This window comes from Paracoccus sp. J55, from assembly GCF_000513975.1.
Taxonomy (GTDB): domain Bacteria; phylum Pseudomonadota; class Alphaproteobacteria; order Rhodobacterales; family Rhodobacteraceae; genus Paracoccus.
The window spans coordinates 165,472-220,242 of the sequence record NZ_AZVA01000004.1 but is presented as its reverse complement, the minus strand read 5'-3'; the positions used below and the strand labels follow the sequence as shown (position 1 = coordinate 220,242).

55 protein-coding genes and 1 pseudogene (2 of these 56 cut by a window edge) are annotated in these 54,771 nt (G+C 69.8%); 40 read left to right on the top strand and 16 right to left on the bottom strand.

Annotation, left to right across the window (positions count from 1 at the left end; translation table 11 throughout):
• Together PARJ55_RS0106335 and PARJ55_RS0106330 are read left to right on the top strand one after the other, a co-directional pair.
• A protein-coding gene (locus PARJ55_RS0106335; RefSeq protein WP_028712262.1) for an iron chelate uptake ABC transporter family permease subunit crosses the window boundary here: on the top strand, positions 1-6 show its 3' portion. It extends 777 nt beyond the left edge of the window; only the last 6 of its 783 coding nucleotides appear in the window; its start codon lies off the left edge, out of view; its stop codon occupies positions 4-6.
• Positions 7-220: 214 nt separating this feature from the next.
• Positions 221-445: a hypothetical protein gene (locus tag PARJ55_RS0106330; RefSeq protein WP_371255972.1), complete on the top strand. Its 225-nt coding sequence runs from the start codon at positions 221-223 to the stop codon at positions 443-445.
• Positions 446-833: 388 nt separating this feature from the next.
• Here the strand turns inward: PARJ55_RS0106330 and PARJ55_RS0106325 are convergent, their stop codons facing one another.
• From PARJ55_RS0106325 to PARJ55_RS0106310, 4 genes are all read right to left on the bottom strand, one after another.
• Complete coding sequence (locus tag PARJ55_RS0106325) at positions 834-1,478, bottom strand: YjbF family lipoprotein (RefSeq protein ID WP_036697730.1); 645 nt, start codon at positions 1,476-1,478, stop codon at positions 834-836.
• On the bottom strand, positions 1,475-3,679 hold the full coding sequence (locus PARJ55_RS0106320; RefSeq protein ID WP_028712259.1) for a YjbH domain-containing protein: 2,205 nt from the start codon (positions 3,677-3,679) through the stop codon (positions 1,475-1,477). Before PARJ55_RS0106320 ends, PARJ55_RS0106325 begins: the two co-directional genes overlap by 4 nt.
• A 93-nt stretch (positions 3,680-3,772) precedes the next feature.
• On the bottom strand, positions 3,773-4,675 hold the full coding sequence (locus PARJ55_RS22945; RefSeq protein WP_028712258.1) for a hypothetical protein: 903 nt from the start codon (positions 4,673-4,675) through the stop codon (positions 3,773-3,775).
• Positions 4,676-4,802: 127 nt separating this feature from the next.
• Positions 4,803-6,185 (bottom strand): L-serine ammonia-lyase, encoded by a 1,383-nt coding sequence (locus tag PARJ55_RS0106310; protein ID WP_028712257.1) that lies wholly within the window; start codon positions 6,183-6,185, stop codon positions 4,803-4,805.
• A 228-nt stretch (positions 6,186-6,413) separates the two neighbouring features.
• Between PARJ55_RS0106310 and dusB the strand changes: the two genes are divergently transcribed.
• The 9 genes from dusB (at position 6,414) to hflX (ending at position 18,797) form a co-directional block, all read left to right on the top strand.
• Positions 6,414-7,463 (top strand): tRNA dihydrouridine synthase DusB, encoded by a 1,050-nt coding sequence (gene dusB, locus PARJ55_RS0106305; RefSeq protein WP_028712256.1) that lies wholly within the window; start codon positions 6,414-6,416, stop codon positions 7,461-7,463.
• Entirely contained in the window at positions 7,460-8,617 is a 1,158-nt protein-coding gene (locus PARJ55_RS0106300) for a nitrogen regulation protein NR(II) (protein ID WP_036697727.1), read from the top strand. Before dusB ends, PARJ55_RS0106300 begins: the two co-directional genes overlap by 4 nt.
• A gap of 9 nt (positions 8,618-8,626) precedes the next feature.
• Entirely contained in the window at positions 8,627-10,105 is a 1,479-nt protein-coding gene (locus PARJ55_RS0106295) for a sigma-54 dependent transcriptional regulator (protein WP_028712254.1), read from the top strand.
• An 85-nt stretch (positions 10,106-10,190) separates the two neighbouring features.
• Positions 10,191-12,449: a PAS domain-containing sensor histidine kinase gene (locus PARJ55_RS0106290; RefSeq protein ID WP_028712253.1), complete on the top strand. Its 2,259-nt coding sequence runs from the start codon at positions 10,191-10,193 to the stop codon at positions 12,447-12,449.
• Positions 12,446-13,834 (top strand): sigma-54 dependent transcriptional regulator, encoded by a 1,389-nt coding sequence (locus tag PARJ55_RS0106285; protein WP_028712252.1) that lies wholly within the window; start codon positions 12,446-12,448, stop codon positions 13,832-13,834. Before PARJ55_RS0106290 ends, PARJ55_RS0106285 begins: the two co-directional genes overlap by 4 nt.
• A 337-nt stretch (positions 13,835-14,171) precedes the next feature.
• Complete coding sequence (gene trkA, locus PARJ55_RS0106280; protein ID WP_028712251.1) at positions 14,172-15,548, top strand: Trk system potassium transporter TrkA; 1,377 nt, start codon at positions 14,172-14,174, stop codon at positions 15,546-15,548.
• A 9-nt stretch (positions 15,549-15,557) separates the two neighbouring features.
• Positions 15,558-17,180: a potassium transporter TrkG gene (locus PARJ55_RS0106275; protein WP_028712250.1), complete on the top strand. Its 1,623-nt coding sequence runs from the start codon at positions 15,558-15,560 to the stop codon at positions 17,178-17,180.
• Between the two features lie 75 nt (positions 17,181-17,255).
• The gene (gene hfq / locus PARJ55_RS0106270) at positions 17,256-17,489 is read left to right on the top strand and encodes an RNA chaperone Hfq (RefSeq protein ID WP_017999735.1); all 234 of its coding nucleotides are present in this window, start codon (positions 17,256-17,258) and stop codon (positions 17,487-17,489) included.
• Positions 17,490-18,797: a GTPase HflX gene (hflX, locus tag PARJ55_RS0106265; RefSeq protein ID WP_028712249.1), complete on the top strand. Its 1,308-nt coding sequence runs from the start codon at positions 17,490-17,492 to the stop codon at positions 18,795-18,797.
• 266 nt (positions 18,798-19,063) lie between these two features.
• Here the strand turns inward: hflX and PARJ55_RS0106260 are convergent, their stop codons facing one another.
• The 5 genes from PARJ55_RS0106260 to PARJ55_RS0106240 form a co-directional block, all read right to left on the bottom strand.
• On the bottom strand, positions 19,064-19,984 hold the full coding sequence (locus tag PARJ55_RS0106260; protein WP_028712248.1) for a carbohydrate kinase: 921 nt from the start codon (positions 19,982-19,984) through the stop codon (positions 19,064-19,066).
• A gap of 19 nt (positions 19,985-20,003) precedes the next feature.
• Positions 20,004-21,311, bottom strand: a complete 1,308-nt coding sequence (locus PARJ55_RS0106255) for a hypothetical protein (protein ID WP_028712247.1) — start codon at positions 21,309-21,311, stop codon at positions 20,004-20,006.
• 9 nt (positions 21,312-21,320) lie between these two features.
• On the bottom strand, positions 21,321-22,451 hold the full coding sequence (locus tag PARJ55_RS0106250) for an SPFH domain-containing protein (protein ID WP_028712246.1): 1,131 nt from the start codon (positions 22,449-22,451) through the stop codon (positions 21,321-21,323).
• A 278-nt stretch (positions 22,452-22,729) separates the two neighbouring features.
• Positions 22,730-23,761, bottom strand: a complete 1,032-nt coding sequence (locus tag PARJ55_RS0106245) for a DUF2927 domain-containing protein (RefSeq protein WP_028712245.1) — start codon at positions 23,759-23,761, stop codon at positions 22,730-22,732.
• On the bottom strand, positions 23,758-24,933 hold the full coding sequence (locus PARJ55_RS0106240) for a toxic anion resistance protein (protein WP_028712244.1): 1,176 nt from the start codon (positions 24,931-24,933) through the stop codon (positions 23,758-23,760). The genes PARJ55_RS0106245 and PARJ55_RS0106240 overlap by 4 nt, the downstream gene beginning before the upstream one ends.
• 249 nt (positions 24,934-25,182) lie before the next feature.
• Here PARJ55_RS0106240 and fabF point away from each other — a divergent pair, with 249 nt between their 5' ends.
• The 21 genes and pseudogenes from fabF (at position 25,183) to cysE (ending at position 43,411) form a co-directional block, all read left to right on the top strand.
• Positions 25,183-26,445 (top strand): beta-ketoacyl-ACP synthase II, encoded by a 1,263-nt coding sequence (gene fabF / locus PARJ55_RS0106235; protein WP_028712243.1) that lies wholly within the window; start codon positions 25,183-25,185, stop codon positions 26,443-26,445.
• Positions 26,442-27,620, top strand: a complete 1,179-nt coding sequence (mltG, locus tag PARJ55_RS0106230; protein WP_036697720.1) for an endolytic transglycosylase MltG — start codon at positions 26,442-26,444, stop codon at positions 27,618-27,620. The genes fabF and mltG overlap by 4 nt, the downstream gene beginning before the upstream one ends.
• 387 nt (positions 27,621-28,007) lie before the next feature.
• Complete coding sequence (locus PARJ55_RS21550) at positions 28,008-28,295, top strand: hypothetical protein (protein WP_036697761.1); 288 nt, start codon at positions 28,008-28,010, stop codon at positions 28,293-28,295.
• A complete protein-coding gene (locus PARJ55_RS0106220; RefSeq protein ID WP_198019318.1) occupies positions 28,195-29,586 on the top strand; it encodes a DNA-packaging protein in 1,392 nt (463 codons plus the stop codon). The genes PARJ55_RS21550 and PARJ55_RS0106220 overlap by 101 nt, the downstream gene beginning before the upstream one ends.
• A gap of 118 nt (positions 29,587-29,704) precedes the next feature.
• A complete protein-coding gene (locus PARJ55_RS0106215) occupies positions 29,705-30,886 on the top strand; it encodes a phage portal protein (RefSeq protein WP_028712239.1) in 1,182 nt (393 codons plus the stop codon).
• Position 30,887: 1 nt separating this feature from the next.
• Positions 30,888-31,121: a hypothetical protein gene (locus PARJ55_RS0106210; protein WP_019352420.1), complete on the top strand. Its 234-nt coding sequence runs from the start codon at positions 30,888-30,890 to the stop codon at positions 31,119-31,121.
• Positions 31,102-31,659 carry an HK97 family phage prohead protease gene (locus tag PARJ55_RS0106205; RefSeq protein ID WP_036697718.1) on the top strand — a complete coding sequence of 186 codons (558 nt, stop codon included), beginning with the start codon at positions 31,102-31,104 and terminating at the stop codon, positions 31,657-31,659. Before PARJ55_RS0106210 ends, PARJ55_RS0106205 begins: the two co-directional genes overlap by 20 nt.
• A gap of 22 nt (positions 31,660-31,681) precedes the next feature.
• Positions 31,682-32,848, top strand: coding sequence for a phage major capsid protein (locus tag PARJ55_RS0106200; protein WP_028712237.1), 1,167 nt, complete (start codon positions 31,682-31,684; stop codon positions 32,846-32,848).
• Between the two features lie 136 nt (positions 32,849-32,984).
• Positions 32,985-33,602 carry a hypothetical protein gene (locus PARJ55_RS0106195; protein WP_028712236.1) on the top strand — a complete coding sequence of 206 codons (618 nt, stop codon included), beginning with the start codon at positions 32,985-32,987 and terminating at the stop codon, positions 33,600-33,602.
• The gene (locus PARJ55_RS0106190) at positions 33,599-33,949 is read left to right on the top strand and encodes a head-tail adaptor protein (protein ID WP_028712235.1); all 351 of its coding nucleotides are present in this window, start codon (positions 33,599-33,601) and stop codon (positions 33,947-33,949) included. The genes PARJ55_RS0106195 and PARJ55_RS0106190 overlap by 4 nt, the downstream gene beginning before the upstream one ends.
• Positions 33,946-34,365, top strand: a complete 420-nt coding sequence (locus tag PARJ55_RS0106185) for a DUF3168 domain-containing protein (protein ID WP_028712234.1) — start codon at positions 33,946-33,948, stop codon at positions 34,363-34,365. The genes PARJ55_RS0106190 and PARJ55_RS0106185 overlap by 4 nt, the downstream gene beginning before the upstream one ends.
• 12 nt (positions 34,366-34,377) lie before the next feature.
• Positions 34,378-34,791 carry a phage major tail protein, TP901-1 family gene (locus PARJ55_RS0106180; RefSeq protein ID WP_028712233.1) on the top strand — a complete coding sequence of 138 codons (414 nt, stop codon included), beginning with the start codon at positions 34,378-34,380 and terminating at the stop codon, positions 34,789-34,791.
• A gap of 1 nt (position 34,792) precedes the next feature.
• Entirely contained in the window at positions 34,793-35,110 is a 318-nt protein-coding gene (locus PARJ55_RS0106175) for a gene transfer agent family protein (RefSeq protein ID WP_028712232.1), read from the top strand.
• Entirely contained in the window at positions 35,107-35,319 is a 213-nt protein-coding gene (locus tag PARJ55_RS0106170; protein ID WP_028712231.1) for a phage tail assembly chaperone, read from the top strand. The genes PARJ55_RS0106175 and PARJ55_RS0106170 overlap by 4 nt, the downstream gene beginning before the upstream one ends.
• Positions 35,320-35,343: 24 nt before the next feature.
• The gene (locus tag PARJ55_RS0106165; RefSeq protein WP_028712230.1) at positions 35,344-36,006 is read left to right on the top strand and encodes a phage tail tape measure protein; all 663 of its coding nucleotides are present in this window, start codon (positions 35,344-35,346) and stop codon (positions 36,004-36,006) included.
• Position 36,007: 1 nt separating this feature from the next.
• The gene (locus tag PARJ55_RS0106160) at positions 36,008-36,640 is read left to right on the top strand and encodes a DUF2460 domain-containing protein (protein ID WP_028712229.1); all 633 of its coding nucleotides are present in this window, start codon (positions 36,008-36,010) and stop codon (positions 36,638-36,640) included.
• Entirely contained in the window at positions 36,637-37,455 is an 819-nt protein-coding gene (locus tag PARJ55_RS0106155) for a DUF2163 domain-containing protein (RefSeq protein ID WP_028712228.1), read from the top strand. Before PARJ55_RS0106160 ends, PARJ55_RS0106155 begins: the two co-directional genes overlap by 4 nt.
• Complete coding sequence (locus PARJ55_RS0106150) at positions 37,452-37,889, top strand: NlpC/P60 family protein (protein WP_028712227.1); 438 nt, start codon at positions 37,452-37,454, stop codon at positions 37,887-37,889. The genes PARJ55_RS0106155 and PARJ55_RS0106150 overlap by 4 nt, the downstream gene beginning before the upstream one ends.
• 18 nt (positions 37,890-37,907) lie before the next feature.
• A pseudogene (locus PARJ55_RS21545) lies at positions 37,908-41,793 on the top strand (glycoside hydrolase/phage tail family protein).
• Entirely contained in the window at positions 41,786-42,508 is a 723-nt protein-coding gene (locus PARJ55_RS0106140) for a DUF2793 domain-containing protein (protein WP_028712226.1), read from the top strand. Before PARJ55_RS21545 ends, PARJ55_RS0106140 begins: the two are co-directional and overlap by 8 nt.
• A gap of 63 nt (positions 42,509-42,571) precedes the next feature.
• Complete coding sequence (gene cysE / locus PARJ55_RS0106135; protein ID WP_028712225.1) at positions 42,572-43,411, top strand: serine O-acetyltransferase; 840 nt, start codon at positions 42,572-42,574, stop codon at positions 43,409-43,411.
• On the opposite strand, the gene PARJ55_RS0106130 is transcribed toward cysE, so the two are convergent.
• Together PARJ55_RS0106130 and PARJ55_RS0106125 are read right to left on the bottom strand one after the other, a co-directional pair.
• A complete protein-coding gene (locus PARJ55_RS0106130) occupies positions 43,408-44,466 on the bottom strand; it encodes a quinone-dependent dihydroorotate dehydrogenase (RefSeq protein WP_028712224.1) in 1,059 nt (352 codons plus the stop codon). The genes cysE and PARJ55_RS0106130 overlap by 4 nt on opposite strands.
• Positions 44,463-44,795, bottom strand: a complete 333-nt coding sequence (locus PARJ55_RS0106125) for a DUF952 domain-containing protein (protein ID WP_028712223.1) — start codon at positions 44,793-44,795, stop codon at positions 44,463-44,465. The genes PARJ55_RS0106130 and PARJ55_RS0106125 overlap by 4 nt, the downstream gene beginning before the upstream one ends.
• Positions 44,796-44,912: 117 nt before the next feature.
• On the opposite strand from PARJ55_RS0106125, the gene PARJ55_RS0106120 reads away from it, so the two are divergent.
• Positions 44,913-46,514: a bifunctional UDP-sugar hydrolase/5'-nucleotidase gene (locus tag PARJ55_RS0106120; protein ID WP_028712222.1), complete on the top strand. Its 1,602-nt coding sequence runs from the start codon at positions 44,913-44,915 to the stop codon at positions 46,512-46,514.
• Positions 46,515-46,560: 46 nt separating this feature from the next.
• Here PARJ55_RS0106120 and PARJ55_RS0106115 read toward each other — a convergent pair whose 3' ends face one another.
• Both PARJ55_RS0106115 and PARJ55_RS0106110 read right to left on the bottom strand, forming a co-directional pair.
• A complete protein-coding gene (locus tag PARJ55_RS0106115; protein WP_028712221.1) occupies positions 46,561-47,736 on the bottom strand; it encodes a Hint domain-containing protein in 1,176 nt (391 codons plus the stop codon).
• 145 nt (positions 47,737-47,881) lie between these two features.
• Positions 47,882-48,238, bottom strand: coding sequence for a helix-turn-helix transcriptional regulator (locus PARJ55_RS0106110; protein WP_028712220.1), 357 nt, complete (start codon positions 48,236-48,238; stop codon positions 47,882-47,884).
• A 186-nt stretch (positions 48,239-48,424) separates the two neighbouring features.
• Between PARJ55_RS0106110 and PARJ55_RS0106105 the strand changes: the two genes are divergently transcribed.
• The 5 genes from PARJ55_RS0106105 to PARJ55_RS0106085 all read left to right on the top strand — a co-directional run bounded on the left by PARJ55_RS0106105 (position 48,425) and on the right by PARJ55_RS0106085 (position 51,098).
• A complete protein-coding gene (locus PARJ55_RS0106105; RefSeq protein ID WP_028712219.1) occupies positions 48,425-48,766 on the top strand; it encodes an AtpZ/AtpI family protein in 342 nt (113 codons plus the stop codon).
• 2 nt (positions 48,767-48,768) lie between these two features.
• Positions 48,769-49,515, top strand: coding sequence for a F0F1 ATP synthase subunit A (locus PARJ55_RS0106100; protein WP_028712218.1), 747 nt, complete (start codon positions 48,769-48,771; stop codon positions 49,513-49,515).
• Between the two features lie 58 nt (positions 49,516-49,573).
• A complete protein-coding gene (locus tag PARJ55_RS0106095) occupies positions 49,574-49,807 on the top strand; it encodes a F0F1 ATP synthase subunit C (protein WP_010394077.1) in 234 nt (77 codons plus the stop codon).
• 77 nt (positions 49,808-49,884) lie between these two features.
• Positions 49,885-50,547: a F0F1 ATP synthase subunit B' gene (locus tag PARJ55_RS0106090; RefSeq protein ID WP_028712217.1), complete on the top strand. Its 663-nt coding sequence runs from the start codon at positions 49,885-49,887 to the stop codon at positions 50,545-50,547.
• A complete protein-coding gene (locus PARJ55_RS0106085; protein WP_028712216.1) occupies positions 50,544-51,098 on the top strand; it encodes a F0F1 ATP synthase subunit B in 555 nt (184 codons plus the stop codon). Before PARJ55_RS0106090 ends, PARJ55_RS0106085 begins: the two co-directional genes overlap by 4 nt.
• A 205-nt stretch (positions 51,099-51,303) precedes the next feature.
• On the opposite strand, the gene PARJ55_RS0106080 is transcribed toward PARJ55_RS0106085, so the two are convergent.
• Together PARJ55_RS0106080 and PARJ55_RS0106075 are read right to left on the bottom strand one after the other, a co-directional pair.
• Positions 51,304-51,951, bottom strand: a complete 648-nt coding sequence (locus PARJ55_RS0106080) for an OmpA family protein (RefSeq protein WP_028712215.1) — start codon at positions 51,949-51,951, stop codon at positions 51,304-51,306.
• Between the two features lie 162 nt (positions 51,952-52,113).
• The gene (locus tag PARJ55_RS0106075) at positions 52,114-52,710 is read right to left on the bottom strand and encodes a methylated-DNA--[protein]-cysteine S-methyltransferase (protein WP_028712214.1); all 597 of its coding nucleotides are present in this window, start codon (positions 52,708-52,710) and stop codon (positions 52,114-52,116) included.
• 101 nt (positions 52,711-52,811) lie between these two features.
• Between PARJ55_RS0106075 and nth the strand changes: the two genes are divergently transcribed.
• Together nth and PARJ55_RS0106065 are read left to right on the top strand one after the other, a co-directional pair.
• Positions 52,812-53,480, top strand: a complete 669-nt coding sequence (nth, locus tag PARJ55_RS0106070) for an endonuclease III (RefSeq protein ID WP_051416171.1) — start codon at positions 52,812-52,814, stop codon at positions 53,478-53,480.
• Positions 53,477-54,484, top strand: a complete 1,008-nt coding sequence (locus PARJ55_RS0106065) for an adenosine kinase (protein WP_028712212.1) — start codon at positions 53,477-53,479, stop codon at positions 54,482-54,484. Before nth ends, PARJ55_RS0106065 begins: the two co-directional genes overlap by 4 nt.
• Before the next feature lie 159 nt (positions 54,485-54,643).
• On the opposite strand, the gene PARJ55_RS0106060 is transcribed toward PARJ55_RS0106065, so the two are convergent.
• Positions 54,644-54,771: the end of a 3-hydroxyacyl-CoA dehydrogenase NAD-binding domain-containing protein gene (locus tag PARJ55_RS0106060; protein ID WP_028712211.1), read on the bottom strand. Its footprint extends 2,050 nt past the window's final position; the window shows 128 of its 2,178 coding nt (coding positions 2,051-2,178); its start codon lies beyond the right edge, outside the window; its stop codon occupies positions 54,644-54,646.

Genomic DNA, 54,771 nt, shown 5'->3' with positions numbered 1-54,771 from the left:
AAATGACCTGCATTTTGCCGCTGGCGGAAACCCGCGGGTTTCCGCCGGTCCGGCGGCAGCATCCCGCCTAGCGCCAGGGGTGTTGGCTAATATGCAACAGTTGCCTGTGACGCGCATGTTTTCCCGATCAAGACCGCTTTCCAAGTCCTTGGGATTATGCGACTGTCGCAGCGATGTTGCCGGAATCGGCAGCCGTCAAAGTACTGAACGGAGCATGATCATGACCAAATTCGCTACCTTCGCCCTGGCCCTTGGCCTGTCGGCCTCGACCGCTCTCGCCGGTGGCTATGTTGCCCCGGTCGTCGAAGTCGAGCCGGTTGTCGTGGACGAAAAACCCGCTTCGACCAATGCCGGCCTCGTCGTTCCGGCCCTGCTGCTGCTGGGTGTCATCGCCGCCATCGCGTCGGATGATGACGATGATGATGACTCGACCCCGGCCGAATAATTTCGGTTCGACAGTCGTCGATAAAAGGGCTGGCCTTTCGGGTCAGCCCTTTTTTCATGCGCCGGCCCCGGCTGGTGCCGGCCCCGGCCACGCCTCTCGGCGGTGGTTGCAGCGCCGGTTCCAGACCCCGGCCGCGAGCCCTGAAGCTCCGGCTTCGGCATTCCTCCGCATCGGGGCAAATGAAAAGGCCCGCGCGCGCCGGCCAGCGGGCCGGGATCGCGATCCCCGGCTGCGGCCACGCGCTCGGCTGCAACTGCGGGGCCGGTTCAGGCTGCGGCGCCAGTCCTGAAGAGGCTCCGGCCTCGGCCTTCCGCCTTTTAGCGCCGCAAAGGAAAAGGCCCGCGCGTGGCGGGCCTCTGCGGTTCGGGCTTGCGGCTTGCGGCCCGCGTCAGGGCCGCAATTCCTGGATCGTCACATAGCCGAGCGCCGGCCCGATCCATTGGCGCGAAACCGTGGCGCGTCCGCCCTGCACCAGATAGCTGTTCTCGAAGGTCAGGCCGAAGCCCTGGCAGCGTTCCACCATCACCCCGGGCTTGGGACCGGGGCCGACCCGGCAATCCAGGGGCAGCGGCCGCTCCAGCCCGTCTCCGGTCCAGTAGCGCATCACCCGCCGGGCCTCGCCGCTGCGGCCGGCCAGAACCAGCGCGGCCGAGCCGGACATCTCGGCCACCGAGAGGTCGTTGCCCAGCCCGCGCGTGCCGGCCAGCATGCCGTTGCGCAGGATCAGCGCCTGCTCGTTCTTGGTCATGTAGGTGCGGCGGCCGGCATTCTCGCCGGTCATGGCCATGACCTGGGTGCTGCCGGCGCTTTCCAGCCCGACCAGGATCAGCGGGCCGGGATTGACCCGCAGCGCCTCGGCCGCCATGGCCGAGGGGTCGGGGGCCGGGGCGGGCTCGGCATTGCGCTGCGCCACGCTCTGCCGGGCGGCCTGGGCCAGCTTGCCGAAGACCGAATCGTTGTTGCTCTGGTTGCCGCAGGCGGCCAGCGCGCCCAGCAGCAGGCCGCCCAGCAGTATCCGTTTCGTCCGGGTCATCGCCAGAACCTCCCCCAACCCTGGTAAAGCTGGCCCGAGTGGCTGTCGCGGACCTTGTCGTAAAGCCTGCCGCCGACGCGCAGGCGCGAGCCGCCGTCGCGCGACAGCGAGCGGATGTCGCCGCCGATGCGGCGCAGCGAGGGATCGCCGGTGCCCCAGCCCAGCGGGATCGAGATCGAGACGCCCTTGTCGAACGAGCCTTCGCCGAAATCCTCGGTGCTCATGTCGGTCTTGGTGACCCAGCCGCCGATCCGCCAGCCATTGGCGAATTCGCGGCTGAGCGTCAGCGTGGCGCCCTTGTCGCCGGCCAGATACTTGCCGACATCCAGCTGCGCGGTGATGCCGTTGCCGAATTCGTAATAGGCCGAGACATGGCCGGTCGTGGTCTCGTAGTCGCGGAAGGCGAAGGTGTCGCGGAAATCGCGCTTCCTCACCCGGTTGATCTCGGCGCCGATGGCCAGCGGCGAATTGGCCGGCCACCACAGCACCTCGCCCGAGACGCCGCCATAGGCGCGCTCCAGCAGGCCCACGGTCAGGCGGGAATAGACCGTTTCGGTCGGCTTGGCATACCAGGCCAGCGTCAGGCTGGAGACCCAGGGGCTCTTGTTGCCCGAATACATCCGGCCGTCCGAGCGCACGCGCGGCACGCCGTTCTCGTCGTAATCGCTGTCCAGCGCCTCGTATTCCTCGGGGGTCATGCCGCCCGGCGCTTCCTGCCTGGTGGTGCCCAGCACGCGCTGGCGCACCGATCCGGCCAGCACCAGGCCCGGGGTCAGCTCGTATTCCCCGGACAGCTCGGCGCCGATCTCGTAGCGGAGCGGATCGTCCGGATCGAAGAGCGAGGTCGACAGATAGGGCTTCAGGCCCCAGCTAAAGCGCGGGAACAGGCCCGGGGTCATCACCAGGTTGCCGGGGCGCGGGTCGGCGTCCCTCAGCTGCGCGGCATTGGCGATCTGCCCGGCCTCGGTATTCTCCAGCCGCTCGACATCCGAGCGGCGCAGCACCACCGAAGAGGTCGGCAGCCCGTCCTCGGAGGAGGTGATCACCAGCGTCTCGACCGAGGGCGGCAGGGCGCGGCTCATCAGCCGCGCCGTGCGGCCGATGGCCTCGGCCTGCTGGATATAGCGGTTGTTGCGGATGCGGACCTCGGCCCGGTTGGCGTCCAGCGCCATGCTCTCCAGCACCTGGCCTTCCTTGGCCAGGGCATCCCCCAGCGCCTTCTGGATCGCCGGCTGCGCGGTCGGATCGGCCGACCAGGCCCCCGACCAGCCGTCGGGATCGGCCTGCCGCGCCGGGCGCGGCCTGACCGGGGCCGGGGCCTTTTCCAGCCCCGAGGGATAGGGCGCCTGCCGGGCGTTCATCGCCACGCTGAACTGCACCCCGAATTGCTTGCCGCCCAGGGCATAGCCGCCCAGCTGGTAATGCTCGCCCAGCTGATAGGTGAAGCCCAGGTTCAGCTGGTTCTTCAGCGCGTCCTTGTCGTCCAGCCAGATCGGGCGGCGGCAATTCTCGGCATCGCCGGTCTCGCAGGCATAGTCGTCGCCGGAATATTCCGCGGTGAGCGTCAGCTTGTCGGTGGCCTGCCAGCTGGCGCTGACGAAGGGCGCCATCTCGCCGCGGAACCACTGGTCGATATTGGGCTTGCCGCCCTCGCCCTCGTCGGGGGCGGGGCGGTCGCCAAGGCTGCCGATCCCGCCGGTGCTGGCCAGCCGGCCCCAGCCCAGGCCGGCGCTGACGCGCAGGCGCGGGGTCAGCGTCTTGGTGGCCACCAGGTATTCGGCGCTGTAGATGCCGGTGCCCATGAAGTCCTGCAGGCCGACGGCCACCGCCGGACGCCAGCCCTGCGGGTCCTCGTCCAGGAACTGATAGCGCAGGTCGAAGCTGCGGTCCCAGATATAGCCGCGCGCCTCGCGCGTGCTTTCCACCCGCGAATAGCGCAGCGCGACGGTCAGCCGGGGCAGGGCCTGGAACACCATGGTGTTGCGCCGCGCCAGGTCGGAATAGGACAGCGTGGCGCCCAGCGTGGCGTCGGGCAGGACCTCGGCGCTGGGGGTGTCGATGCCGCCCGGCAGGCCGTAGCTGTTGAAATGGCTGCCGATCAGCGGATCGGCATGGGCCGGGCTGGTGCCGAGACCCAGAAGAAGCGCCACCGGCACGGTCGAGGCCAGCAGGCGGCGGGTAGGGATCGAATGGGCGCGCATCGGCGGGTCCTTTCAGGTCGTGGCCCGCAGCGGGGGCGGCGGGTGGGCCGGCGCCGCGCGGAGCCTGTCCGCGCGGCGCCCGGATCTTTCGGCTTATTCGCTGGGGGCGGGCGGCTCGGGCAGGATCAGCGCCGGAGCGGGAACGCCGCTGGCCGCGTCCGACCCGCCGCCGCTGGCTGCCGGGGCTTCCGCCGCCGGCGGGGTCGAGGGGCTCGCCGCGGGGGTCTCGCTTGCGCCCGCGCCGGTGGCCGGGGTCTCGGTGGCCGGCGTCTCGGCGGGCGCGGCCGGGCTCGTCGTCGGGGCCGGCGGCATGGTCTCGGGCGCCGTGGCTGCCGGTGCCGGGGTGGCGGGCGTCGTGGTGGCGGGCGTGTCGGTGGCCGGGCCCGTCTCGGGGGTCGCTGCCGGTGCCGTCGCCGGGGTTTCAGCTTCGGTCGCGGCGGGTTTCGCCGCCGGCGCCGCCGGCTTCGGCTGGGCCTTGGGCTTCGGCGCCGCCGAAGAGGCGCGGACCTGCGGCTTGGGCATGCTGTCGGTGGGCGCCGCGCAGCCGCTCAGCCGCTGGCTTCCGACGCGCAGCCGCGCGGTGAAGGGCGTCTTCTGGTCGCCCGCCCGGCATTCCGCCGCCTGGATGTTCAGCGCGAAGACCGTGCCGTTCATCGAGCCGATGAACTCGACGCCGCGGCCATAGACCATGCGGCGCACGGTGACGCCGACCGAGCGCGCGCCCGGCCGCTCGTAGACGGCGATCTTGTCGTCCGCGGTCACGGTCCAGCCGGCGCCGGCGGCGCGGAACATGGCGGTGTTGAGGGTGCTGGCCTCGGCGGTGGCGACGGGCTTGCCCTCGCTGCCGGTCTCGATCGGCTGCTCCAGCGGCGAGACGCTGGGCGGGCCGGAATGGCCCTGCGCCTCGGGCTCGTCGGATTTCTGGAAGGGCAGGTCGCCGCAGGCGGCAAGGGCCACAGTCATCGAGAGGACGGCGAATGCCGAACGGAATTTCATCTGCTCTGTCCCGGTTCCATGGGTTTTGCTTATGCAGATTGGCTACAGGAAGCCCGGGACTTGGGCAAGCACAGACAGGCCCCGCGGGCCACCACAGCCGGGTTTTGCGCGATTCTTCGCACGCGGCTCAGCAGTTCGGCACGTTGACGGCCAGACCGCCCAGCGAGGTCTCCTTGTATTTGTCGCTCATGTCGCGGCCGGTCTGGCGCATGGTCTCGATGGCGGCGTCCAGCGGCACGAAATGCTGGCCGTCGCCGCGCAGCGCCAGGCTGGCCGCCGAGACCGCCTTGATGGCGCCCAGGCCGTTCCGCTCGATGCAGGGCACCTGCACCAGCCCCTTCACCGGGTCGCAGGTCATGCCCAGGTGATGCTCCAGCGCGATCTCGGCGGCGTTCTCGACCTGGGTGACGGTGCCGCCCATCGCGGCGCAGATCCCCGCCGCCGCCATGGCCGAGGCCGAGCCGACCTCGGCCTGGCAGCCGCATTCCGCGCCCGAGATGCTGGCATTGTGCTTGATCAGCCCGCCGATGGCGGCGGCGGTCAGCAGGAATTCGTCCAGCTGGCGCTCGGAGGCGCCCGGAACGTGGTCCAGCCAGTAGCGGATCACCGCCGGCACCACGCCCGCCGCGCCGTTCGTCGGCGCCGTCACCACCTGGCCGCCGGCGGCGTTCTCCTCGTTCACCGCCATGGCATACATCGACATCCAGTCGTTGATGACATGCGGCGCGGTCAGGTTCATGCCGGCCTCGGCCCGCAGGGCCTCGCGGATGCCGGCAGCGCGGCGGCGGATCGACAAGCCGCCGGGCAGGATGCCGCGCGCCTCCAGGCCCCGGTCCATGCAGTCGCGCATCACCTGCCAGATGCGGCGGATGCCGGCGGAAATCTCGGCATCGCTGCGAAAGACCCGCTCGTTCTCGCGCTTCATCTGGGCGATGGACTTGCCCGATTTTTCGGCCATTTCCAGCATCTCGGCGGCCGAGGCGAAGGGGAAGGGCACCTTGGGCGAGGCATCGGTGCGGGTGTCGTCGCCGCGCGCCGCCAGCTCGGCCTCGGTCATCACGAAACCGCCGCCGATCGAGTAATAGACCTCGCGGAAGATCACGTCGCCCTGCGCGTCGGTCGCCATCAGCACCATGCCGTTGGCATGGCCGGGCAGGGCGCGGTCATAGTCGAAGATCAGGTCGCGCGCCGGGTCGAAGGCCAGATCGCCCAGCCCCCGGGGCGAGAGGACCTTCGTCTCGCGGTTCTTCTCCAGCGCCGCCTCTGCGGCCTCGGCATCCATGGTTTCGGGCAGGAATCCCGCCAGGCCCAGGATGGTGGCGCGGTCGGTGGCATGGCCCTTGCCGGTAAAGGCCAGGCTGCCATGCAGGCTGGCGCGCAGCCCGTGGGCGCGGAACGGCTGCCCGCGCAGCGCGTCCAGAAAGCGGCCTCCGGCCACCATCGGCCCCATGGTGTGGGACGAGGACGGGCCGACTCCGATCTTGAATATGTCGAAGACGGAAAGAAACATCGCGGACTCCCAGGCTGGCGCGGCAAGCCTAGCCGCGGACCCGCCGGCAAGCCAGAGCGGTTGCGACAGCCGGCCTGAAGCTCCGCGACATTTGACGAAACGGCGCCTGCCCCCTATTTAGGCAGCAAGCACGAAAAACCGGCAAAACCCGCCACGGCAGGACCGCCTGCCGACCGGGCATGCGCCGCATTCTTTCGCATTCCCGCCGGCTGGCATACGAGTTCTCCCATGACATTGCCCGAACCCATCACCCTCGGCACCACGCGGCTCGGCCCGCCGGTCTTCCTGGCGCCCATGGCCGGGATCACCGACCTGCCCTTCCGCCGCGCCGTGGCCCGCCATGGCGGGGCCGGGCTGATGGTCAGCGAGATGGTCGCCTCGACCGAGATGGTGACGCCGCGCCCCTCGACCCGCGCCGCGGTGCGCGCCAAGGCGCTGACCGAGGGCGCGCTGCCGGTCTCGGTCCAGATCGCCGGGCGCGAGGCGGGGGCCATGGCGGAAACCGCGCGAATCGTCGCCGGCATGGGCGCGCGGATCGTCGACATCAACATGGGCTGCCCGGCCAAGAAGGTCACCGGCGGGCTGTCGGGCGCGGCGCTGATGCGCGACCTCGACCATGCGCTGGGGCTGGTCGAGGCGGTGGTCGCCGCCGTGCCCGGCCTGCCGGTGACGCTGAAGATGCGGCTGGGCTGGGACGCGGATTGCCTGAACGCGCCCGAGCTGGCCGCCCGCGCCGCCGGGGCGGGGGTCAGGATGCTGACCGTGCACGGCCGCACCCGGGCGCAGTTCTATACCGGCAGCGCCGACTGGGCGGCGATCCGGGCGGTGGCGAACCTGCCGGGCCGGCCGCCGCTGGTCGCCAATGGCGATGTGGTGGACGCGGCCAGCGCCCGCGCCGCCCTGCGCCAATCGGGGGCCGATGCGGTCATGGTCGGCCGCGGCGCCCAGGGCGCGCCCTGGAAGCTGGCGCAGATCGCGCATGAATTGTGGAACACGCCCGCGCCGCTGGTGCCGCAAGGCGCGGCGCTGGCCGAGGCGGTGGCCGAGCATTACGACGACATCCTGTCGCTTTACGGGCGCGAGCTGGGCCTGCGCGTCGCCCGCAAGCATCTGGGCTGGTATGCCGAGGCGAACGGCGCCCCGAACCGCGCCGAGCTTCTGCGCGCGCCCACGCCCGAGGCGGCGCTGGCCGCGATCCGCGCCGGTTTCGGCGATGCCGATGCCGCGCTGGCCGATGCCGTCCATGCCAACGCCCAGGCGACCGAGGTGCCTTCATGACAGCCCGGGCCAGGTCCGACATGCTGCCCGATCCCGAGATGGAAGCCGGCGGCGGCTTCGTCCCGGCAGAGGTCGGGCCGAACTGGTCGGCGCTTCCCCTGCCCGCGATCATCCTGGACGCGCGGGGCCGCATCGCGGCGATGAACGACCTGGCCGAGGCTTTCCTGAACATCTCCTGCCGCTCGTCGCTGGGACAGGCGCTGGAGGGGCCCGAGATGCGCAAGCGGCTGCGCATCGTGCCGCGGCTGGGCGCGATCCTGGAGCGCATGCGCGAGGGGCACGAGGCGCTGAACCGCGCCGGGGTGCGCTTCGAGATCGGCGACCGCTCGGGCGGGCATACCGACCGCATCGCCACCGTCCATGCCGGCCAGGCCCCCAGCCCCGAGGGCGGCACCGTCATCCTGCTGGCGCCCGCCGATGGCGGCGGCCGGCTGGGGCAGGGGCAGGCGGCGCGCTCGGCCGCGCGCTCGGCCATCGGCATGGCCGAGATGCTGGCGCATGAGATCAAGAACCCGCTGGCCGGCATCCGCGGCGCGGCGCAGCTGATCGGCATGAACCTCAAGGCCGAGGACCGCGACCTTGCCGACCTGATCGTCGCGGAATCGCGCCGCATCGTCGAATTGCTGGACCAGGTGGAACGCTTCGGCGACACCTCGGCGCCGCGGCTGGCGGCGGTGAACATCCACGACGTGCTGGAGCGGGTGCGCCGCTCGGCCGCGGTGGGCTTCGGCAAGGGGTTGCGCATCGTGCCCGATTACGACCCCTCGCTGCCGCCGGCGCTGGTCGATGCCGACCAGCTGGTGCAGGTCTGCCTGAACCTGGTCAAGAACGCCGCCGAGGCCATCGGCCGGGCGGGGCAGGGCGGCAGCATCCGCCTGCGCAGCTTCTACGACGGCACCCTGCGCCTGGCCCCGACCGAGGCCGAGCCGCAGGGCCGCAGCCTGCCCCTGCAGATCGAGATCGAGGACGACGGCCCCGGCATTCCGGACGCCATCCTGGACGAGGTCTTCGAGCCCTTCGTCTCGGGGCGCGAGAACGGCACCGGCCTCGGCCTTGCGCTAGTGTCCAAGATCATCACCGACCATGGCGCCTGGATCGCGCTGGAATCCCGCCCCGGTCGCACCGTTTTCCGCATTTCACTGCCCAAAGCCTGAGGTTTTCCCATGGACGGCACCGTTCTGATCGCCGACGACGACCGCACCATCCGCACGGTGCTGACCCAGGCCCTGACCCGCGCCGGCTGCCGGGTCCATGCCACCGGCTCGCTGGCGCAGTTGCTGCGCTGGGTCGAGGAGGGCCGGGGCGATCTGGTCATCACCGACGTGATGATGCCCGACGGCAACGGCATCGACATGATCCCGGCGATCCGCAAGGCGCGGCCGGACCTGCCGGTGATCGTGATCTCGGCCCAGAACACCATCGTCACCGCCATCCGCGCCACCGAGGCGGCGGCCTTCGACTATCTGCCCAAGCCCTTCGACCTGCCCGACCTGATGACCCGGGCCGGGCAGGCGCTGTCGCGCGTGCGCAGGTCCGAGCCGGCCGCGGCGGCTTCGGCCCCGGCCCCGGCCGCGGCGCCGGAATCCGGCGCCGATCCGGCCCTGCCGCTGATCGGCCATGCTCCGGCCATGCAGAACCTGTTCCGCATGGTGGCGCGGGTGCTCAACGCCGACCTGCCGGTGATGATCGCGGGCGAGGCCGGGGTGGGCAAGACCGTGGTCGCGCGCTCGTTCCACGATCTTTCCGACCGGCGCGAGGCGGGCTTCGTGGTGCTGACCTCGGCCGACCTGTCCGAGGAGACGATCCACAGCGCCGCCGAGCGCGCGCAGGGCGGCACGCTGCTGATCGAGGATCCGGCCGGCTTCGACACGGCCGCCCAGGCCCGGCTGATCGGCATGATCGAGGCCTGGGAGGTCGGGCCCGGCCGCAACCTGATGCCGCGCCTGGTCTCGACCACCGGGCCCGACCCGCAGGCCGACGTGGCCTCGGGCCGGCTGCGGGCGGACCTGTATTACCGGCTGGCGGGGGTGACGGTGACGGTGCCGCCGCTGCGGGCGCGGGTGGACGACATCCCGCCGCTGGCCCGGCACCTGCTGGCCCGCGCCGCCGCCCAGGGCCTGCCGCAGCGCAGCCTGTCCGAAGGCGCGACGGCGCTCATCCGCGCCTATCCCTTCCCGGGCAACGTGCGCGAGCTGGAAAACCTGATGCGCCGCCTGGCCCTGACCGCCGCCGCGGCCGAGATCACCGAGGCCGAGGCCGCCGCCGCGCTGGCCGAGTCGAGCCCGATCGTGCCGCCCGCCCCGGCGGCGGCGCCCGCCGCCCGGCCGGCAGCCGCGACCGCCGCCGGCCCAGCGGCCGCTTCGGCCAATCCGCTGGGCGAGCCCGCGAACATGCGGCTGGCGCAATCGGTGGAAATGCACCTGCAACGCTATTTCGACCTGCATGGCGACGACCTGCCGCCGCCCGGCCTTTACGACCGCATCCTGCGCGAGATCGAAAAGCCGCTTCTGGAGATCGCGCTGGACGCCACCGGCGGAAACCAGCTGCGTTGTGCCGATCTTCTGGGCATCAACCGCAATACGCTGCGCAAGAAACTGACCGACCTGAATATCGAGGTGACACGGCGGCGCAAACTGATGTAAAACGGCCACAGATGGCCTTGCGAGAGTCGCTGAACGGCCACAGAACGGCCGCGGACACAGCGGCGAAACCGTGAGGACGGGCAAGGTGGCGGGAACGCTGTCCAGGGGCACATGGGAACGCGTCGCACGGTTGCGGCGCCTGCGGCTCTATCGCAATGCGGCGACCCTTGGCCTGGTGCTGCTGGGTCCGGCGCTGGCGGGGCTGACCTTCGCGGTGATGGGGCCCTTCGCCAATGCCGTTTCGGGCGGTTCGCTGCTGCGGCTGGTGCTGCTGGCCGATCTGCTCTACCTGATCGTGCTGACCGGGCTTGTCGTGGCGCGCATGGCGCAGATCGTCGCGGCGCGGCGCAAGTCGGCGGCGGGCTCGCGGCTGCACATGCGGCTGGTGGGGGTCTTCGCCACCATCGCGCTGGTGCCGACAGTGCTGGTGGCGCTGTTCGCCGGCCTGACGGTGAATATCGGCCTGGAGGGCTGGTTCTCCAACCGCGTGCAGCAGGTGGTCTCGACCTCGCTGGCGGCCGCCGAGGCCTATCAGGACGAACATCGCCGCGACCTGACCAATGACGCCAAGCTGCTGGCCGGGGCGCTGACGCAAGAGGCGCGGCGCAACCCGATGCTGGACGACGGCGAGCTGCGGCTGCTGCTGGGCCAGTTTCAGGCGCTGATCCAGCGCGGGCTGCGCGAGGCCTATATCATCGACGGCCGCGGCACCATCCGCGCCCGGGGCGAGCGCAGCTATCAGTTCTGGTATGAACAGCCCGGCCCCGCCCAGTTCGACGAGGCGGCGACCCGCGGGCTGGTGCTGATCGAGGACTGGCAGAACAACGAGTTCCGCGCCCTGGTGCCGCTGGCGCCGCTGGCCGACCGCTATCTCTACGTCACCCGCGACGTGGACGGCAGCCTGCTGGGCCTTCTGGACGACACCCGCCAGACCGTCGGCGAATACCAGCGGCTGGAGCAGGAGCGCGGCCGGGTGCTGTTCGAGTTCTCGCTGCTCTATCTGGGCTTTGCGCTCTTGCTGGTGGCGGCGGCGATGTGGCTGGGCCTGTGGTTCGCCGACCGGCTGTCGCGGCCCATCGGCCGGCTGGCCGAGGCCTCCGAACAGGTGGGCGAGGGCAATCTGGACTTCCAGATCCCCGCCCCCGACACCGGCGACGAGATCCAGACCCTGGGCGAAAGCTTCAACCGCATGACCCGGCAATTGAAGCAGCAGCGCCAGGAGCTGGTGGAGAGCTACCGCGCCGCCGACGACCAGCGCCGGCTGTTCGATTCCGTGCTCTCTTCGGTCACCGCCGGGGTGATCGGCCTCGATGCGGCGGGAGAGATCGACTTCCTGAACCGTTCGGCGGCGCGGCTCCTGGGCCTCGATCCGGCGACGGCGCATGACCGGCTGCTGTCCGAGGCGGTGCCGGAATTCGCGCCGCTGTTCGAGCGCCTGTCGCAATCGGTCAACGAATCGGTGCAGGACGAGATCCGCCTGACCCGCGAGGGCCGCGTCGAAAGCCTGCTGGTGCGCATGGCGATCCGCCGCGGCGCCGCCGGGGGGCTGGAAGGCTATGTCGTGGCGCTGGACGACGTGACCGACCTCGTGTCGGCGCAGCGCATGGCGGCCTGGGGCGACGTCGCCCGCCGCGTCGCGCATGAGATCAAGAACCCGCTGACCCCGATCCAGCTTTCGGCCGAGCGGCTGAAGCGCAAGTTCGGCCCCATCGCCGGCGAGGAGCGCGAGGCCCTGGAGCAATATACCGAGGTCATCATCCGCCAGACCAACGACCTGCGCCGCATCGTCGACGAGTTCAGCCGCTTCGCCCGCATGCCGGAACCCGACCGCAAGGAAACCGACATCGCCAAGCTCCTGCGCGATGCCGAGCTGATGCAGCGCGACGCGCTTCAGGGCGCTCTCGTCTCGGATATCCCCGACGAGCCGGTGATCGTCGATGCCGATGCCGGCATGATGCGGCAGGTCTTCACCAACCTGCTGAAGAACGCCGGCGAGGCGCTGGACGAGCTGCGCGCCGACCCGCCCGAGGGCTGGCAGCCGCAGGTCCGGGTCATGCTGCGCGTGGCCCCCGATGCGGTGACCATCCGCATCACCGACAACGGCCCGGGCCTGCCCCAGGACCGCACCCGGCTCTTCGAACCCTATGTCACCATGAAACCCGGCGGCACCGGGCTCGGCCTGCCGATCGTCAAGAAGATCGTCGAGGAACACGGCGGCAGCCTGATGCTGACCGACGCCCCCGAAGGACGCGGCGCCATGGCCGAGATCCGCCTGCCGCGCGAGCGCCAGCCGGTGCGCCTGTCCGCGCGCCGCCACAAACACGAGCAGGAAACATTCAAATGAGCGATATTCTGATTGTCGATGACGAGCGGGACATCCGCGAGCTGATTTCCGACATCCTGCGCGACGAGGGCTTCTCGACCCGCCTCGCCGCCAATTCCGACCAGGCGGTGGCCGAGCTGAACGCGGCCGAGCCGGCGCTGATGATCCTCGACATCTGGCTCAAGGACAGCAAGATGGACGGGATCGACATCCTCAAGCAGGTCAAGCGCAACAATCCCGACGTGCCGGTGGTCATCATCTCGGGCCACGGCAATATCGAGATCGCGGTGGCGGCGATCAAGCAGGGCGCCTACGACTTCATCGAGAAGCCCTTCAACATCGACCAACTGCTGGTGGTGATCCGCCGCGCCATGGAGACGGCGCGGCTGCGGCGCGAGAACTCGACGCTCAAGCGCGGCGAGGCGCGGGCCTCCGAGATGCTGGGCAATTCCGCGCCCTTCCGCCGGCTGCGCGAACAGCTCGACAAGGTGGCGAAATCGAACGGCAGGGTGATGCTGACCGGCGAGCCGGGGGCGGGCAAGGAGATCGCCGCGCGCTATGTCCACGCCCACAGCCCGCGGGCGCGCGAGCCCTTCGTCACCGTGCCCTGCGCCACCATCGAGCCCGACCATATGGAGGAGGTGCTCTTCGGCCGCGAGACCCCCGAGCGCGGCATCGAGCCGGGGCTGCTGGAGCAGGCGCATGGCGGGGTGATCTATTTCGACGAGGTGGCGGACATGCCGCTGGGCACCCAGCCCAAGATCCTGCGGGTGCTGACCGAGCAGCAGTTCCAGCGCGCGGGCGGCACCGACAAGGTGCGGGTCGACCTGCGGGTGATTTCCTCGACCAACCGCGACCTCGCGGCCGAGATCGCCGCCGGCCGCTTCCGCCAGGAGCTCTACGACCGGCTGAACGTGGTGCCGGTGCCGGTGCCGTCGCTGGCCGACCGCCGCGACGACATCCCGATGCTGGCCGAACATTTCATCGAGAGCTTCCATGCCGGCCAGGGCCTGCCGCTGCGCGCCCTGCCCGAGGAAACCTGCGCGGCGCTGCAGGCGATGAACTGGCCGGGCAATATCCGCCAGCTGCGCAACGTGATCGAGCGGGTGCTGATCCTGGGCGACGGCACCGGGCCGATCCAGCCCGCCGAGCTGGAAACCCAGAACGGCGGCGCCAGCACCGGCGAGGCCCTGGCGCTTGGCCCGCAGATCACCAGCCTGGCGCTGCGCGAGGCGCGCGAGCTCTTCGAGCGGGAATACCTGCTGGCGCAGATCAACCGCTTCGGCGGCAATATCAGCCGCACGGCGCAATTCGTCGGCATGGAACGCTCGGCCCTGCACCGCAAGCTGAAGTCGCTGGGCGTCGTCGGCGGGATGCGCGTCGAGGAGGAGCTGATGGGGAAATGACGGCGGCGCCATGCCGGTGGCGCGGTCGCATGAGTATTTGGAAAACGGTGAATGGCAGATGCTGCGCCCCGGATCACCGGGAGTTCTGCAGATCACTCCAGGGCGACCCCGGGGCGCTTTCACCGTTTGCGGTCATCGGCTCTCCAGCCTGTACCGCATGGTCTGTCTACAGGGGCGAGGTTAAGAAAAGCCTAACCGCTTCACCGTTTCCCAAATACTCATGCGGCGGTGGGACAGGCGCTGCGACTGCACGGGTGGCCCTGATGTTTTCGCTGTATCCGTCGCCCGCGCCGCGCGATAGGATCGCGCTTCACGAAGGGCATGGACCGGGGCCGGAATGAAGATCATCATCTGCGGGGCGGGGCAGGTCGGCTGGCATATCGCGCGCCATCTGGCGGGCGAGCGGAACGACGTCACCATCATCGACACCAATGCCGAGCTGGTCCGGCGCGCCACCGATGCGCTGGACGTGCAGGGCGTCACCGGCTTTGCCAGCCATCCCGACGTGCTGGACCGCGCCGGGGCGCGCGATGCCGACCTGATCATCGCCGCGACCCATTCCGACGAGGTGAACATGGTCACCTGCCAGGTCGCGCATTCCGTCTTCCAGGTGCCGCGCAAGATCGCCCGGCTGCGCAGCTCGGCCTATCTGGATGCGATCTATTCCGATCTCTACCGTACCGACCACCTGCCCATCGACGTGGTCATCAGCCCCGAGCGCGAGGTGGCGCGGGCGGCGATCCAGCGGCTCTCGGCGCCCTCGACCTTCGATGCCGAGACCTTTCTCGAGGGCCGGCTGCACCTGCTGGGCATCCTGCTGGAGCCGGACAGCCCGGTGCTGAACACGCCGCTGCGCCAGCTCAACGACATGTTCATCAGCCTCAGCGCCATCGTCAGCGGCGTGCGGCGCGGCGGCAAGCTCTTCGCGCCCGAGCCGGGCGACCAGCTGTTCGAGGGCGATCAGGTCTATGTCTTCACCCTGGCCGAGGACGTGCCGCGCACGCTGGAGATCTTCGGCAAGCCCATGGCCAAGCAGGAAAGCGTGGTCATCATCGGTGCCGGCAATGTCGGCCTTGCCGTGGCCCAGGCGCTGGAGGCGCGGCCCGAGCGCATCCGCGTCAAGCTGATCGAGCGCAGCCGCGCCCGGGCCGAGGATGCGGCCGACGCGCTGAACCGCACCATCGTGCTGAACGGTGACGGGCTTTCGGCCGAGCTGCTGGAGGAGGCGGCCGTGCCGCGCGCCGATGCGGTGCTGGCCATCACCGACGACGACAAGACCAATATCCTGGCCGCGGTGCGCGCCAAGCAGGCCGGCGCCAAGCTGGCGATTTCGCTGGTCAACGATCCGACGCTGATGTCGCTGATGGAGCCGCTGGACATCGACGCCTTCATCAATCCGCGCGCCAGCACCGTCTCGACCATCCTGCGCCATATCCGGCACGGCCGGGTGCGCGACATCTATTCCATCGGCGATGCCGAGGCCGAGGTGATCGAGGCGCAGGTCCTGTCCACCTCGCCCATCGCCGGCCGGGCGGTGCGCGACATCGAATTCCCCGAAGGCGCGCTGATGGGCGCGGTGCGCAAGGGCGAGCGCGTGATCAAGCCGACGGGCGACCTGCGCATCGAGGAGGGCGACATCGTGGTGATCTTCGCCCTGACCTCCGACATCCCCGAGGTCGAGCGCCTGCTGCAGGTCTCGATCGACTTTTTCTGAGGCGTCGGCATGAAGCTCCTGCTGCGCCTGCCGCTGATCGTGCTCCTGGGGGGGATCGGGGCGCTGGCCATGGTGCTGCCGGGGCTTTACGCCCATGCGCAGGACAGCCACAAGATCGGCTCGATCTTCCTGGGCGCGGCGGGGCTGTTCGTGCTGCTGGCGGCGATCCTGGGCATCGCCACCGCCGGCACGCCCGAGGGGCCGCGGGCGCGCAGCGTGCTTCTGACCATGCTGGGCACCATGGCGCTGCTGCCGGCCATGCTGGCGGTGCCCTTCGCCCTGGCCCTGCCCGATACCGGGTTCTTCAACGCCTGGTGGGAGATGATCTCCTGCCTGACCACCACCGGCGCCTCGCTTTATTCCCCCGAGCTGCTGCCGGCGCCGCTGCATCTGTGGCGGGCGCTGGTCGGCTGGCTGGGCGGGCTGTTCATGCTGGTCGCGGCCATCGCGCTGCTGGCGCCGCTGCGGGTCGGCGGGTTCGAGATCATGTCCTCGCCCTATGGCCGCAGCGAGCGGTTCGAGCGCCTGCCGCGCTCGGCCGAGGGCCCGGACGCCCTGGCCCCGCTGACCCATCCCGCCTTCCAGACCGAGCTGGCCGATCCGGCGCATCGGGTGATGCGGGCGGGGCGGGTGGTGCTGCCGGTCTATGCCGGGCTGACGCTGCTGATGTGGATGCTGCTGCTGATGCTGGGCGAAACCGGTCTGGTGGCGCTGACCCGCGCCATGGGCACGCTGTCGACCAGCGGCATCAGCCCGGTGGGCGGCCCGGCCGGGCAGGGCAGCGGCATCGCCGGCGAGGTGGTCATCTTCCTGTTCCTGATCCCGGCGCTGTCGCGCCGGTTCTGGCCGGGCGGCGGCGAGCTCAGGGCCAGCGAGAGCTGGGCCGGGGATCCCGAGCTGCAGATGGCCGCCGGCGTGGTGCTGCTGGTCTCGGTCGTGCTGTTCGCCCGGCATTTCGCCGGCGCCATCGGCGTCTCGCCCGAGGGCGGCATGGGGGTGCTCGGCACGCTGGACAGCGCCGCCTCGGCCGCCTGGGGCGGGATCTTCAACGGGCTGAGCTATCTGACCACCACCGGCTGGAACTCGGTCGAATGGCAGGGGGCGCGCAACTGGTCGGGGCTCAGCTCGCCGGGGCTGATGCTGGCCGGGCTGGCGATGATGGGCGGCGGCGTCGCCACCACGGCGGGCGGGGTCAAGCTCCTGCGGGTCTATGCCCTCGCGCGCCATTCCGAGCGCGAGCTGGAGCGGATCGTGCATCCCAGCTCGGTCGGCGGCGGCGGGCTGATGGCGCGGCGGCTGCGGCGCGAGGGCGCCTATCTCGCCTTCATCTTCTTCATGCTCTTCGCCAGCTCCATCGCGGTGACGGTCATGCTGATCTCGCTGCAGCGGGTCGAATTCGATTCGGCAACGATTCTCTCCATCGCGGCGCTGACCAATACCGGGCCGCTGGCCGGCGCGATTCCGCTGACGCCGACCTTCCAGGGCTCGGCCGGCATGGCGGGGGCGCCCTGGGCGGGCTGGGCCGGGCTGCCGGGGCTGACCAAGGCGGTGCTGGCCGGTGCGATGATCGTCGGCCGGGTCGAGACCCTGGCGATCCTGGCGCTGGTCTCGCCCGAATACTGGCGCCGTTAGGGCGGACACATGCTTGCAAGCGGCTGCCCGCTCGCCTAAGTCTTGAAAACCAGCGATAAGAACAAGGTGCCCCGAATGGCCGGCGACAAACAGAACCTCCAGGACGCTTTTCTGAACCATGTGCGCAAGGGCAAGGTCCCGGTCACGATTTTCCTTATCAATGGTGTGAAATTGCAGGGTGTCATCACCTGGTTCGACAATTTCTGCGTGCTCCTGCGCCGCGACGGACAGTCGCAGCTGGTCTACAAGCACGCCATTTCCACCATTATGCCGGGGCAGCCGATCAGCCTCTATGACGGCGAGGACTGATTGGCCGAGCCCTCGGAAACCCGCGAGCGGCCGACCCGCGCCTATGTGATCCATCCCGATCTGGGCAATTCGCGCACCCGCCGCTCGCCCGAGCTGGCGCTGGAAGAGGCCGTGGCGCTCGCCCATGCGCTGCCCGCCATCGCGGTGACGGGGGCCGAGGTGGCGCGGCTGCGCAATCCCGATCCGGGCATGCTGTTCTCCAAGGGCAAGCGCGAGGAGATCGGCCAGCACCTGCAGGCCGCCGCCGAAGGCGAGGGGGCGGAACTGGTGCTGATCGACGGGCCGGTGACGCCGGTGCAGCAGCGCAACCTGGAAAAGGAATGGGGCGTCAAGATCCTCGACCGCACCGGACTTATCCTGGAAATCTTCGCCGACCGGGCGCAGACGCGCGAGGGCGTGTTGCAGGTGGAACTGGCGGCGCTGGCCTATCAGCGCACCCGGCTGGTCCGGGCCTGGACCCACCTGGAACGCCAGCGCGGCGGGTTGGGCTTTGTCGGCGGCCCCGGCGAGACTCAGATCGAGGCCGACCGCCGCGCCATCGACGAGCAGGTGATCCGCCTGCGCCGGCAACTCGAGCGGGTGGTCAAGACCCGCGAGCTGCATCGCAAGGCCCGCGCCAAGGTGCCCTATCCGATCGTGGCGCTGGTCGGCTATACCAATGCCGGAAAATCCACGCTGTTCAACAGGCTGACCGGGGCCGAGGTCCTGGCCCAGGACCAGCTTTTCGCCACGCTGGACCCGACCATGCGGCAGATGGTGCTGCCGGGCGGGCGCCGGGTGATCCTGTCCGACACCGTGGGCTTCATCAGCGACCTGCCGCATGAGCTGGTCGCCGCCTTCCGCGCCACGCTGGAGGAGGTGCTGGCCGCCGACCTGATCCTGCATGTCCGCGACATCAGCCATCCCGAGACCGAGGAACAGGCAGGCGACGTGGGCGAGATCCTCGATTCGCTGGGGGTCGAGGAGGACGTGCCGCTGATCGAGGTCTGGAACAAGATCGATGCGCTTTCCCCCGAAACCCGCGCGGCGCTGCGGCGCACCGATGCGCGGACCGCGGGGGTTCAGGCGATCTCGGCGCTGTCTGGCGAGGGGCTGGAGGCATTGCTGGCCGCCATCGAGGCGCGGCTGGCCGAGGTGCTGGACGAGCCGCGCCTGGAGGCCGATCTGGTGCTGCCGCATTCGGACGGCCGGCGCCGGGCCTGGCTGCATGAGCGCGGCGTGGTGGAGGCCGAGGAACTGGCCGAGGACGGCGTGCATCTGCGCCTGCGCTGGACGGAGCGGCAGAAGGCGGCCTTCGAGGCGCTTTGACCGGCACCGTCGCGCGGGCGGCTTTTGAAAGACGGCAGCGGTCGCAAGAGCCGGGCGCGGCCGGTGCCGATTGAGCGGCTGCGATTTGGGTATTTGGGAAACAGAGAAGCCAAGGCCGGGCCGCAGGGCGCGGCCTCTTCGCTTTCACGATTTCCTCAATGTCCGAATTCCATCCTGCCGGTCGGTTTGGGGCAAAGGCGGCTTCTCTGTTTTCCAAATACCCATGTCGCGACGGAACGGCCGGGGCCGAGGCTTCCCGTTTGGGGTCAGGCCGGCAGGGCGGAAAGCTCGTGCGCCCAGGGTGGGTTGGCGCCGGGGCGCGAGACGGTGATCGCCGCCGCCCGGGTGCCGAGCGCCAGCGCCTGGGCGACAGCCTCCGGCGTCAGGCGTTCCAGCCCCTCGCGCGTCAGCACGCCCGCGCGGTCGAGCGCGGCCAGCACCCCGGCGTTGAAGGTGTCGCCGGCGCCGATGGTGTCGGCGACCTCGACCCGCAGGGCCTGGGCGGCCAGCGGCTCGCCCGACCAATGCGCCCGCGCTCCCGCCGAGCCGCCGGTCTGGAAGACCACCCGCGGCCCGCGTGCGAGGATCGCGGCGGCGGCCTCCTCGAAGCTTGCGCCCGGCATCAGCCAGTCGAGGTCGTCGCCCGAGAGCTTGATCAGGTCGGCCATGCCGATCAGCCGGTCGAGCCGGGCGCGATAGGCCGTCTCGTCGGCGATGAAGAAGGGGCGGATGTTGGGGTCCAGCATCACCGGGATGCGGTGGCGGACGCGTTCCACCAGCGCCTCGACGGCGGCGCCGCAGGGATCGGGGACCAGGCTGATGCCGCCGATGAACAGTGCCGAGACCGCGTCGGGGATCTCGGGCAGGTCCTCGGGCGCCAGCATCCGGCCGGCCGAGCCCTCGTCGTAGAAGGCATAGCGCGCCTCGCCCCCGGTCAGGGTCACGAAGGCCAGCGTGGTCAGCCGGTCGCTGCGCGGGCAAAGGCCGGTATCCACCCCCGCCTCGGCCAGCGGGCGCAGCAGCATCTCGCCGAAGGTATCGCGCGAGATCGGCCAGAGATAGCCCGTGTCGATGCCCATGCGGCCAAGCGCGATGGCGGTGTTGTAGACCGCGCCCCCGGGCAGGGGCCGGTAATGGGCGCCCTCGGGCACCATGTCGATCAGCGATTCCCCGGCGCAAAGGATCATCGGCTTCCCCTCCCGTTTCTTAGCCGCTTCGGACGGCGGGACCGTCCGCTCCTGTCTCCTGATAGCGGTAACTGCCGCTGATGGAAATATCCGGCGTCAGGTCGGCGGCGCCGAAGCGGATGAAACCGCCGCGCTCGTTCAGCCAAAGCGCCGCCAGAAGCAGCGCCAGCGCCAGCAGCACGGCAAGGGCGATCTTCCAGACAGACCAGGGCCGCTCGCCCTGCACGCGGCCGGACTGGCCATTGACCACGAAACGATAGCTCTTGCCGTTGTAGCGATAGGCGGCGGTCCAGACCGGCAGCAGGATATGCTTGAAGGTCTCGTTCGCGAAGCGGGTCTCGATGCCGGTGACGCGCTGTTCGTTGCCGCCGATGGCGCGGCGCACATCCATGGCGATCACCCCGGCCATTTCCTGCCGGGCGATGTCATGACCCGAGCCGAGCGGGATCGTATAGCCCTCGGCCAGGAAGCCGGCCAGGTATTCGGGCCGGTAGGGCACCAGATGCGACAGGTCCCAGGGCGTCAGCGCATCGGTGATGCGGCGCGGCAGCGCGCTGGAGGCCAGCACCAGCACATCGTCGAAATTCCGTGCCACCTGGCCCGAAACCGGGGTCCAGCGCGTCTTGCGCACCTGCTGCGCCACCCGTTGCTGGCGGCCGTTCACCATTTGCGTGACGTAGACGGTTTCGTAATACCAGTCGCCGCGGGCGCCGCTGTAGCGCGAGGCGGTGTCGGCGTCGAAGGTCCAGAAGGGCGAATAGACCCCGCTCATCTTCTTGCCGCGCCGGGCATAGGCGGTCAGGCCCGAGGGCGCGAACCACAGCCCGCGCAGCCAGTCCTCGAGCGCGGCTTTCGCCTGCGCCTCGGTGATGACGAAGGGCAGCACGCCCTGCGGCTTGACGTGGCGCGTCGTGCCGGTGTCGGTGACGACGGCGGTGGCGCAGAACGGGCAGGCCGAGGCGTGGCGGTCGCTGGTGATCTCGACCTTGGCGCCGCAATTCGGGCAGGAGAGGGTGCGCACCGTCTCGGTCAGGTCGCTGTGCCGGTCCAGCGAAAGCCCGTGCTCCAGCGGCAGTTCCTGCAGCTGCGGCGACTTGTGCCCGCCGTCCCATTGCAGCGCCCGCCCGGTCGCCGGGTCGAGCAGGATGGCGCTTTCGCCCCATGGCCCCTGCTGGCTCTGGCGGGAGGGCGCGCGGGCGGGGCCGGGGCCGATATGGCTTTCATGCCCGCAATAGGGGCAGACCAGGCTTTGCTGGCCGGGCGAGAACTCCAGGCTGGCGCCGCAATTCTCGCAAGGATAGCGGTATTCCGAGGGCGGCGTCGGCATTCCGGCGGCTTACTCCGCCTTCGGGATCGGCGGCGGGGGCGGCGGCGCGACGGTGAAGAGCTGGGCGAGTTCGGCGACCTCCTCGGCCGGTTTCCAGCCGTCCTGGCCGGGCGTCCAGACCAGCGTTTCGCGGGTGAAGCCGCCCTCGCGCACCAGGCGGCCGAGATGGGCGCGGCCATAGGGGCCGTCGGCCTGGCCGTTCACGGCGATATGCCAGACGGTTTCGGGATGCAGCGGCGGCGGGGTCTGCGGCGCCTGCTGCTGGGGCACGGCGCCCCAGGGGCCGCGCTGCGCCATGGCGGCGCCCATGCCCGCGCCAAGCCCGGCGCCGATGCCCGCGCCCATTCCCGCACCCATGCCGCCGGGCTGGTTCGAGGCGTTCAGCATCGCCTCGGATGCGGCATATTGGCCAAAGCGGTTCAGGTCGCCGACGATGCCCATCGATGTGCGCTTGTCGAGCATCCTTTCCACCTCGTCGGGCAGGCTGATGTTCTCGATGTAGAATTCCGGGATGGTCAGGCCATAGGCGGCGACGGTGGGGCCGATCGCCTTGGCGACCATCTGGCCCAGGTCGCCGGTATTCGCCGCCATGTCCAGCACCGGGATGCCCGAGCCGGCGATCATGCGCGAGAATTCCTGCACGATGATGTTGCGCAGCTGGAAGCTGATCTCGTCGCGGGTGAATTCGCCGTCGGTGCCGACGATCTCGGTCATGAAGCGGCCGGGGTCGGTCACGCGCATGGAATAGGTGCCGAAGGCGCGGATGCGCACCGGGCCGAATTCCGGATCCCGCGCGATGACCGGGTTCTTGGTGCCCCATTTCAGGTCGTTGAAGCGGGTGGTGTTGACGAAATAGATCTCGGACTTGAAGGGCGAACGGAAGCCGTGGTCCCAGTGCTGCAACCGGGTCAGGATCGGCAGGTTGTTGGTTTCCAGCATGTAGAGGCCGGGCTGGAACACGTCGGCCAGCTGCCCCTCGTGGATGAAGACGGCGGCCTGGCCCTCGCGCACGGTCAGCTTGGCGCCGTATTTGATCGCCTTGCCGACGGTCGGGTAGCGATAGACCATCGTGTCGCGGGTGTCGTCGGTCCATTCGATGATCTCGATGAACTCGCCGCCGAGGATGTTGAACAGGGACATGGGTCTGCCTTTTTCGTTGCGAGGCCGCGGGCTGCCCTTGAGGATAGTGCCGAGGCAGCCCCGCTCGTCAAGCGAGGAGAGGGTGGCGATGGCGGCGCGGATTCATCTTTTCTTGAGGGAAGGGTGATAGCCAGGCGGAAATGCCGCCCCGCCCCCGATCCCGGAGATGTGCCATGCCGAAGCAGCCGGACCGCCCGCCCGACCGAGTTCTGCGCCTGTTGGCGGGGATTGCGGCCTGGCTGGGCCTGGCGTTCCGGTCGCTGCGGGGCGGGGCCCTGTCACACCTCGGTTCCCAGCAGCTCGCGGGCGATCTGCAGCACGATGGGGCGGGCCTCGGCCTCGGTCATGCCGGGGCGCAGGCGGGGGTCGTAGAGGATCTTCAGCAGCAATTCGTCATGCTGCGTCAGATAGGCGAATTCCTCGTCGTCGTTGAAGATCGAGGGGCGCACGCGCGGGCTGTCATTGGCCAGGCCCATGCCCTGCGCCAGTTCCTCGTGGATGCAGGAGCGGCGCAGGCGCGGCGGCAGCTCGGACCGGATCAGCGCCACGGCCTGGGCATAGGCCGGGGAGTTGCCGTTGGAATAGGCGAAGACTGTGCAATAGTTCTGCGGCGCCAGGTCGCGCAGCGCGGCGATGTCGCCGGCCGGGATGCCGGGCACCAGCGAGGACAGGCGCGGGCCGATGGCGCGGCGCTCGTCCTCGTTCAGGATCAGCACGTTGAAATTGCCCGAGGCGCCGGTCAGCGCGACCGGATGGCCGGTGATGCGCTGGAGCCGCGCGGCATAGCCGGCGATCTCGGCCCGGTCGCGGGCCCGCTGGGCGGGGGCGACCGAGTCGCCGAATTCCAGCCGCACCCGCACCGGCTGCTGCCAGCGCCGCAAAGGGGCGGGCGTCGGGCGCGAGACCAGCTTGCCGCCCTCGCGCACATATTCGTCGTGCAGCGCCACCTCGATGAAATCCTCTGCCAGCTTTTCCGGGGTCAGCGCGATCTCGGTGCCGGGATCGGTGCGCAGCCGGCCGCGGGCGATCAGCGCCTCCTCGACGCCGGCGAGATAGTCGCGCATGTTGCGGCTGGCGGGCGAGGCGGCGGCGGCCTCGGCGCGCGCGGTGGCGGCGCGGGCACTTTCGGCGCGTTCGCGGCGCAGCGCGGCCTGATCGACCGGCGGCGGTTCGGGGCGCTCGGGCGGGGGCGGGGCCTCGACCGGGGGCGGCGGGGCCTCGGCCGGGGGCTCGGGCGCGCAGGCGGCCAGCAGCGCCAGCAGGGCCAGCGCAAGGGTCAGGTGCAGGGAGGGACGGGCAGGCAGGGTCACGATGGCGTCGATGCTGGGTTGGGGGATCGGGCGCTGGCCGAGGCGAGGGTCTTGCGCAGCTCGGCCTCCATCGCCTTGAGGTCCTCTTCGGCGGCGGCGCGGCGGGTGCGGCCCTCGTCGGCGATGCGCAGGCTGTCCTCGATGGTCGAGATCAGCTCGGCATTGGCGGTGCGCACCGCCTCGATGTCGAAGACGCCGCGCTCGACCTGGGTGCGGATCTGGGCATTGGCCTCGCGCAGGTTCTTCGCGTTGGCGGTCAGAAGGTCGTTGGTCAGGTCGTTCGCCTCCTTGACCGCGCGGGCGGCCTCGGCGCTGCGCTGGATGGTCACGGCCTGCGCCAGCTGCGTTTCCCACAGCGGCACGGTGTTGACCAGCGTGGAATTGATCTTTGTGACCAGGGACTTGTCGTTTTCCTGCACCAGCCGGATCGAGGGGAGGGACTGCATGGTCACCTGCCGCGTCAGCTTGAGGTCGTGCACCCGGCGCTCCAGGTCGTCGCGGGCCGAGCGCAGGTCGCGCAGTTCCTGCGCGGCCATGACCTTGTCGTTCTCGGCCGCGGCCTCGACAGCCGCTTCCCTGGCGGGGATCTCGTCGCGGTCGATCTGGGCCAGCTTCTCCTCGCCCGCCGCGATGTAGAGCGCGAGCTCGTCATAGAAGTTCAGCGTGCGGTCATAGAGCAGGTCGAGCGACTTGATGTCCTTCAAGAGCCGGTGCTGGTGCTGATCGAGATCGGCGGTGATGCGGTCGATCTGGCCCTGCACCTGTTCGTAATTGGCGACGAACTTGGCGAAGGGCGCGGCGCGGCCCAGAAGCTTCTCCCACCAGCTGCGCTGGCGGCGCACGTCCAGCTCGCTGACCGAGAAGCCGCGGATGGTGGTCACGATCTCGCGCAGGGATTCGCCGGCCGGGCCCACATCCTTGTTCTTGACGTCGGCCAGCATGGCCTGGCTGATTTCCTGCAGCTCGTTCTGGGCCCGGGCGCCGAAATGCACGATCGAGCCGGAGTCGCGGATGTCCACCTCGGCCATGCGCTTGCGGATCTCTTCGGCGACGGCGGGCTCGGCCTCGGCCAGTTTCGGGGCGGCTGCGGGGGGCTCGGGCAGGACGACCGCGGTCACGGTCTGGATCTCGTCCAGGGCGGCCTGGGCGCTGGCCTGTGTCTGCGTGGTCATCCGGCGTCGTCCTTTCCTATGGGAGCGTCTGCAAGAGAGGGGCTCGGCCGCAGAATAGGCCGATTCCCGATGAGTTCAACGAGCGCCCGCAGGTGCGGTTCCCATTGCTTTCAGGGGTGTTGCCATCCTGCCCGAATGGCGCCGGACCGGTGGGGCGGCGGCTTGCCGGCCCAGGGCCGCTTTGCGTTGCGCGGCGGGCGGCGCGCGTGTAGAACCTGCCCGATTGAGCGTTGCGAAGGGAGCCCGTGCATGCGCAGAGTTGTCGTCACCGGTCTGGGGATGGTCACGCCGCTGGCCTCGGGGGTCGAGGAGACCTGGTCGAGGCTTCTGGCCGGAGAATCCGGCGCCGGACCGATCACCCGGTTCGACACCGCGAATGTGGCGACGAAATATGCCTGCGAGATCCCGTTCGGCGACGGCACGGGCGGCAGCTTCAACCCCGACGACTGGATGGAGCCCAAGGACCGGCGCAAGGTCGACGACTTCATCCTTTACGGCATGGCCGCCGCTGCGCAGGCGGTGAAGGATTCCGGCTGGGAGCCCGCGAACGAGGACGAGCGCGAGCGCACCGGGGTGATGATCGGCTCGGGGATCGGCGGGCTGTCCTCGATCGCCGACACGGCGGTGCTGATCAAGGAGCGCGGGCCGAAGCGGGTCAGCCCCTTCTTCATTCCCGGCGCGCTGATCAACCTGGTCTCGGGCCAGGTCTCGATCCGGTTCGGCTTCAAGGGGCCGAACCATGCCGTGGTCACGGCCTGCTCGACCGGCGCCCATGCCATCGGCGACGCGGCGCGGCTGATCATGCTGGGCGATGCCGACGTGATGGTCGCGGGCGGCACCGAAAGCCCGATCTGCGAGATCGGCATCGCCGGCTTCAACGCCTGCAAGGCGCTGTCGACCAAGCGCGAGGACGATCCCAAGGCTGCCAGCCGCCCCTGGGACGAGGACCGCGACGGCTTTGTCATGGGCGAGGGCGCCGGCGTCGTCGTGCTGGAGGAATACGAGCACGCCAAGGCGCGCGGCGCGAAGATCTATGCCGAGATCCTGGGCTATGGCCTGTCGGGCGACGCCTATCACATCACCGCCCCCAGCGAGGACGGCGACGGCGGATTCCGCAGCATGACCAATGCCTTGAAGCGCGCCAACCTGTCGCCGGGCGACCTGGACTATATCAACGCGCATGGCACCTCGACCATGGCCGACGTGATCGAGCTGGGCGCGGTCGAGCGGCTTCTGGGCGAGGCCGCGGGCGATGTGGTCATGTCCTCGACCAAGTCGAGCATCGGGCACCTCTTGGGCGCGGCGGGGGCGGTCGAGGCGATCTTCTGTATCCTGGCGCTGCGCGACCAGATCTGCCCGCCGACGATCAACCTGGACAATCCGGCGCGCGAGACCCCGGTCGACCTGGCCGCCAATGCCGCCGTGCGGCGCAAGGTGGATTACGTGCTGTCCAACAGCTTCGGCTTCGGCGGCACCAATGCCAGCCTGGTGATGGGGCGGGTCGAGGAATGATCTGGCGCCATATCGCGTCGAACTTCCTGACGCTGCTGATCGTGATCCTGATCGCGGTCGCGGCGGCCATCGCCTGGGGCAAGCACGAATACACCAAGCCCGGTCCCAGCGCCGTGGCCGCCTGCGTCCGGGTCGCCCCCGGCGCCAGCCTGAACGCGGTCAGCCAGCAGCTGGCCGAGCAGGGGGTGGTGTCCAATGCCTATGTGTTCCGGGCGGGCGCCGATTATGCGGGGAAATCGCGCGATCTGAAATACGGCTCCTATCTGATGCCGCCGGGGGCCAGCATGGAGGAGATCGTCCGGGTCATCACCGCCGGCGGTCCCAGCACCTGCGGCACCGAGGTGGTGTTCCGCATCGGCGTGCGGGAAAATTCGGTGATCCTGCGCGACATGGATGCCGAGACCGGGGTCTTTGCCGAGCAGGCGAAATACAATCCCGCCAGCGAGCCGGCGCCCGAGGTCATCGTTGCGGCGGAAGCGAAGCCGGACGCGCGGCTGCGCATCTCGGTCGCCGAGGGCGTCACCAGCTGGCAGGTGGTCGAGGGGCTGAAGCAGGCCGGGTTCCTGGGCGGCGAGGTCGCGAAACTGCCCGACGAGGGCATCCTGGCGCCCGACACCTATGACGTCGAGAAGGGCGCCGACCGCGCCGCGCTGCTGGCCGAGATGGAGCGGCGGCAGGCGGCGTTCCTGGCCGCGGCCTGGGAGAATCGCGAGCCGGATCTGCCCTACGAGACGCCGGAAGAGGCGCTGATCATGGCCTCGATCATCGAGAAGGAGACCGGGGTGCCGGACGAGCGCCGGGTGGTGGCCAGCGTCTTCGTCAACCGGTTGCGGCAGGGCATGCGGCTGGAGACCGACCCGACGGTGATCTATGGCGTCACCGGCGGCAAGGGGGTGCTGGACCGCGGCATCCGGGGGTCCGAGCTGCGGCGGCGGACGCCCTACAACACCTATCAGATCGACGGGTTGCCGCCGACGCCGATCGCCAATCCCGGCCGGGCGGCCATCGCGGCGGCGCTGGACCCCGAGGATACGGATTACGTGTTCTTCGTCGCCGATGGGTCCGGCGGGCACGCCTTTGCCCGCACGCTCGAGGAGCACAACCAGAACGTCGCGCGCTGGCGCGAGATCGAGCGGCAACGCGGGCAGCCGCTTTCCCCGGTGCAGGGGGATTGACCGGCGCCGGCCCTTGGCGCGGGCCGGCCGGTTTTTTGAGTATTTGGGAAACGGTGAAGGCACGGCAGTGCCCCGGCGGCGGGTGTTGCGCCGGGCGTGCGCTGCGGTGTTGCGTGAGGCAATCGATTGTTATTGCGGGGGAAAACGGCGCTGGGCGATGCAACCTTTGGTTTTGAGTTGACTCAGCGAACGCCCTGAAGTAGAAATTACCCATGCTGGGAGAGATGGGCAAGCGGCCGGGTCGATGACCTTGGGCCGCTTTTTTCATGTCTCGCTCGTGCGGACAGGCACACGAGGGCAGGGCGATCAAGAATGACCATGAGTTTCGATCCGGGGCCGGAGGCGCCGGAAGGGCCTTTCGTGCCCGGCGCCGCCACGGCGCCCGACATGAGCGTGCTGGACATCGCGGACGGGCTGTTTCGGTCCTATGCGGCGGATCTGACCCGGCTGCGGGAAAAGATCCAGGCAGGCGAGACGGGGGAGTTGAAGGAATCCGGCAAGCTGGTGCGTGACCTTCGGGCCGCGACCCAGATGGTGCTGGAGGAAAGGAGCAGGGTTGACAAGCTTCGCAAGGATGCTGCCGGACAGGTCGGTGCAGGCGCACTCGACCTTGTCGCGGCACGAGACGAGATCGGGCGCCGCCTGGCTTGCCTGCGCCGCGCCGCAGGAGGTTGACGATTTCCTGGGCGGGCTCAGCGACAATGCGCTGGCCGCGCTGCCCTGGCTTTTCGAGTTCTGGGCACTGCCGCATCAGCTGCCGCCCGAGGGCGACTGGAAGACCTGGGTGATCATGGGCGGGCGCGGCGCGGGCAAGACCCGCGCCGGCTCGGAATGGGTGCGCGCGCAGGTCGAGGGGGCGACGCCCGAGGCGCCCGGGCGGGCGCAGCGCGTGGCGCTTGTGTCCGAGACCTTCGATCAGGCGCGGGACGTGATGGTGTTCGGCGAGTCGGGGATTCTGGCCTGTTCTCCGCCGGATCGCCGCCCGGTCTGGGAGGCGGGTCGGCGGCGGCTGGTCTGGCCCAATGGTGCGACCGCGCAGCTCTATTCGGCGCATGAGCCCGAGGCGCTCCGCGGGCCGCAATTCGACGCGGCCTGGGTCGACGAGCTGGCGAAGTGGAAGAAGGCCGAGGAGACCTGGGACATGCTGCAATTCGCGCTGCGGCTGGGGCAGCATCCGCAGCAGGTGGTGACCACCACGCCGAAGAACGTCGCGGTGCTGAAGCGGATCCTGGGCAATGCCTCGACCGTGACCACCCATGCGCCGACCGAGGCGAACCGCGCCTATCTGGCCGAGAGCTTCCTGGCCGAGGTCGAGGCGCGCTATGCCGGCACCCGGCTGGGACGGCAGGAACTGGAGGGCTTGCTGCTCGAGGATGTCGAGGGGGCGCTGTGGACGACCTCGATGCTGGAGCGTTGCCGGGTGGAGGCGGCGCCGCGGCTGTCGCGCATCGTGGTGGCGGTCGATCCGGCGGTGAGCTCGGGCGCGGCCTCGGACGAATGCGGCATCGTGGTCGCCGGCGTGGTCAGCGAGGGGCCGGTCACGGAGTGGCGGGCCTATGTGCTGGAGGATGCCTCGGTCCGGGGCGGGCCGCTGGACTGGGCGCGGGCCGCCGTCGCCGCGATGCAGCGGCACGGCGCCGAGCGGCTGGTGGCCGAGGTCAACCAGGGCGGCGACCTGGTCGAGAGCGTGATCCGGCAGGTCGATCCGCTGGTGCCGTTCCGGGCCTTGCGGGCCGGGCGCGGCAAGGGGCTGCGGGCCGAGCCGGTGGCGGCGCTTTACGAGCAGGGGCGGGTGCATCACCTGCGCGGCCTGGGCGCGCTGGAGGATCAGATGTGCCGCATGTCCGTGGCGGGCTATGACGGGCGCGGCTCGCCCGACCGGCTGGATGCGCTGGTCTGGGCGATCCACGAGCTGGTGATCGAGCCGGCGGCGTCCTGGAGGCGGCCGGCGGTGCGGGGGCTGTAGCGCCGGACCGGGGCTCTGCCCCGGACCCCGGGATATTTACGCAAGAAAGAAGGGCCGTTGGGGGTCCGTGGAGGGTCGCGCGAGCGGCCCTTTTTCATTGGAGATTCAGGAGGGACCGATGGCATTTCCCTGGTTCGGGCGGGGGGCTGCGCCCGCGGAGGTCGAGAAGAAGGCAAGCGCCGCGGGCAAGGTGGTGGCGCTGGCGGCGGGTTCGGGGCGGGTGGTCTGGTCGCCGCGCGACACCGCTTCGCTGACGCGGACGGGCTTCGTCGGCAATCCGGTCGGGTTTCGCGCCGTGCGGCTGATCGCCGAGGCGGCCGCCGCCGTGCCGCTGGTCTGCCAGGATCGCGAGCGGCGCTATGACCTGCATCCGGTGCTGGACCTGCTGCGCCGGCCCAATCCGGGCCAGGGCCGGGCCGAGCTGTTCGAGGCGCTGTTCGGGCAGATCCTGCTGAGCGGCAACGGCTATCTGGAGGCGGTGGGCGAGGGCGCCGGGGGACTGCCGGGCGAGTTGCATGTGCTGCGCTCGGACCGGATGGCGGTGGTGCCGGGGCCGGATGGCTGGCCCGTCGCCTATGAATATGGCGTGGGCGGGCGCAAGATGCGCTTCGACATGGCGGGCAGTCCCGATCCGATCTGCCACATCCGCAGCTTCCATCCGCTGGACGACCATTACGGGCTGTCGCCGATGCAGGCGGCGGCGGTGGCGGTGGATGTGCACAACAGTGCATCCGGCTGGTCGAAGGCGCTGCTGGACAATGCGGCGAGGCCGAGCGGCGCCATCGTCTACAAGGGCGCGGACGGGCAGGGCAGCCTGTCGCCGGACCAGTACGACCGGCTGGTGACCGAGATGGAGATGCACCACCAGGGCGCGAGGAATGCCGGGCGGCCGATGCTGCTGGAGGGCGGGCTCGACTGGAAGCCGATGGGGTTCTCGCCCGCCGACATGGAGTTTCACGAGACGAAGCTGGCGGCGGCGCGGGAGATTGCGCAGGCCTTCGGGGTGCCGCCGATGCTGATCGGCATTCCGGGCGAGGCGACCTATGCCAATTACGCCGAGGCGCACCGGGCCTTCTACCGGCTGACGGTGCTGCCGCTGGTCTCGCGCGTGGCCAGCGCCGTGGCCTGGTGGCTTTCCGAGCATCTGGGGGCCGAGATCGACCTGCGCGCCGATCCCGACCAGGCGCCGGCGCTGGCCGAGGAGCGCGACAGCCATTGGCGGCGCATCGGCGATGCCGCTTTCCTGACCGAGGCCGAGAAGCGCGCCGCGCTGGGGCTGCCGCCGCTGGCGGAGGAATGAGATGGAGGGCTCGCGTTTCGTGAAGGAGCCCTTCGACTGGCACGACCAGCGTTTCGACACGCAGGAGCGGATCATGGCGCTGCAATTCGGCCAGGTGGAGCGGCGGCTGGAGCGGATCGAGGCGCTGATCGAGGGGCTGGAGCGGCGCCTGTGGATGACGGTCTATGGCGTCGTCGCGGTGATCCTGACCCAGGCGGTGCAGTCGATCCTGGAATATGCGCCGAAAGGAGGTTGACGTGAATTCAAAGGATTACGGGCTGGAGTTGAAATATGCGCAAGGCGGCTCTCTGGTCGCCGATGGCACGCGGATCGAGGGCTATGCCAGCCTGTTCGGCCTGGCCGACCAGGGCGGCGATATCGTGGTGCGGGGCGCCTATGCGGCCAGCCTGAAGCGGCTGGCGGCGCGGGGGGACAAGGTGCGGATGCTGTGGCAGCACGATCCCGCCAAGCCCATCGGCGTCTGGGACGAGATCCGCGAGGACGAGAAGGGGCTTTGGGTCAAGGGGCGGCTTCTGCCCGAGATCGCCCAGGCGAGGGAGGCGGCGGCGCTGGTCGAGGCCGGGGCCATCGACGGGCTGTCGATCGGCTATCGCACCGTGAGCGCCGAGCGTGACGGCAAGGGCCGGCGGCTTCTGTCCGAGGTCGAGCTGTGGGAGGTGTCTCTGGTCACCTTCCCGATGCTGGCCGAGGCCAAGGTGGGCCGCAAGTCCGATGGCGCATTGGAACTGGCGGCGGCCTTCCGGGCCGCGACGCGGGCGCTGCGCGCCGAGTGAATTTCACCAGATGGAGGGGACCATGACCGAGGTGAAAGCCGCGGCCGGGGCGGACATGCCCGGCGAGCTGGGGGTCGAGATGCTGGGGTTCGTTAATGAGCTCAAGGCATTCCGCGCCGATATTCAGAAACGACTGGAAGCACAGGAAGAACGCATGACCATGCTGGACCGCAAGACCATTTCCCGCGCCCGCGCCCCTCTGTCGGCCGAGGCCGATCAGGGCGCACCGCATCAGAAGGCCTTCGACGCCTATATCCGCCACGGCGACGACGGCGCGCTGCGCGGGCTGCCGCTGGAGGGCAAGGCGATGACCACCACCAGCGACGGCGGCTTCCTGGCGGCGCCGACCGTGGCCTTGCAGGTGCAGGAGGCGCTGAACGTCACCGCCTCGCTGCGCCGGGTCGCCAATGTGGTGACGGTGGAATCGGCGACCTACGAGGTGCTGGTCGATATGGGCGATATCGCCCATGGCTGGTCCACCGAGGCCGGCACCCAGGCCGAGACAGGAACCTCGACCGTGCAGCGGGTGGTGATCCCGGTGCACGAGCTTTCGGCCATGCCCAAGGCCAGCCAGCGGCTGCTGGACGACAGCGCCTTCGACGTCGAGACCTGGCTGGCCGGCCGTATCGCCGAGAAATTCGCCCGCGCCGAGGCCACGGCCTTCGTCAATGGCGACGGGGTCAACAAGCCCAAGGGCTTCCTGACCCATGCCAAGGCGCCGAACGGCACGGCGACCAATGTGCAGATCGGCACCATTCCTTCGGGCGGGGACGGCGATTTTGCCGCCAACAACCCGGCCAATGCGCTGATCGACCTGGTCTATGCGCTGGGTGCGCAATACCGGGCCAATGCCAGCTTCCTGATGAACTCGAAGACCGCCGCGGCGGTGCGCAAGATGCGCGACGCGGACGGCCGCTTCCTGTGGGCGGACAGCCTGGCCATGGGGCAGCCGGCGCAGCTGCTGGGCTATCCGGTTCTGGTCTGCGAGGACATGCCGGACATCGCTCGCGGCTCGTTCTCGATCGCCTTCGGCGATTTCCGCTCGGCCTATACCATCGTCGAGCGCCCGGACCTGCGCGTGTTGCGCGATCCCTTCTCGGCCAAGCCGCATGTGCTGTTCTATGCCACCAAGCGCGTCGGGGGCGGCGTCACCGATGCCCGCGCCGTCAAGCTGATGGTCTTCGGCTGATCCAGGGCCGAAGCGGGGGCCGCGCGGGCAATGTCCGCCGGACCGGCAAGCCACTGTCCGCGCGCGCGAGGGCGGATATGCGCGGCCCCCTTTTCGTCCAGAGGATGCGGCACCCCTGCGAGTGGGAGAGACGAAGATGATGCTTGTGGAAGTGACAGCGCCCGCAACCGAGGCGCTGCCCGTCGCGGGGTTGCGGGACCATCTGCGGCTGGGAACGGGTTTCGGCATGACCGAGGACGCGGCCGAGACCGCGGCGCTGGCGGGTTTCCTGCGCGCGGCCATCGCCACCATCGAGGCGCGCACCGGCAAGGTGCTGCTGGCCCGGCAGTTCCGGCTGCGGCTGGAGGAATGGCGCGACCCCATGGGCCAGCCGCTGCCGCTGGCCCCGGTCGAGGCCGTCGAGCGGGTCGAGATCGCCGACGCGGCGGGTGCGGTGACGCTGGTCGATCCGGCGCGTTACCGGCTGGTGCCGGATGTGCAGCGGCCGATGCTGAGGCCGGTGGGGGCCTTCCTGCCCTCGGTGCCTTCGGGCGGTTCTGTTTCCATCACCTTCCTGGCCGGCTTCGGGACCGCATGGTCGCGGGTGCCTGCGGATCTGGCGCAGGCGGTGCTGCTGCTTGCCGCGCGCTATCACGAGGACCGAAGCTTCGAGGGCACGCAGGGCGCGATGCCCTTCGGGGTCAGCGCGCTGATCGAACGCTGGCGCCTGGTCCGGGTGTTGGGGGGGCGCGGCACTCCGCGCGGCCGGGCATGAGCGCGCCGCGGCTGACGGTGCCGCTGGTCCTCGAATCTCCGGTCCGCGAGCCGGACGGGATGGGCGGCTTTGCCCTCTCCTGGCAGGAGGTCGGGCGGATCTGGGCCGAGATGCGGTCGGGCGCGGGGGCTGAGCGTTTCGCCGAGGTGGGGGCGCAGAGCGTCGTGACCTGGCGGATCACCGTCCGGGCGGCGCCTGGCGGCGATGCGCGCCGCCCGCGCCCCGAGCAGCGGCTGCGGCTGGGCGAGGGGGCGGATGCCCGGCGCTTCCGCATCGAGGCTGTGGCCGAAAGCGACCCGCAAGGGCGCTGGCTGGTCTGCGTCGCGAAAGAGGAGGCGCTGGCATGAGCTATCTGGGAACGGCCGCGCTGCAGGCGGCGGTCTATCGGGTGCTGCGCGAGGATGCGGCGCTGCACGAACTGGTGGGCGACGCGATCTATGATGCGATGCCGGTGGCGGCGCCGGCGGGCCCCTATGTCTCGCTGGGCCCCGAGGAGGTGCGGGACGCGGGCGACATGACGGCGGCGGGGGCGGTGCATGATTTCGTCGTCTCGGTGCTGTCGGGGGCCGAGGCGGCGGGCGGCTTCGGCGCGGTCAAGGCGGCGGCGGTCGCGGTCAGCGAGGCGCTGGAGACGGCCGAGATCGCGCTGGACCGGGGCCGGCTGGCGGGGCTGTGGTTCCTGCGCGCCCGGGCGCGGCGGGCGGAAAACGGCGCGGGGCGGCGGGTCGACCTGACCTTTCGCGCGCGCATCGACCTGGGTTGAGGAGAGACGGTGATGGCGGTGCAGAACGGACGCGACCTGCTGATCAAGATGGACATGACCGGCGACGGGCATTTCGAGACCGTGGCGGGGCTGCGGGCGACCCGGCTGGGCTTCAATGCCGAGACGGTGGACGTGACGAGCCTGGAGAGCGAGGGCCGCTGGCGCGAGCTGCTGGCGGGCGCGGGGGTGCGCTCGGCCAGCATCTCGGGGTCCGGGGTGTTTCGGGACGGGACCACGGACGAACGCGCGCGGCAGGTGTTCTTCGACGGCGAGGTGCCGCGCTTCCAGGTGGTGATCCCGGATTTCGGCACCGTCGAGGGGCCGTTCCAGATCACGGCGCTGGAATATGCGGGCAGTTACAATGGCGAGGCGACCTATGAGATTTCCATGGCAAGCGCGGGCGCGATCAGCTTCGTCGCCCTCTGAGATGGCCAATCCCTTGGCGGGCGAGGTCGAGATCTTTCTCGATGGCCGGGCGCATGTGGCCAAGCTGACGCTGGGCGCCCTGGCCGGGCTTGAGGCGGAACTGGGCGCCGAGAGCATGATCGCGCTGGTCGAACGCTTCGAGGGCGGGCGGTTCTCCAGCCGCGACGTGATGGCGGTGCTGGTCGCGGGCCTGCGGGCGGGCGGCTGGCCGGGCGGCATGAAGGAGCTGGCCGCCGCCGAGCTGCGCGGTGGGCCGGTGGCGGCGGCGCATGCGGCGGCGGCGCTGCTGGCGCGGGCTTTCCGCATCGAGGGCGCATGAGCGGCCGGCTGGACTGGCCGGGGCTTCTGCGGGCCGGTCTGGGGCCTGTGCGGCTGGGCGGGCTGGGGCTGACGCCGGCCGCGTTCTGGGCACTGACCCCGGCCGAGCTGGCGCTGATGCTGGGCGTCGAGCCGGGGCGCGGGGGCGCGATGACCCGCGACCGGCTGGCCGAGCTGGTCGCGCGCTATCCCGACCGGCCCGCGACATGAACATCTGAAAGAGGAGGCGCCGTCGTGGCGAACAAGGACGGATTCGACCGGCTGGACGAGGACGGGCCCGCCCTGGGCAAGGGCCTGGACCAGAGCGCGCGGATGGCGGCGGCGTTCGACGCCGAGCTGGCGCGGCTGCGCGAGTCGATGATCTATACCAATCGCGAGGTCGGCACGCTGACATCGGGCATCGGCAGCGGGCTGCGCCGGGCCTTCTCGGGGCTGGTCTTCGACGGCATGAAGCTGTCGGACGCCCTGAAGGGCATCGCGCGCAGCATGGCGGATACCGCCTTCGCCGTGGCGATGAAGCCGGTCGAGCAGGCGCTGGCCGGGGCCATCGCGCAGGGGGTGAACGGCATGGTCTCGGCGGCGTTGCCCTTTGGCCAGGGGGCGGCGTTCTCGCAGGGGCGGGTGCTGCCCTTTGCCAAGGGCGGCGTGGTCAGCCAGCCGACCTATTTCCCGATGCGCGGCGCGACCGGGCTGATGGGCGAGGCCGGGGCCGAGGCGATCATGCCCCTGCGCCGCGGCGCCGACGGGCGGCTGGGGGTGGCGGCGGCAGGCGGGGGGCGGCCGGTCAATGTGACCTTCAACGTCTCGACCCCCGATGTGGCGGGGTTCCAGCGCAGCCAGAGCCAGATCGCCGCGCAGATGGGCCGGCTTCTGGCGCGCGGGGAAAGGAACGGCTGAGATGGCATTTCACGAGATCAGGTTCCCGGCGAACCTGTCCTTCGGCTCGGTCGGCGGGCCCGAGCGGCGGACCGAGATCGTCGCGCTGACCAACGGCCACGAGGAGCGGCGCACGCCTTGGGCGCATTCGCGGCGGCGCTATGACGCCGGGCTGGGGCTGCGCTCGCTGGACGATGTGGCGGCGCTGATCGCCTTTTTCGAGGCGCGGGCCGGGCAGATGCACGGCTTTCGCTGGAAGGACTGGGCGGATTGCAAGTCCTGCGCCCCAAGCGCGGCGGTGAGTTTCCTGGATCAGGAGATCGGCATGGGCGACGGGGTGCGGCGGGAATTTGCGCTGCGCAAGGCCTATGCCTCGGGGCCGGCGCGCTATTGGCGGCCGGTGGCGAAGCCGGTCGAGGACACGGTGCTGGCCGGGGTCGGCAATGTCGAACTGCGCGCCGGGGTGGATTTCGCGGTGAATATCGCCACGGGAGTGGTCAGTTTCGCCGCGCCGCCCGAGGCCGGGGCCATGGTCACGGCGGGGTTCGAGTTCGACGTGCCGGTGCGCTTCGACACCGACCGCATCGCGGTCTCGGTCGCGTCGTTCCAGGCCGGCGACCTGCCGCAGGTGCCGGTGGTGGAGGTGCGGCTATGAGCGAGACGATTGCGCGGGCCTGGGCGGTCCGGCGGCGGGACGGGGTGGTTCTGGGATTCACCGATCACGACCGGCCGCTGTCCTTCGAGGGCATCGCCTTCCGCCCCGACAGCGGGCTGAGCGCGCGGGCGGTGGTGCAGGGGCTGGGCCTGTCGGTCGACAACAGCGAGGCGGTGGGTGCGCTGTCGGATGCGGCGATCACCGAGCGCGACCTGATGGCGGGCCGCTGGGACGCGGCCGATGTGCGGCTGTGGGAGGTGGACTGGGCCGATACCGCCAACCGGCGGCTGATCTTTCGCGGCCATCTGGGCGAGGTGGTGCGCAGCGGCGCGGCCTTCCGGGCCGAGCTGCGCGGGCTGTCCGAGCCCCTGAACAAGGCGCAGGGGCGGGTCTATCATCCCCGCTGCTCGGCGGCGCTGGGCGATGGACAGTGCCGCTTCGACCTGACGCGGCCGGGCTATTCGGCCGAGGGGGCGGTGGCCTCGGAGGAGGGCGGACGGCTTACGCTGTCGGGCGTGGCCGGGCATGATGCGCGCTGGTTCGAGCATGGCCAGCTGGTGGTGCTGACGGGCGCGGCGGCGGGGCTGTCGGGTCTGGTCAAGGCGGATGCCGTCCTGCCGGGCGCCCGGCGCGAGGTCGAACTTTGGACGGCGCTGGGCATCCGGCCGGCGGCGGGGGACCGGGTGCGGCTGGTCGCGGGCTGCGACAAGCGGGGCGAGACCTGCCGGATGAAGTTCCTGAACTACCTGAACTTCCGCGGCTTTCCGCATCTGCCGCCCGAGGACTGGCTGATCGCGCCCAAGGTGAACCGATGAGTGCGGCGGCAGAAGCGGCGGTGGTGGCGGCGGCGCGGGCCTGGATCGGCACGCCCTATGTGCATCAGGGCTCGGTTCGGGGGGCGGGGACGGATTGCCTGGGGCTGGTGCGCGGCATCTGGCGCGAGTTCTTCGGCGCCGAGCCCGAGGCCATGCCGGCCTATACGCCGGACTGGGGCGAGGTCGGCGGGGTCGAGCTGCTGCTGGGCGGCGCGGCGCGGTTCCTGCTGCCTGCGCCCGCCGAGCGACCGGGCGACGTGCTGGTCTTTCGCATGCGGGCCGGGGCGGTCGCCAAGCATATGGGAATAGTGGCGGAAACCGGCGAACGGGCGAGCTTTGTCCATGCCTATGACCGGCATGGCGTGGTCGAAAGCCCGCTCTCGGCGCCCTGGCGGGCGCGGATTGCGGGACGGTTCCGGTTTCCGCCGGTTTGAGGGAAAGGTGAGGGCGCAATGGCGACGATTCTGCTGGCGGCGGTGGGCGCATCGCTGGGTGCGGGCTTTGGCGGCACGGTTCTGGGGCTTTCAGGCGCCGTCATCGGCCGGGCCGTGGGCGCGACACTGGGGCGGGTCATCGACCAGCGCCTGCTGGGCGGCGGCTCGAAGGCGGTCGAGACGGGGCGGGTGGACCGGCTGCGCATCCAGACCGCGGGCGAGGGCACGCCGATTCCGCGGCTTTGGGGACAGATGCGGGTGCCGGGCCATGCGATCTGGGCGGGCCCTCTGGTCGAGACGCGGCGCAGGCATGGCGGCGGCAAGGGCGCGGGGCCCAGCGTGACCGAGATCGGCTATCGGCTGAGCTTTGCGCTGGCGCTGTGCGAGGGGCCGATCCTGGGCGTGGGCCGCATCTGGGCGGATGGCGAGGAGATCCCGGCCGACGAGCTGAACATGCGCGTCTATCCGGGCGACGAGGACCAGCTGCCCGACCCGGCCATCGCCGCGCAGGAGGGCGAGGCGGCTCCGGCCTATCGCGGCATCGCCTATGTCGTCTTCGAGAACCTGGCGCTGGAGCGTTGGGGCAACCGGGTGCCGCAGCTGTCCTTCGAGGTGACGCGGGCGGCGAAGCAGGGACGGGGTCTGTCGCGCGAGGTGCGGGCCGTCGCCATGATTCCCGGCACGGGGGAATATTCGCTGGCGACCACGGCGGTCAGCTATGACCTGGGTCTGGGCGAGACGCAGGTGGTCAATCACAACACAGCCGTGGCGCCGACCGATTTCCTGGCCTCGATGCGGATCTTGGGCCGGGAATTGCCGAATGTCGGCTCGGTCTCGCTGGTGGTGTCCTGGTTTGGCGACGACCTGCGGGTCGGTGAGTGCTCGGTACGGCCCAAGGTCGAGGACCTGTCGCGCGACGGGCGCGAGATGGCCTGGCGCGCGGGCGGCATCGGTCGCGAGGGCGCGTCCGAGGTGGCGCGGGTGGAGGGCAGGCCGATCTATGGCGGCACCCCGGCCGACGGCTCGGTGATCGAGGCGCTGCGGGCGATCGCCGAGAGCGGACGCAGGGCGGTGTTCTATCCCTTCATCCTGATGGAGCAGCTGGCGGGCAACGGCCGGCCCGATCCGTGGAGCGGCGCGGCGCATCAGCCGGTCATGCCCTGGCGCGGGCGGATCACCACCAGCATCGCGCCCGGTCGCCCGGGCAGTCCCGCCGGCACGGCAGCGGCCGAGGCAGAGGTGGCGCGGTTCTTCGGCGCGGCCGAGGCGGGGGATTTTTCGCGCGATGGCCGGACGATCACCTATAGCGGACCGGAGGAATGGTCCTATCGCCGCTTCATCCTGCATTATGCGCATCTCTGCGCGGCGGCAGGCGGCATCGACGCCTTCCTGATCCGAGATGATCGGGCTGACGACGATCATGGGGGCCGGCCATTCCTTTCCGGCCGTCGCACAGCTCAAGCGGCTGGCGGCGGATGTGCGCGGCATTCTGGGCGAAGGGGTCAGGATCGGCTATGCCGCCGACTGGTCGGAATATTTCGGCCATCAGCCCGGCAATGGCGACGTGCATTTCCACCTCGATCCGCTCTGGGCGGATGAAAATATCGACTTCATCGGCATCGACAATTACATGCCGCTGTCGGACTGGCGCGAGGGCGAGGAGCATCTGGATGCCCATTGGGGGCGCATAGACGATCCGGCCTATCTGCGCGCCAATGTCGCGGGGGGCGAGGGCTACGACTGGTATTACGCCAGCGAGGCCGACCGGCAGGCGCAGCGGCGCACCGAGATTCGCGACGGCGCGCATCACGAGCATTGGGTCTGGCGCTACAAGGATATCCGCGGCTGGTGGCAGAACCGGCACCACGACCGCATCGGCGGGGTGCGGCTGGCGCAGCCGACGGCATGGGTGCCGCGCTCGAAACCGGTCTGGTTCACCGAGATGGGCTGCGCGGCGCTGGACAAGGGCACGAACCAGCCCAACAAGTTCCTGGACGCGATGAGCTCGGAATCGATGCTGCCCTATTTTTCGGACGGGCGGCGCGACGACGTGATCCAGGCGGCCTATGTGCGGGCGATGACCGAGTTCTGGTCGGACCCGGCGAACAACCCGGCCCGCGGGGCCTTCGGCCGGACTGGGGCGGGGCGGATGATCGACATGGGCCGCGCGCATGTCTGGTGCTGGGATGCGCGGCCCTATCCGGCCTTCCCGGCGCGCATCGACCTGTGGTCGGACGGCCCCGCATGGGAGCGCGGGCATTGGCTGAACGGCCGCGCGGGCGCCGTGCCGCTGGCCGATGTCGTGGCGGAAATCTGCCGAGAGGCGGGCGTGCGCGCCTTTGACGCCGAGGGGTTGCGGGGGTTGGTGCGCGGCTATGCGCTGTCGGGGGCCGAGAGCGGCCGCGCGGCCTTGCAACCGCTGATGCTGGCGCATGGTTTCGATGCGGTCGAGCGCGACGGTGTTCTGCGCTTCGTCATGCGCGGCGCGCAGATCGACGCCGAGCTGGGCCCCGACGACATGGCGCTGGCCGAGGAGGTCGATGCGGTCGAGGTCTCGCGCGCCGCCGATGCCGAGATGGTGGGCCGCATCCGGCTGACCCATGTCGAGGCGGGCGGCGACTATGCCGCGCGCACGGCCGAGACGATGATGCCGGGGGCGGAGTTCCTGGCGGTCTCGGACAGCGAATTGGCGATGGCGCTGACGCGCGGCGAGGGGCGGGCGCTGGCGGAACGCTGGCTGTCGGAAACGGCGGTGGCACGGGACGGGGTGCGCTTTGCCCTGCCGCCCTCGCTGGGGCGTCTGGGGCCGGGCGATGTGGTGCGGCTGGCGGAGCCGGGTGCCGGGGCGCGGCGCTGGCGCATCGACCGGGTCGAGCGGGCAGGCGCGATCACTGTGGACGCGGTGCGGGTCGAGCCGGGGGTCTATCGGCCGGCCCGCGTGGTCGAGGGCGAGGCCGCGCTGCGGCCCTTCGTGCCGCCGATCCCGGTCTGGCCGGTGTTTCTGGACCTGCCGCTCTTGCGCGGAGACGAGGCGCCGCATGCCCCGCATCTGGCGGTGACGGCGACGCCCTGGCCGGGGGCGGCGGCGGTCTGGGTCTCGACCGAGCAGGCGGGAGGATACGGGCTGAACATGACGCTGGCCGAACCGGCGATCATGGGGCGGACCGAAGGTCCGCTTTCGGCGGCGCGGCCCGGGGTCTGGGATCGCGGGCCGGCGCTGCGGGTCCGGATGAAGGGCGGCACCTTGGAATCCGCCTCGCCCGAGGCGCTGATGGCGGGCGCCAACCTGCTGGCGATCGGCGACGGTTCGGCCGAGGGCTGGGAGCTTTTGCAGTTCGCAGAGGCGCGGCTGGTCTCGGCCGGGCTGTGGGAGATATCGACCCGGCTGCGCGGGCAGGCGGGGACGGATGCCTTCATGCCGGCGGTCTGGCCCTCGGGCAGCGTGGTGGTGCTGCTGGACGGCGCGGCGCGTCAGGTGGAGCTGGCGCCCTCGGCCCGCAACCAGCTGCGGCATTGGCGCATCGGGCCGGCCACGCGCGCGCCGGACGACCCGAGCTATCGCCATGTCGCCGCGGCGTTCCGGGGTGCCGGGCTGCGGCCGCTGTCGCCCTGTCACCTGGAAGTCCGCGGCCGGGTCGTGACCTGGATCCGCCGCACGCGGGTGCAGGGCGACGGCTGGGACGGGCCGGACGTACCGCTGGGCGAAGCGGAGGAGCGTTACTCGGCCCGGCTGGTCCGCGACGGGCTGGTGCTTGCCGAGGCTGTGGTGGCGGAGCCGCGCTGGGTGGTGCCGGCGAACAGCTGGTCCCAGGCCATCGCCGGGGGCGGCTTTGCCATCGAGGTCGCCCAGCTTTCAGACACGTTCGGGGCCGGGCCCCATGCAAGGAGGATGATCGATGCCTGAGAACACGACCGCCAATTGCGCCCTGCCGCTGCTGATGCCGGCGCAGGCGCAGAAACATGTCACGGTGAACGAGGCGCTGCTGCGGCTGGACGGGCAGGTCGATCTGGTGCTGCAGAGCCTGACCCGCATCGCCCCGCCCGAGACGGTGGTGGACGGCATGTGCTGGGCCGTGCCGCCGGGTGCGGTCAATGCCTGGGAGGGGCAGGGCGGCAAGGTGGCCATCGGCGCGAATGGCGGCTGGATCTTTGTCCAGCCTGCCTATGGCCGGCGCGCGGTTATCGCCGATCAGGGGGTGGTGGCGATCCATGACGGCACGGTCTGGGTGCCGGGTGCGGTCACGCTGGGCCAGCACGGCTCGGGCCTGCTGGCGCGGCAATTGTCCGAGGACGTGACGCTGGGCAGCGGTGCCTGGTTCGAGACCGCGATGGTCATTCCGCCGGGCGGGCTGGTCATCGGGGCGACGGCGCGGGTGCTGCAGGCGATCACCGGCAGCGCAGCCTCGTGGTCGCTGGGCACGGCGGGCGATGCCCAGAGTCTTGGCCGGTTCGGGCAGGGGCTGGGCAAGGCGCAGGGTTCCTGGGCGCGGGGGGTGCTGTCGCCTCCGACCGCCTTCTGGGAGCCGGTGCCGCTGCGGCTGACCGCCACGGGCGGGCAGTTCACCGGCGGCAGGGTGCGCGTCGTGCTGCATTGGTGGGAGTTGCGGCTGCCGGACTGACGGTCTTTTCGCGCCCGTCGGTTTCCGCTAGACTCGAGGGATGAAACTGACGGGCGCGCCTGAATGAACCTGCAGAAAGACATGATCGAGCCGCTTTCCGATGCTCGGGACGCCCCCCGCGATTCGGTCTGGGGGCGCATCCAGCGCGAGGCGCGGATCGCCGTGCGCGACGAGCCGCTGCTGGGCGCGCTGATCCATGCCGGGCTGCTGCACCATGCGACCTTCGAGGCGGCGCTGGCCTATCGCTTTTCGCTGAAGCTCGCCTCGCGCGAGATGAGCGAGCAGATCCTGCGCGAGATCGCCGACGATGCCTTTGCCCGTGCGCCGGAACTGTCGGCGGCGGCGCAGGCCGACCTGCTGGCCGTCTATGACCGTGACCCGGCCACGCATCGGCTGATGCAGCCGATCCTGTTCTTCAAGGGCTACCAGGCGCTGCAGGCCTATCGCATAGGTCATTGGCTGTGGCAGCAGGGCCGCCGCGACATGGCCTATTTCGTGCAGATGCGCTGTTCGGAAGTGTTCGGGGTGGATATCCATCCGGCCGCCCGCATCGGGACCGGGGTGATGATCGACCATGCCCATTCCATCGTCATCGGCGAGACGGCAGTGGTGGGCAACGACGTGTCCATGCTGCATTCGGTGACGCTGGGCGGCACCGGCAAGGAAGACGGCGACCGCCATCCCAAGATCGGCAACGGCGTGATGATCGGCGCCGGTGCCAAGGTGCTGGGCAATATCCGCGTCGGGCATCACTCGCGCATCGCCGCCGGTTCGGTGGTGTTGGCCGAGGTGCCGCCCTGCAAGACCGTGGCCGGGGTGCCGGCGCGGATCGTGGGCGATGCCGGCTGCTCGGAGCCGTCGAACACCATGAACCAGCTTCTGGGTCACGAGGACCTGTTCTAGGGCCAGTCCGCGTTGCCGCTGCCGGTGAGTTCGGCCAGCGTGACATTCTCGCGCGCGAGCCGTTCGTCGAGGTCGTGGGCGATCCGCGCGGCGAGCGAGAATCCCTGATAGATCAGCGCGGAATAGATCTGGACGGCCGAGGCGCCGGCACGCAGCTTCTGCCAGGCCTGCTCGGCCGAGCCGATGCCGCCGACGCCGATCAGAGGCAGGCGGCCCTGCGTCTCGCGGTAGAGCCGGGCGAGGATGCGGGTGGCGCGGTCGAAGAGCGGCGCGCCGGAAAGGCCGCCGGCTTCCCCGGCATGGGGCGAATCGAGCCCGTCGCGCGAAAGCGTGGTGTTGGTGGCGATGATCGCATCGACCGGGGCGGAGAGGGCCACGGCGGCGATGTCCGCCAGGGCGGCGTCATCGAGATCGGGAGCGATCTTGATGAACACGGGCGGGCGGTTCGGCAGCGCGTCGCGCGCGGCCAGAACCCCTTGCAGAAGTGCTGACAGGGCCTCGGGTCCCTGAAGATCGCGCAGCTTCTCGGTATTCGGCGAGGAGACGTTGACGGTCAGGAAATCGGCATGGGCACCGGCAAGGCGCACGACCTGCGCGAAATCGGCGCTGCGGTCGGCGCTGTCCTTGTTCGCGCCGATGTTCAGCCCGACCGGGATGCCCGCCGGGCGCCGGGCAAGCCGGTCTGCGATGGCCGGCGCGCCTTCGTTGTTGAAGCCGAAGCGGTTGATGATGGCGCGGTCCTCGGTCAGGCGGAACAGGCGCGGCCTGGGGTTGCCGGGTTGCGGGCGCGGGGTGGCGGCGCCCACCTCGACGAAGCCGAAGCCGGCACGCATCAGCGCGGGCAGGGCGCGGGCGTTCTTGTCGTAGCCGGCGGCAAGGCCGACCGGGTTCGGCAGGTCGAGCCCGGCCAGTCGGCTGCGCAGCCGGTCCGAGGTGACGGGCTTGCCGGGCAGCGGCACGAGCCCGCGTTGCAGCGCGAGGATCGAGAGATCATGCGCGCGTTCCGGGTTGAGGCGATGCAGCGCGGCGAGGCCCAGCCGCTCGATGGGGCTCATGCAAGGTCTCCGGTGTCGTGGCCGTCGGGTCCGAGGGGCAGGGGGCGGCTCCAGAGCACATCTCCGGCGCGCAACTCCCGATAGAGATGCGGGAAGAGGTCGCCGCCGCGCGAGGGTTCCCAGCGCAGCTCGGCCAGCGTTTCGGCGTCGAGCGCCAGCAGGTGCAGCCCGTCCTGTCCGGCGAAATGGCGCGCGAGCGTGCCGGGCAGCTGTGCGGCGGTGGAGAGATGGATATAGCCGTCCTGCAGGTCCACCGGCGCACCGGCGCTGCGGCCCTGCCGTTGGAAGGCCTGGAACTCGGCCGCGCGAAAGATCTTGTAAACCAGCATGGCCGGTTCATGCGCCGCGCTGTGCGGGCCGTCAAGCCACGGCTTCGTCAATTGACGGCGTCACTGCCATCCCGCAATCTGCCCCTCGTTCAGACATTCGGGGTGAGAGGGATGGAGATGAAGGGCTGGCTTCTGGTTTCGGCGGCTGCCGTCGCGCTGTCTGCGGGCGCGGCGCAGGCGGATTACACGCTGCATGTGCTGCATATCAACGATTTCCACAGCCGGATCGAGCCGATCAACGCCTATGACAGCACCTGCGATGCCGAGGCCGAGGCGAAGGACGAATGTTTTGGCGGCGTGGCGCGTCTGGCCACCAAGATCCGCGAGTTGCGCGACGGGCTGAAGGCCGAGGGGCAGAACGTGATCGTGCTGGACGCCGGGGACCAGTATCAGGGCAGCCTGTTCTATACCACCTACAAGGGCAAGGAGACGGTCGAGTTCATGAACGCCATCGGCTTCGACGCCATGGCGGTGGGCAATCACGAATTCGACGACGGGCCGCAGGGGCTGCAAATCCTGGCCGAGGGGGCGAAGTTCCCCATCGTCTCGGGCAATCTGGACCTGTCGCAATCGCCCGAGCTGAAGGACAAGATCGACGACGTGCTGGTGCTGGAGGTCGGCGGCGAGAAGATCGGCATCGTCTCGGCCCTGGCGATGGACACGCCCGATACCGCCTCGCCGGGCGAGAAGGTGATCTTCCTGGACGACATGGACAGCCTGAAGGCCGATGTTCAGGAGCTGACCGAGGAAGGCGTGAACAAGATCATTGCCCTGACCCATTCCGGCTACAAGCGCGACCAGGAATTCGCCGCCGAGGTGGCCGGTCTGGACGCGGTCATCGGCGGGCACAGCCATACGCTGCTGGGACAGTTCGAGGGGGCCGCCGGGCCTTATCCGACCATGGTCAAGGGCGCCGACGGCGCCGAGGTGCCGGTGGCGACCGCCTATGCCTATGGCAAGTATCTGGGCCATCTGGTGCTGACCTGGGACGACGACGGCAAGCTGATCAAGGCCGAGGGCCAGCCGATCCTGCTGGACGGCTCGGTCGTGCCGGACGAGAAGCTGGCGGCGCGGGTCAAGGAGATGGGCGCGCCCATCGAGCAGCTCAAGCAGAAGCGCGTGGCCGAGATCGCGGCGCCGATCGACGGCAGCCGGGAATCGTGCCGCGCCCGGGAATGCGAGATGGGAAGCCTGGTCGCCGACGCCATGCTGGCGCGCGTCAAGGACCAGGGCATCACCATCGCGATCCAGAACGGCGGCGGCTTGCGCGCCTCGATTCCGGCAGGGGAGGTCACGATGGGCGACGTGCTCTCGGTCCTGCCTTTCCAGAACACCCTGTCCACCTTCCAGCTGAAGGGCGAGGACGTGGTGGCGGCGCTGGAGAACGGCGCGAGCCAGATCGAGGAGGGCGCAGGGCGCTTCGCCCAGGTGGCGGGGCTGAAATACACGCTGGACGCCTCGGCCCCGGCCGGCAGCCGGATTAGCGACGTGCAGGTGCGCGACGGGTCGGACTGGGTGCCGATCGACCCCGCAGCGGTCTATGGCGTCGTGTCGCAGAATTACATGCGCGCGGGAGGGGACGGCTACCGGGTCTTTGCCGAGAAGGCGATGAACGCCTATGATTTCGGGCCCGATCTGGCGGATGTGCTGGCGGAATACCTGGCCAGGCAGGGGCCGGGCTTCACGCCGAAGCTGGACGGTCGCATCACCGTGAAATGAAGACGGCGCCGGGCCTTGTGCCCGGCGCTTCTTGCGTTTTCCGGGATCAGGCCGGCAGGAAGGCGCGGCTGTTCTTCAGGTGGCGCTGGATCAGCCTGCGGCCCTCGCGCCCGGTCGCCAGGACGCGCGCGGGCGTGGGCGCGCCGTCGGGAAGCCCGGGGAACAGCGCGAAGATCTCTCGGCGCGCGGCGGATGAGAGGCCGATCAGCGCCTGCGGGCCGGTCAGCAGCGACTCGGTCCAGCAGCCGTTCGACAGCACCAGCTCGTGCCGGTCGAAGAGCAGGTGCAGGTAGGTCACGCCCCCGGCGGGATGGAGCGGGCGGATGCCGGGCAGGGCGGTCAGCTGCCGGGCGGCGACCAGAATTTCCTCGGTGCCGAACATGCGCCGGGCGATGGCCGAGCGCAGCAGGATGCGATGCTGGGGCGAGACGACCAGGTCGCGCGCCGGCAGGCCCGGCCCCAGCGCGCCGCCTGCGATCAGGATCGGGCGGAGGTTCGGCTGCAGGTCCAGCCGTGCGGGGTCGAGCTGCGGGCCGCCGATCCAGCGCAGCGGCCGGAGCCCGTGGTCGCGGGTCAGCACCAGATCGCCCGCCGCCAGCGTCTCGACCGGGCGGGGGCCCAGGCCGGTCTCGATCAGCGTGCCCGGGGTGAAGCAGGGCGGTGCCTTGACGGTCTGGTCGTAGGGGAGGGAGGTCTGGCCGATGCCGATCTTGTAGCTGCCGACGAACTGGTAAAGCGCGTCCTGTCGGAATTGCGGCCAATGGCTCTGCCCGTCGGCATCCTGGCGCTGCCTGGGGATGATCAGGACGGTATGGCGGTCGCCGATCTCGATCGGATAGCCGGTGATGTCGTAATCGACATAGGTGGGGAAGGTGACGTAGAATTCGTTGCCCTCGGCATCGCGCAGGATGGCGGCGTCCTGGAGCGAGATGCGCTGGCCGGCGGCCAGCATCTGCGCGCCCGCGCCATGGCCGAAACTGGCGCTTTCAGCCAGGGACTGCCCGCCCTCGCTGCCCGGATCGTCATAGAAGCTGCCCGAGCCGCCGCGCGAGAGATAGCCGAAGGCCGGGTCGTCGTCCTCGATCCGGATCTCGGCCATGTCGGCCTGCGAGAAGTCGATGTCGCGCCGGTTCAGGAAGGGCAGGTATTTGTCCGACCCGGTGGCCCCGGGATCGTTGGGGACCTGGGTTCCAAAGGTCGCCGTGATGATCCGGTATTCCATGGATCCCCCTTTGGCAATTCAAGGTTGTGCATATTGGTTTAAATGCAACCTTGCATTTATCAACAAAAGCACGATTTGTCTTTGAACATGCGGGCAATATGTGGCGATTGCGCAACTTTTGTCGCTATTGTGCGGGCAATCGGGGTCAGGCCTTGGCTTCTTCGCCATCCGTCAGCGCCAGGGATTGGCGCAGGAACCGCTCGAAATCGTCCAGATCCACGGGTTCGAACTGGCCGAAACCCTGCATCCACACCGACGCGCTGCGCAGCCCGTCGGGTTCCAGCTTGCACCAGATGATCCGTCCGCGCCGCTCTTGCCGGATCAGCCCGGCGGCCGCCAGCACGGCGAGATGCTTGGAGATCGCCGCCAGGCTGACCTCGAACGGCGCCGCCACGTCGGTCACCGCCATGTCGTCCTCGAGCAGCATGCCGAGGATCGCCCGCCGCGTGGGGTCGGCGAGGGCGGAGAAAATGGCGTCGAGGCTGGGTTGCTGAGCGGACATCGGCTTTGCTTAACTTGCCGGTTGAATATGCGGCGGATGCGCCCCGGACCGCAAGACCGGGTTTTCCGTCGCGCCGGGCTTTTCACGTATTCAATCTTTTCAATAGCTTGACTGATCCGGTCGCTTGCTTGACTCGGGGGGCGCGAGTCCCTATCACCGCGCCAACCGATAACGGGGGTGTGAGCCGTGGCCGAGGACGACCATGACGCCGCGCGGACCCGGGACGCGGAGCGGCTGCGCGCGCTGGAGGCCCGGCTGGGCAAGAAGGCGGCGGACAAGGCCCCGTCGCGCGGGGAAGAGCATTTCAGCCAGGCCAATATGGCCTGGCGCATGGTGACCGAGCTGGTGGCGGGACTGGCCATCGGCTTCGGGATCGGGTTCGGGCTGGACTATCTGACCGGCCTGCGGCCGGTCTTCATGGTGGTTTTCGTGCTGCTGGGCCTGGTGGCCGGCATCAAGACCATGATGCGGACCGCGAACGAGATAGGCAAGACACCGGGGCGTCCCGGCGACGACAAGGGTGAATGACGATGGCAGAAGAAGAAGCAGGTGGTCTGGTTTTCCATCCGATGGACCAGTTCGTCGTCAAACCGCTGTTTGGCGAAGGGCCGGTGAACTGGTATACGCCGACCAACGCGACGCTGTGGATGGCGCTGGCTGCGCTGGCGATCACCGCGCTGCTGGTCTTTGGCACCCGCGGCCGGGCCATCGTGCCGAACCGGGTCCAGTCCATCGCCGAGCTGCTCTACGGCATGGTCCGCAAGATGGTCGAGGACGTGACCGGCAAGGACGGGCTGAAATACTTCCCCTATGTGATGACGCTGTTCTGCTTCATCCTGTTCGCCAACTTCCTGGCGCTGCTGCCGAAAAGCTTCTCGCCGACCTCGCATATCGCGGTCACGGCGGTTCTGGCGGTTCTGGTCTTCCTTGGCGTCACCGTGCTGGGCTTCGTCAAGAACGGCGCGCATTTCCTGGGCCTGTTCTGGGTCAGCTCGGCGCCGCTGGCGCTGCGCCCGATCCTGGCGGTGATCGAGCTGATCTCGTATTTCGTGCGGCCGGTCAGCCATTCGATCCGTCTTGCCGGCAACATCATGGCGGGCCATGCGGTGATCAAGGTCTTTGCCGCCTTCGCCGCCATCACCGCCATCGCGCCGGTTTCGGTCGTCGCCATCACCGCCATGTATGGGCTCGAGGTGCTGGTCGCGCTGATCCAGGCCTATGTCTTCACCATCCTGACCTGCGTCTATCTGAAGGACGCGCTGCATCCGGCGCACTGAGCCGGGCTCGCAAGGTCTGAAAACGAAAACCCTTTCCAAAGCCTCAAGGAGCATGAACATGGAAAATCTGGGTCAACTGGGACAGTATCTCGGCGCCGGTCTGGCTTGCGTCGGCATGGCCGGTGCGGCCATGGGGGTGGGCAATGTTGCCGGCAACTACCTGGCGGGCGCCCTGCGCAACCCGTCGGCTGCCGCTTCGCAGACCGCCACGCTGTTCATCGGCATGGCCTTCGCGGAAGCCCTGGGCATCTTCTCGTTCCTGGTCGCGCTGCTGCTGCTGTTCGCAGTCTGATCCTTTTGCCATCCTTGCGGTTGGGTGGGGGCGTCACGCGCCCACCCGATTGTGAAACGACCGGCATGGGGTAGGATATGTTCAGCCTGTTGCAACAGACCGCGCCCGTCGTGGTCGAAGAATCTGAAACGGTGGTCATCACCGAATCCGCCGAAGCGGCGGGCCATGGCGCCGATGCGGCCCATGCCGCGGCCGGTGCAGCGGATGCAGCCCATGGCGCGGCTGGCCATGCCGCCAGCGCCCCCGGCATGCCGCAACTGGATTTCACGACCTTCGGCAACCAGATCTTCTGGCTGCTGGTCATCCTGGCCGTGATCTACTGGGTGCTGTCGCGGATCGCGCTGCCGCGCATCGGCGGCGTCATCTCGGACCGCCAGGGCGCCATCACCGGCGACCTGATGGCCGCCGAGGAGTTCAAGCAGAAGGCCAAAGAGGCCGAGGCCGCCTATGACAAGGCGCTGGCCGATGCCCGGGGCGAGGCCCAGAAGATCATCGCCGCCAACAAGGCCGAGATCCAGAAGGAGCTCGACGCCGCAATCGCCCATGCCGATGCGGAGATCGCCGCCCGCGCGGCGGAATCCGAAAAGCGCATCGGCGAGATCCGCGCCTCGGCCGTCGAGGATGCGCGCATGGTCGCCCGCGAGGTGACCGCGGCGCTGGTGGAGAATTTCGGCGGCAAGGTCGATCAGGGTCTGGTCGATACGGCGGTCGATCAGCGGCTGAAGGGGGCGCTGCAATGAAACGTCTGAGCGTTCTCTTCGCCCTGATGGCGAGCCCGGCCCTGGCGGCCTCGGGTCCGTTCTTCTCGCTGCGCAATACCGACTTCATCGTCACGCTGGCCTTCCTGCTGTTCGTCGGCATTCTGGTCTATTTCCGCGTGCCGCAGATCGTCGGCGGCCTTCTGGACAAGCGCGCCGAAGGCATCCGCAACGATCTGGCCGAAGCCCGCCGCCTGCGCGAGGAAGCGCAGGAGATCTATGCGAGCTACGAGCGCCGCCAGCGCGAGGTGAAGTCGCAGGCCGACGACATCGTCGCCAATGCCCGGCGCGAGGCGGTTTCGGAAGCCGAGAAGGCCAAGAAGGCGCTGCAGCTTTCGATCGAGCGGCGCCTGAAGGCGGCCGAGGAACAGATCGCCAGCGCCGAGGCCGAGGCGGTGCGCGCCGTGCGCGACCGGGCCATCCAGACCGCGGTCACCGCCGCGGCCGAGATCCTGGGCAAGCAGGCGACCGCCGAGCAGCGTGCCGCAGGCATCGACAAGGCCATCGACGAAGTGGCCCGCCGGCTGAACTGAGGCCGCGAGGCTTGAACGAAGAAGGGTGCGGTCGAGCATCCTCACGGGACAGTGATCGGACCCCCGGGGCGGAGACGCTTCGGGGGTCCTTGCTTTTTCACCCGAAGCTTTTTCCGTTCGCCGCCTTTTCCGTCCGTCGCGGGCGCAAAGCAAAAGGCCGACAGCCTTGCGGCTGCCGGCCCGCGCCTCGTCTTCCCGGCCGCGATCAGTTGGTCGGGACGATCAGGATTTCCACGCGGCGGTTCTGCGCCCGCCCGGCCGCGGTGTCGTTCGAGGCCACCGGCTGGGTGGCGCCGCGCCCGGCGGTGGTCACGCGGTTCTGCGAGACGCCGCCAGCGGTCAGGATGCCGGCGACCGAACGCGCACGGCGTTCGGACAGGTCCTGGTTATAGGCGGCCGAGCCGGTGCTGTCGGTATGGCCGATCACCTGGATGCGGCTGTTCGGATATTGGTTCAGGTTGCGGGCGATGGTGTAGAGGTCGTTCTGCCCCTGCGCGCCCACGGCCGCCGAATCGGTGGCGAAAAGCGTCGTCTCGGGCATGATGACCGACAGGTGCGTGCCGTGGTTCACCACCCGGATGTTGGGATTGTTCAGCGACTGCTGCAGCGCGCGCTGCTGCTGGTCGAGGATCGAGCCGCCGACGGCCCCCGCCGTGGCGCCGATGATCGCGCCCTTGACGGCGTTCGAGCGGCTTTCGCCCGCGCCGATCAGGCCGCCCACCACCGCGCCCGCGACGGCGCCCTGCTGGGTGCGGCTCATCTGCTGGGGCTGGCCGGAAGGATCGGTCGGCGCGCAGGCGCTGATGGCAATCACGCCGGCAGAGGCGAGAAGCAGCGAAATACGGGTCTTCATTCTTTCACCTTTCTTTTGAGGGCGATCCACCGCCGCCTGTCCTTGCGACGCGGCCGGCCCTGCCGTTTCCGGAAGGCCGGCGACTGATGCCCAAACGCGGCCACATTGGCATGGGTTCCGGGCCAACTCCACCGGAATAGACGGAAAATTCCCCGCCTCGGCTCACAAAGCGGCGATGGCGAGCGGCGCGATGCTCGCGCCTTCGCGCGCCAGCAGCGCGCGCTTGACCGCCTCGCCCCAGTGATAGCCGCCGATGGCGCCGCCGGTGCGGGTGACGCGGTGGCAGGGGATCGCCCAGGAGACCGGGTTCTGCCCGACCGCCGTGCCGACGGCGCGCAGGGCCCTCGGCCGGCCGATGCGCTCGGCCAGCATGGCATAGCTGATCACCTGCCCGGCCGGCACCTGGGCCAGCGCCCGCCAGACCTGCAGCTGGAACGCGGTGCCGGTCAGCCGCACCGCGATCTCGCTCCGCCCGCTCAGCAGCGCCTGGATGGCCGGGGCCAGCGCCTCGGGCGCCTCGACCGTCCGGGCGCGGGGAAAGCGGGCGGTCAGGTCGGCCTCGACCTGATCCTCGGTCATCGGTCCGGCGAAGCCCAGGGCCCAGAGCGCGCCGCCCGCGCCATAGGCGACGACCGTGCCGAGCGGCGTCGGGAAGCGACCGCGGCACAGCACCGTGCCAAGATCGTCGGCCGGCTGGCTGCTGATCGCGACCCGCAGCCCGTGCTCGGCCGGGGCGAAGGAGAAGAGCGTCCGTGTCATCTTTGCCTCGCAACTGCTTTCCGTGGCAGAGTAGCGCGGTCTCGCGGCAAATCCACGCGGGAATGCTTGCGCAGGACCGCCGGGCAGGGCATCTGGGCGCCATGGCACGCAGCATCTCCCTTCGTCTTCCGCCGGCCTTGCCCTATGCGGCGCAGGTCGAGATCTTTTCCCGGTTCCGCGAGGTGAATCCGCAGCCGGTGACCGAGCTGGAATACACCAACGCCTTCACCCTGCTGGTGGCGGTGGCGCTGTCGGCGCAGGCGACCGATGTCGGGGTGAACAAGGCGACGAAATCGCTGTTCCGGCGCGTCGGCACCCCGCAGCAGATGCTGGATCTGGGCCTTGAGGCGCTGACCGAGGAGATCCGGACCATCGGGCTTTACCGGCAGAAGGCGAAGAATGTCATCGCGCTGTCGCGCCGGCTGGTCGAGGAATATGGCGGCGAGGTGCCGCAGTCGCGCGCCGCGCTGATGACCCTGCCCGGCGTCGGGCGCAAGACCGCGAATGTGGTGCTGAACAGCGTGTTCCATTTCCCGGCGCAGGCGGTCGACACGCATATCTTCCGGGTCGGCAACCGCACCCGCATCGCGCCGGGCCGCGACGTCGCCGAGGTCGAGCGCGCCATCGAGGACAACGTCCCCGTCCCTTTCCAGCAGAACGCGCATCACTGGCTGATCCTGCACGGCCGCTATATCTGCCAGGCGCGGCGCCCGCGCTGCCGGATCTGCCCCATCGAAGACCTGTGCCCCTATGAGGAGAAGACCGAATGACCACCCCCTATGTGATCGGCATCGGCAATGCCGTCATGGACGTGATCGCCCCGACCTCGGATGCGACGCTGGCGCGGCTGGAGGTGGAAAAGGGCATCATGCAGCTGATCGACCGCGAGCGGTCCGAATTCCTGATGGCGGCGCAATCGGCCGATCCGCAGGCGGGCAAGGCGCGGCTGGTGCCCGGCGGCTCGGTCGCCAATACGCTGGCGGGGCTGGGGATGCTGGGGCTGCGCACCGCCTTCATCGGCAAGGTGGCCGGCGATCCCCTGGGGCTGAGCTATGCCGAGCAGACCGAGGCGCAGGGCACGGTCTTCGTCAATCCGCCGGTGGCGGGGGAGGTGGCGCCGACCTCGCGCTCGATCATCTTCGTGACGCCGGACGGCGAGCGGTCGATGAACACCTATCTGGGCATCTCGGCCGAGCTGGGGGCCGATGACGTGAACCCCGCGACCTTCAGCGGCGCCGGCTGGCTGTTCCTGGAAGGCTATCTGTTCGACAAGGATGCCGGCAAGGCGGCCTTCCTCAAGGCGGCCGAGGCTTGCCACAAGGCGGGCGGACAGGCGGGGATCGCGCTGTCCGACCCGTTCTGCGTCGACCGCCACCGCGCCGATTTCCGCCGGCTGGTGGCCGGGCCGATGGATTACGTCATCGGCAATGTCCACGAATGGCAATCGCTCTATCAGGTCGAGGATCTGGAGGAGGCGCTGCGGCTGGCCGCGGCGGATTGCGGCACGGTGATCTGCACCCGCTCGGGCGAGGATGCGATCCTGATCCGCGGGGGCGAGCGGGTGACGGCGCCGGTGCATCGCGTGGTGCCGGTGGATGCGACCGGGGCGGGCGACCAGTTCGCCGCCGGGCTGATCTACGGGCTGGCCGTGGGCGCCGATCTGGCGGCGGCGGGGCGCATGGGCTGCATCGCGGCAGCCGAGGTGATCAGCCATGTCGGCGCCCGGCCGGAAAGCGATCTGTTGGCGGCCTTTCGGAACGAAGGGCTGATCTAGCCGCCAGTGGTGCGGGCAGCATGGGTATTTGGGAAACAGAGAAAGCCCGAGCGGTCGAGGTGATCGGCGTCTCTCGGCATGCGCCTTCTCTGTTTTCCAAATACCCATGCGACGTTTCGGACAAGGCCGGGGGTGGCGGCCTTGTCCGGTGGTTCCGGGCTAGGCCGCCTTGCGGGCGGTCTTGCCGTAGAAGCTTTCGCCTTTTGCCGCCATATCCGCCAGAAGCTGCGGCGGGGCGAAGCGCGGGCCGAATTTCTGGGTGAGATCTTCGGCGATCTCGACCGCGC

What these genes read in the sequence shown, in the direction of transcription:
- PARJ55_RS0106330 (WP_371255972.1), top strand. Translation starts at nt 221, where the DNA reads ATGACCAAATTCGCTACCTTCGCCCTGGCCCTTGGCCTGTCGGCCTCG.
- PARJ55_RS0106325 (WP_036697730.1), bottom strand. Translation starts at nt 1,478, where the DNA reads ATGACCCGGACGAAACGGATACTGCTGGGCGGCCTGCTGCTGGGCGCG.
- PARJ55_RS0106320 (WP_028712259.1), bottom strand. Translation starts at nt 3,679, where the DNA reads ATGCGCGCCCATTCGATCCCTACCCGCCGCCTGCTGGCCTCGACCGTG.
- PARJ55_RS22945 (WP_028712258.1), bottom strand. Translation starts at nt 4,675, where the DNA reads ATGAAATTCCGTTCGGCATTCGCCGTCCTCTCGATGACTGTGGCCCTT.
- PARJ55_RS0106310 (WP_028712257.1), bottom strand. Translation starts at nt 6,185, where the DNA reads ATGTTTCTTTCCGTCTTCGACATATTCAAGATCGGAGTCGGCCCGTCC.
- dusB (WP_028712256.1), top strand. Translation starts at nt 6,414, where the DNA reads ATGACATTGCCCGAACCCATCACCCTCGGCACCACGCGGCTCGGCCCG.
- PARJ55_RS0106300 (WP_036697727.1), top strand. Translation starts at nt 7,460, where the DNA reads ATGACAGCCCGGGCCAGGTCCGACATGCTGCCCGATCCCGAGATGGAA.
- PARJ55_RS0106295 (WP_028712254.1), top strand. Translation starts at nt 8,627, where the DNA reads ATGGACGGCACCGTTCTGATCGCCGACGACGACCGCACCATCCGCACG.
- PARJ55_RS0106285 (WP_028712252.1), top strand. Translation starts at nt 12,446, where the DNA reads ATGAGCGATATTCTGATTGTCGATGACGAGCGGGACATCCGCGAGCTG.
- trkA (WP_028712251.1), top strand. Translation starts at nt 14,172, where the DNA reads ATGAAGATCATCATCTGCGGGGCGGGGCAGGTCGGCTGGCATATCGCG.
- PARJ55_RS0106275 (WP_028712250.1), top strand. Translation starts at nt 15,558, where the DNA reads ATGAAGCTCCTGCTGCGCCTGCCGCTGATCGTGCTCCTGGGGGGGATC.
- hfq (WP_017999735.1), top strand. Translation starts at nt 17,256, where the DNA reads ATGGCCGGCGACAAACAGAACCTCCAGGACGCTTTTCTGAACCATGTG.
- PARJ55_RS0106260 (WP_028712248.1), bottom strand. Translation starts at nt 19,984, where the DNA reads ATGATCCTTTGCGCCGGGGAATCGCTGATCGACATGGTGCCCGAGGGC.
- PARJ55_RS0106255 (WP_028712247.1), bottom strand. Translation starts at nt 21,311, where the DNA reads ATGCCGACGCCGCCCTCGGAATACCGCTATCCTTGCGAGAATTGCGGC.
- PARJ55_RS0106250 (WP_028712246.1), bottom strand. Translation starts at nt 22,451, where the DNA reads ATGTCCCTGTTCAACATCCTCGGCGGCGAGTTCATCGAGATCATCGAA.
- PARJ55_RS0106240 (WP_028712244.1), bottom strand. Translation starts at nt 24,933, where the DNA reads ATGACCACGCAGACACAGGCCAGCGCCCAGGCCGCCCTGGACGAGATC.
- fabF (WP_028712243.1), top strand. Translation starts at nt 25,183, where the DNA reads ATGCGCAGAGTTGTCGTCACCGGTCTGGGGATGGTCACGCCGCTGGCC.
- mltG (WP_036697720.1), top strand. Translation starts at nt 26,442, where the DNA reads ATGATCTGGCGCCATATCGCGTCGAACTTCCTGACGCTGCTGATCGTG.
- PARJ55_RS21550 (WP_036697761.1), top strand. Translation starts at nt 28,008, where the DNA reads ATGAGCGTGCTGGACATCGCGGACGGGCTGTTTCGGTCCTATGCGGCG.
- PARJ55_RS0106220 (WP_198019318.1), top strand. Translation starts at nt 28,195, where the DNA reads ATGCTGCCGGACAGGTCGGTGCAGGCGCACTCGACCTTGTCGCGGCAC.
- PARJ55_RS0106215 (WP_028712239.1), top strand. Translation starts at nt 29,705, where the DNA reads ATGGCATTTCCCTGGTTCGGGCGGGGGGCTGCGCCCGCGGAGGTCGAG.
- PARJ55_RS0106210 (WP_019352420.1), top strand. Translation starts at nt 30,888, where the DNA reads ATGGAGGGCTCGCGTTTCGTGAAGGAGCCCTTCGACTGGCACGACCAG.
- PARJ55_RS0106205 (WP_036697718.1), top strand. Translation starts at nt 31,102, where the DNA reads ATGCGCCGAAAGGAGGTTGACGTGAATTCAAAGGATTACGGGCTGGAG.
- PARJ55_RS0106200 (WP_028712237.1), top strand. Translation starts at nt 31,682, where the DNA reads ATGACCGAGGTGAAAGCCGCGGCCGGGGCGGACATGCCCGGCGAGCTG.
- PARJ55_RS0106195 (WP_028712236.1), top strand. Translation starts at nt 32,985, where the DNA reads ATGATGCTTGTGGAAGTGACAGCGCCCGCAACCGAGGCGCTGCCCGTC.
- PARJ55_RS0106190 (WP_028712235.1), top strand. Translation starts at nt 33,599, where the DNA reads ATGAGCGCGCCGCGGCTGACGGTGCCGCTGGTCCTCGAATCTCCGGTC.
- PARJ55_RS0106185 (WP_028712234.1), top strand. Translation starts at nt 33,946, where the DNA reads ATGAGCTATCTGGGAACGGCCGCGCTGCAGGCGGCGGTCTATCGGGTG.
- PARJ55_RS0106180 (WP_028712233.1), top strand. Translation starts at nt 34,378, where the DNA reads ATGGCGGTGCAGAACGGACGCGACCTGCTGATCAAGATGGACATGACC.
- PARJ55_RS0106175 (WP_028712232.1), top strand. Translation starts at nt 34,793, where the DNA reads ATGGCCAATCCCTTGGCGGGCGAGGTCGAGATCTTTCTCGATGGCCGG.
- PARJ55_RS0106170 (WP_028712231.1), top strand. Translation starts at nt 35,107, where the DNA reads ATGAGCGGCCGGCTGGACTGGCCGGGGCTTCTGCGGGCCGGTCTGGGG.
- PARJ55_RS0106160 (WP_028712229.1), top strand. Translation starts at nt 36,008, where the DNA reads ATGGCATTTCACGAGATCAGGTTCCCGGCGAACCTGTCCTTCGGCTCG.
- PARJ55_RS0106155 (WP_028712228.1), top strand. Translation starts at nt 36,637, where the DNA reads ATGAGCGAGACGATTGCGCGGGCCTGGGCGGTCCGGCGGCGGGACGGG.
- PARJ55_RS0106150 (WP_028712227.1), top strand. Translation starts at nt 37,452, where the DNA reads ATGAGTGCGGCGGCAGAAGCGGCGGTGGTGGCGGCGGCGCGGGCCTGG.
- PARJ55_RS0106140 (WP_028712226.1), top strand. Translation starts at nt 41,786, where the DNA reads ATGCCTGAGAACACGACCGCCAATTGCGCCCTGCCGCTGCTGATGCCG.
- cysE (WP_028712225.1), top strand. Translation starts at nt 42,572, where the DNA reads ATGAACCTGCAGAAAGACATGATCGAGCCGCTTTCCGATGCTCGGGAC.
- PARJ55_RS0106130 (WP_028712224.1), bottom strand. Translation starts at nt 44,466, where the DNA reads ATGAGCCCCATCGAGCGGCTGGGCCTCGCCGCGCTGCATCGCCTCAAC.
- PARJ55_RS0106125 (WP_028712223.1), bottom strand. Translation starts at nt 44,795, where the DNA reads ATGCTGGTTTACAAGATCTTTCGCGCGGCCGAGTTCCAGGCCTTCCAA.
- PARJ55_RS0106120 (WP_028712222.1), top strand. Translation starts at nt 44,913, where the DNA reads ATGAAGGGCTGGCTTCTGGTTTCGGCGGCTGCCGTCGCGCTGTCTGCG.
- PARJ55_RS0106115 (WP_028712221.1), bottom strand. Translation starts at nt 47,736, where the DNA reads ATGGAATACCGGATCATCACGGCGACCTTTGGAACCCAGGTCCCCAAC.
- PARJ55_RS0106110 (WP_028712220.1), bottom strand. Translation starts at nt 48,238, where the DNA reads ATGTCCGCTCAGCAACCCAGCCTCGACGCCATTTTCTCCGCCCTCGCC.
- PARJ55_RS0106100 (WP_028712218.1), top strand. Translation starts at nt 48,769, where the DNA reads ATGGCAGAAGAAGAAGCAGGTGGTCTGGTTTTCCATCCGATGGACCAG.
- PARJ55_RS0106095 (WP_010394077.1), top strand. Translation starts at nt 49,574, where the DNA reads ATGGAAAATCTGGGTCAACTGGGACAGTATCTCGGCGCCGGTCTGGCT.
- PARJ55_RS0106090 (WP_028712217.1), top strand. Translation starts at nt 49,885, where the DNA reads ATGTTCAGCCTGTTGCAACAGACCGCGCCCGTCGTGGTCGAAGAATCT.
- PARJ55_RS0106085 (WP_028712216.1), top strand. Translation starts at nt 50,544, where the DNA reads ATGAAACGTCTGAGCGTTCTCTTCGCCCTGATGGCGAGCCCGGCCCTG.
- PARJ55_RS0106080 (WP_028712215.1), bottom strand. Translation starts at nt 51,951, where the DNA reads ATGAAGACCCGTATTTCGCTGCTTCTCGCCTCTGCCGGCGTGATTGCC.
- PARJ55_RS0106075 (WP_028712214.1), bottom strand. Translation starts at nt 52,710, where the DNA reads ATGACACGGACGCTCTTCTCCTTCGCCCCGGCCGAGCACGGGCTGCGG.
- nth (WP_051416171.1), top strand. Translation starts at nt 52,812, where the DNA reads ATGGCACGCAGCATCTCCCTTCGTCTTCCGCCGGCCTTGCCCTATGCG.
- PARJ55_RS0106065 (WP_028712212.1), top strand. Translation starts at nt 53,477, where the DNA reads ATGACCACCCCCTATGTGATCGGCATCGGCAATGCCGTCATGGACGTG.